This is a genomic window from Alloprevotella sp., from assembly GCF_057240785.1.
Genome location: NZ_DBHHRH010000002.1, coordinates 57,672 through 115,342 on the forward strand (window position 1 = coordinate 57,672; position 57,671 = coordinate 115,342).

Sequence of the window (57,671 nt, forward strand, 5' to 3'; positions counted from 1 at the left end):
AATTCTTTGGAACATTGGGCAGATTGTCCTAACTTCGCATTGGAGACGTCACAAAAGTACGCATTTCCCTACGAAACACATTGAAGATTCTTAAGAAGATACTGCAACTGGCGCTGCCCTTTGCTTTTGGGCTGGGCATTCTGTGGTGGATGTACCGCGGAACAGATTGGCGCGACTTTTTCCGTAGTGTGTTCGGTGAGATGAAATGGGGATGGATGCTTTTCTCCTTTGTGTTCGGCATTCTGGCCCAGCAAATCCGGGCTTGGCGCTGGAAATTGGCGCTCGAACCCTTAGGCGAACATCCGCGCCGCAGCAGTTGCGAAAATGCCATCTTCATTAGCTATGCCGCTTCTTTAGTGATTCCTCGTGTAGGCGAAGTGACGCGCTGCGGCACACTAAAGAAATACGACGGCGTATCATTCACCAAATCGCTCGGAACGGTTGTCACGGAGCGCATGGTCGATTCTCTTGTCATGCTTCTCCTCACAGCGGTTGCTTTTCTCTGTCAAATCCCCGTTTTTCTCAAGTTCCTTCGCACCACAGGTATGGACTTCCGCGGATTTTTCGGGCAATTCACCAGCACAGGCTACCTCGTCACGGTGCTTTGTTTTATCATGGCCGTTGGAGCGTGCATATTTCTCCTCCGTCGCTATTATTCTCGTGGGCGCGACTTGCTAAAGGATCTTTGGGCGGGAGTGCTCTCCCTCAAAGATGTTCGTAATCTGCCACTCTACATCTTGATGAGTTTCGGCATCAACCTTTGCTATTACCTCCATTTCTACGTTGCTTTTTTCTGCTTCAACTTCACAAGCGGCATCAGTCCTATCGAAGCATTCCTTATATATTGTGTAGGAATGTTCGCCGTACTCGTGCCGACACCTAACGGGGCAGGACCGTGGCATTTCGCCGTTAAAACGATGCTTGTCCTTTATGGAGTGGCAGAAAAAGAGGCCATACTCTTCGCCCTCGTAGTCCACACGCTGCAAACGGGCCTTGTCGTGCTCCTCGGAGCTTTCGGATTTGCCCGACTCTCTATGAAAGACAAAAGAGAAAACAACTAATAATAACTCTTAACCATAATAATTATGAGTGAAATCAAGAATTTGCAGCCACAGGCTGTTTGGAAAAACTTCTACTTACTGACTCAGGTACCACGCCCTAGCGGCCATTTGGAAAAGGCTCAGCAATTCCTGTTGGATTGGGCCAAGGAACGCAATATCGAAGCCTTCAAAGACGAGGCTGGAAATATCATCATGCGCAAAGCAGCCTCTAAAGGCTACGAAGACCGCAAGATGGTGGTGATGCAGGGCCACATAGACATGGTTCCGCAAAAGACAAAGGAATCTACCCATAATTTCGAGACCGACCCCATTGAGACCTACGTGGACGGAGACTGGGTGAAAGCAAAAGGCACTACTCTCGGCTCGGACGATGGTATGGCAGTGGCCACTATGATGGGTATCCTCGAGGACGACACTATTGAACACGGCCCGCTGGAGTGCTTAATCACGGCCGACGAGGAGACAACGATGTACGGAGCTGAGCACCTGTCCAGTGACACTTTGCAAGGTGAGATTCTCCTCAATCTCGACAACGAGACAGAGGGCGAAATGGTTATCGGTTCAGCAGGTGGCGTCGACCAGAATGCAGTGCTGGAATATCAGGAAGAAGAAACCGATGGCGGCGATGCAGCTGTCAAAGTGGTTATCAAAGGTTTGCTCGGCGGCCATAGTGGTTTGGAAATCAACCAAGGTCGCGCTAACGCAAACAAGCTGATGGGCCGTCTCGTTCAAGATGCTATGGCCAACTTCGAAGCACGTCTGTGCAGCTGGGTGGGAGGAAATATGCGCAATGCTATTCCGAGTCACGCCGAAGTGGTACTTACGCTTCCGAAAGAGAATGTTGCTGCACTGAAGGAGGATTGTATCGCCGACTGGAAAAAGGTTTTCACTGACGAGTTTGCCTTTGTTGAGAAGCAGCTCGAACTCCTCTGCGAGGATGTGGAACGCCCCGCTAAGCAAGTGCCGGCTGAAATTGGCGACAACTTAGTTAACGCTATTTGCGCCTGCCACAACGGACCGATGCGTATGATTCCAGAAATCCCCGACGTAGTGGAAACCAGCTCCAACCTTGGTATCGTGGAGATTGGAAACGGGATAGCGAAGTTTATAGTACTGGTACGCTCCAGCCGCGATAGCATGCGCGAATGTTGCGCTGAGACAATCGAGAGCGCGTTCTCAATGGCGGGCATGAAGGTTACTTATGCTCATCAGTATCCAGCTTGGCAGCCTAATCCGCAAAGCGAAATCGTAGCACTGATGCAGAAAGTCTACAAGCAGCTCTTTGGCACTGACAACCGCGTGGGCGTTGTTCACGCCGGCCTTGAATGTGGTGTCATCGGTGCCAAATATCCCAAAATGGACATGGTAAGTTTCGGCCCAACGCTCCGTTCTCCGCACACGCCCAACGAACGTTGCAACATTCCGTCGGTAGAACGCTATTGGCAGTTCGTACTTGAGACATTGAAAGAAACGCCGAAGAAATAATTTTATAGTAACGAGTGACAGGTCTGAAGTAGTTGCTGAACAGCACACTTATTATAACTACGCTTTGTAGCCTCAGCCTTGTCGCTCGTTACTTTTTATTTATCACTCAAAACTTTCAAAAAATGAAGAACTTAAAGGTAGAATCCATCGTCTTGGCTGTAGGACTCGCCATCTTAGGTGTGTTCCTCTATTGTGGCTTGAAAAGTTTTTCTCGACAGGACCGCATCGTCAACGTTCGAGGTTTGGCTGAGAGAGAAGTAAAGGCCGACCACGTTATCTGGCCCATCATGTTCAAGACATCCAGCAACGATATGCAAGACCTTTACCGCCAGCTCAATTCAACCAATGCAATCATCAAAACCTGGCTACAAGCAAACGGCATTCCTGCAAATGAAATCAGCGTAGGTGCTCCTCAGATTTCGGACCTTAAAGCTAATCAATACTCCGACCTTTCTGATCATGATCGCTTCTCATTGTCTTGCGTAACAACAGTAAGTACTTCACAGGTTGATAGGGTGCGTTCACTGATTCCTCGCGTCGGTGAATTGCTCGCTAAGGGTGTAGCCATTTCCGGAGATGAATATAGCAATCAAGTGCAGTATGATTTCACCAAACTCAACGCCATCAAACCGCAGATGATTGCTGAAGCAACAAAGAAAGCGCGCGAGGCTGCCGATAAGTTCGCAAAGGATTCCGACAGTAAAATTGGTAAAATCAAGAGCGCGACCCAAGGACTTTTTGAAATAGACGACCGCGACCAATATACTCCGTATATAAAGAAAGTTCGCGTAGTCACATCTCTCAACTTCTATATTGAAAACTAACGTCCTCTTAGAGGCAATGATTAGAAACAAGCGTTGGCTGATAGCTGCTGTTATAGTGGCTATCGGCCTTTTGCTGTTTATTTTCGACCCCGTGCAGACACTGTGGTCGCCAAAGTGCGTGGTGAAAGCTGCCACTGGCTACGACTGCCCCGGCTGTGGCTTCCAGCGAGCAGCTCATGCCGTGCTCCATGGACGATTTATGGAAGCCGCCCACTACAACCTCTTTCTGCTCTTTGCCCTTCCCTATCTTTTTCTGCTCGTTCTCAGTGATTGGCTGCTGCGCGGTAAGGCGCAAGCTCAACTGAAACGTTTTACTCATCATCGCTATTGGCTTTGGACATATATAGTCCTATTTTTCACGTGGTGGATACTGCGAAATTTGCTCGGACTATAAGGATGTCAGCCACTTTTCCAAAGAAAACCTTGGATAGGTCTATGAAATAACATATTTTTGCTTTTTAGATAAACTTACCCCCTTATGGAACAATATTTCTATCTTGATGTAAACAAAGTGCAGCAAGGTCCTGTTGACGGATCTCAGCTGGTTAAGTTTGGAGTAACTCCTACAACGCTCGTTTGGAAACAAGGCATGGCGCAGTGGACACCTGCTGGACAAGTGCCCGAGCTCGCAGCTATCTTCAACGTTCTTGAAGAAGTTCAGCAACCGCAGCAAGGCCCACAATTTGGCCCTCAAGTTGCTCAACCCAACTTCTATAACCAGCAGGCATACAACCAAGCGCCGCAAATGCCACCCCCTCCTGATAATTATTTAGTGTGGGCCATTCTCGCTACAATCTGCTGCTGTCTGCCATTTGGTGTAGTTTCTATTGTTTACGCTGCAAGGGTAAATGGACTTTATCAAATGGGACAATACCAGGAAGCCTTAGCAGCCTCTAACAGTGCAAAGACATGGGCCATTGCCGCTGCTATATGTGGGGTTGTCATTGGTATCATCTACTTCTTCATTGGACTGGCGCAAGGCCTTATGCTCAGATAAACAACTGTAGCTATATATGAATCCAGACTATCTGCAGACTGCTGACGAACAGCCTGCGCCCCCTCCTATGCCCGATAATTATCTGGCTTTGGCCATCATTTCCACTATTTTCTGCTGTCTTCCTTTCGGCGTAGTTTCTATTGTTTACGCTGCGCAAGTGGAGAGTCTCTACTTGCAGGGCCGATATGAAGAAGCAGTTGATAAATCTAATAAAGCATTCAAATGGGCCATTGCTTCAGCAGCTACGATAGCAGCAATTATGATGCTTTATGTTTTGATTCTTCTCATCATTATGATCTTAGGTTTTTAAGTAACCACTTTAACACACGAACTATGTCCACAGGACTACTTATGCTGTTGACATTGGCGTTCTACTTCCTACTGCTGCTTTTCATCTCTCGGAAAAGCAGCAGTAGCCATGATAACAACGCTTTCTTTAGGGCCAACCGCCGTTCACCTTGGTGGATGGTAGCTTTTGGTATGATAGGCGCCAGCATCTCGGGCGTATCGTTCATTTCCGTACCGGGCTGGGTAGGCGCAACTCAGATGACATACCTTCAGATGTGCGCCGGCTTTTTCTTTGGCTATGTAGTCGTAGCTTTCCTTCTCCTACCGCTCTACTATCGGCTCCAACTCACCTCCATCTACACTTATCTGGGCGAACGCTTTGGGGAAAACACCCACCGCACGGGGGCACTCTTCTTCCTCCTTAGCAAACTCACCGGTGCAGCTGCGCGGCTCTACCTCGTGGTACTCGTGCTCCAGCAGTTCATTGCCGAACCGCTCGGCATCCCCTATCCGCTCACCGCTCTCATCACACTGCTGCTCATCTGGCTCTACACGCGCAGCAGCGGCATCAAGACCATTGTGCGCACCGATGCCCTGCAAACGCTCTGTATGCTCCTCGCCCTCGGCGGTATCTTGTGGGCAGTAATTAGCAGACTCGGACTGGACTTTCACGGAGTAGTCGCCACGGTCAGCCAAAGCCCATTGAGCCGTATTTTTGCTTGGGAAGGCACACAATCGTTCTGGCGACAATTTTTCAGCGGTATAGTCATCGTCATCGTGATGACGGGACTGGATCAGGATATGATGCAGAAAAATCTCACGTGCAAGAACCTGCGTGAGGCGCAAAAGAATATGTGCTCCTACGGCCTTAGTTTTCTGCCCGTCAACCTCATTTTCCTTGTTCTTGGCGTATTGCTCTTCACGTTCTGCGCCCAGCAAGGCATCGCCATCCCTGAACAAACTGATAGCCTCCTGCCCATGTTGGTGAGCAACGGTAGTTTGGGCAGCATCGTCATATTCCCCTTCACCATCGGCATTGTGGCCGCCGCCTTTTCCAGTGCCGACTCAGCCATTACAGCCTTAACCACGAGTTGCTGCATCGACCTTATCGGAGTGGAGCGCCACAATTGGGAACAAGCCCGACAAGAGCGCACGCGCAAGATTGTACACATCCTCATGTCGCTCACTTTCTTCGCCGCCATCCTCCTTTTCCGCGCCATCAATTCCACCAATGTCATCAACGCTATCTATGTCATGGCATCCTACACCTATGGTCCATTATTGGGACTCTACGCTTTCGGCCTGTTCACGCGGCGCGGCGTGCGCGATCGCCTTGTGCCCTGGGTTTGCATTGCCAGTCCCATCATTTGCGGTTTGCTTGACCATTACGCGCCCCTCCTATGGGACTACAAGTTTGGTTACGAACTCCTAATGCTCAATGGCTTATTGACATTCGCGGGTCTACTCCTTTGCCAAACCCACAAAGCTGCGCGACTCTCCACCACATAGAAAATTCCCAAGACAATCATAAAAAACTTCGGACTTATCAGGCTTTTCTTTACGCCCCAATAAGTCCGAAGTTTCTTTACAATGACCTTTTGCAAAATAGAATACTACAACTGATAAACACGACCGCTTTCAGCAGAAAATCTGCTTTTTCTATTGTTCGGCAGCAAGCAAAAATTGCTCAACAGCTCTCAGAAACCTAAAAAATCAAGGTTTTCCCACTTTTTCTGCTCTTTTTGAGTAATCAGCAGCCCCTTCTTGCTCGTAGTTTTCCTTATTGCATCAGCCAGCATCCTTATTGCGTCAGCCGACACAATAAGGATGTCAGCTGACAGCCTTATTGGAACGGCCCAAAGAGTCGGACTTGTCAGACTCCCTCTTTACTTTCACTTGGATTTCGAGCCATTCTCAGTCCTATAAAATAAGAACTCTGTTTACAAAAACAGAGATTCCCATAAACGGCCAGCAAACCGAAATTTGCAAGACGATTATGGGAATCTCCGTGTTTGAGATAAGCTCCGAAAGAGAGATTCTGGAGAAGAACGGCTTACTTCACGATGCGGACAGCAATGCCCTGTCGGTCGAGCTCACCAACGGCTCGCTCGATAGCTTCATAGTGTTCGGGGGCAATGCCCAGTTTCGGGAGATCGAGTGTAGGAATGGCCTCAGCGTTGTGCAACTCCTTCTCATCCACAGCCGAGATAATCATACCCACGGCTGAGGTATTGTTCGTTATCGGGTCGATAAGGATGAATGAGCCTGTTTGTTTGTTGAGTTTGTAGGAATCGAAGAAGAGTTCCTTAGAGGCCTGAATCACCACACGGCCAATTTCGTTGAGGCGGAAAGCCTCACACTCGCTCTGCTCAAGGGTATTCACGTCTATGCGATAGAGGATTTGGTCCACATGGCAGCGACTCGTGTTCGTAGTCTGCTTGATATAGAACGCCTTAGAGCGATCCATCGGTTCCTCATCCATCCAAACGAGCATTGCCTCGAAATTGCGCCCTACAAAAGGCAGGTTGTCGGGCTTCACCAGCATTTCGCCGCGCGAAATATCTATTTCATCCTCCAACTGCAAGATGACGGATTCGGGCGGGAAGGCATAATCCACCGTCTGCATAGGAAGTTCGGCGGTATTCAGCGTAGAACCATCAGCTCCCAGTTGCTTCTGATTGGGCGCATAAGGTGGCACGATGGCTTTCACGCGGGAGTGCTTCATAGAAGGCAGAGCCACCACCTCATCGCCTTTGCGAATGATGCCACTGGCCACCTTGCCGCAGAAACCACGGAAGTTCAAATTTGGACGACTGACAAACTGAACGGGGAAGCGAAAGTCCTTCATATTATGATCGGCATGGAGCGGAATGGTCTCGAGGAAATCGAGCAGCGCAGGACCTTCGTACCACGGTGTACGCTCCGACTTGTCCACAACATTATCGCCATCGAGCGCACTCAGCGGGAAGCAAGTGACATCCTCAAGGCCGAGCGGTCGGATAAAGTCCATATATTCCGACACAATTTTATCGAACACCGCCTTATCGAAGCCGCAAAGGTCCATCTTATTGACAGCCAACACCACATGCTTGATGCCGAGCAGTGAAACAAGGAAAGTGTGGCGGCGCGTTTGTGTGATGATGCCGTTGCGGGCATCAACGAGGATGATAGCAAGGTTGGCCGTAGATCCGCCCGTGATCATGTTGCGCGTATACTGCTCATGTCCCGGCGTATCAGCAATGATAAATTTGCGCTTATTGGTGGAGAAATAGCGATAAGCCACATCGATGGTGATACCCTCTTCGCGCTCGGCCTTCAAGCCATCGAGCAAAAGAGCATAGTCAATGTTTTCGCCAGCATTTCCCACACGCTTGGAATCGCGTTCCAGCGCGGTGAGCTGATCTTCGTACAATTTCTTAGAGTCGAAGAGCAAACGACCAATCAGCGTCGACTTTCCATCATCAACACTACCAGCAGTGAGCAGGCGCAGGAGGTCTTTCTTCTCATCATTATCAAGAAATTCTGTAATACTGACTTTATTATCTTTCAGATCATTCATTGTCCTGTATATCTATATATGTATTGCAAAGTTAATATATTTTTCGGGAACGACAGGCGGCACTCTTATGCCGTGGGCCTTATTGTTGTTCTTTCTGTCGGGTAGGTAACAGCGCGCCACCTGCAACAACGGATTCTTGCGCCAATCGCGCCCGCAATTTCTTGGAAAGTTTTTCCGCCCCCTCCAGCGTGAGGTGATCGGCATCATAGAAATCGTTGGCCGTGAAATCCGTATCGGCGCGGAAGTCGAAATAGCTCACATGCGGATGGGACTGCACCGCCCGACGAATGCGAGCTTCCATGGCACGCACCTGTGGGGCATACTGACAGGCACGATAGCGCGCCGTGAGCGGAGTTGAGATCAAAACGAGGTGCGCATGATAGCGCTGCGTGACAGTTTGGATGAGTTGTTGGAAGAAAGCTTCGTTGAGCGCCACATTCTTGGCATCGCGATAAGTGTTATTGCGAGCGCGTGCCTCAGCATTGTTCCAATCTTTGAGCTTTTGGGCAAGCGTATAGTCGGTGCCTTGTCCGAGCTTGCTCCAGCTGAGTCGCGCAGGCTGCCACAGCGTTTTGAGGCGTTCGCGGAAAGTAGGCATCGAGCAAAATTCGAAGCCATAGCGACTCAACCAACTATGATAGTCGCACCCCATATAAAGGCGATAGCGGGAGGCATAATACCAGTCGGCATCATGCTCAAAATCTTCGTGGAAAGAAAAGTCGGAAATGGGAAGAATCACCGTCCGCAACGAGCGGAAGGCATAGTGGTCGAGAATGAAATTATCATAGCGGAGTGTCTGCGAAACCTGTGCGGCATTATAAGCCTTCGACCCAAAAACTTCGGGGGCTAAACCGTAGTAGGAATGCGAACTCCCGAGAATCAGCACCTCCACAGAATCAGCATGAGCCTCCAGCCAAGCGTTCTTCGCCCGCGAAGGATTGGGAAGTGAGCGGAGATACACCTCGGCAGCCGTCAGCAACAACAGCAGCGGTAAGATAAGCAAAAAGGTGCGCAAGATAAATTTCTTCATTTCTGTTGCGAGGAAAGATGAGTGCCGTAAACGCGGTGCAGCAAGCGGAGCGCAACGGCAGAAAAACAGAGGTAGTAAATTATCGTACTAACATAGTCGGCATTGAGATTGACCCAGGCCGGAGCAGCATTATCGTAGAAAGATGCGTAAGAGCGCAGCACCTTGAAAGGGTCGCACACAACATAGAGCACAACGTAGAGAAAGAACGGTGTGAGCAAGAAGAGCGTGCGCAGAATAAACTTTCCAAGGAACGGCTGCTGCATAAGGAATCAGAACTGAAAGTAGATGAAATTCGTACCAGCACCCAGCGCAAAAAAGATGGCTGCAATGATGGCATAGTAGAGCACAAAGCGGAGGGGAGCATTGAGAAAACGCGGCGGAAGCTGAAGCGCGTGTTGGCGATGACGTTGCCACCATTCGACAGCCAGCATCAAGGCCACATAGATAAGCACTTGCTTACCATGAGTAGGCATGGCGGGACGAAGCGTTGTGAACATACGCACCAAATAGTGGACGGCATCGGTGAGCGTGGCACTCCTAAAAAGTATCCAGCCCAACATGACGAGGAAGAAAGTAAGGAACATCTGCCCGCCAGTACGCACCAGTCCTAAGATGCCCTTAAGGGATTTTTCTTCCGCTTTATGGCCGCGCAGAATGCTGGGCACAAAAAGGCAAGCGTGATAAAGCCCCCAACAAACAAATGTCCAATTCGCGCCGTGCCAAAGGCCACTGACGAGGAACACGATGAACGTGTTGCGCAACTGCTTTGCACGCGAGCAACGACTGCCACCGAGTGGGAAATAAATATAATCGCGAAACCACGTCATCAGCGAGATGTGCCAACGCTGCCAAAAGTCGCGGATATTGCGAGAAAAGTAAGGGTAACGGAAGTTCTGCATCAATCGGATGCCGAAAAGGCGACCCGTACCGATTGCTATATCGCTATAACCAGAGAAGTCGCCGTAGATCTGAAAGGTAAAGAGAAGTCCGCCCATCAACAGGTCTACCCCCACTGGCCTGTGCATAGTCGGAGAAGATGGCATTAACGCCAACGGCGCATTGGTCGGCTATAACAATCTTCTTGAAGAAGCCCCACAAAATTTGTCGCATTCCGTCGACCGCATCGGCATAGGAAAACGTGCGATCCTGCTGGAACTGCGGCAGCAAGTTAGTAGCGCGCTCGATAGGGCCAGCCACCAACTGAGGGAAGAAACTGAGATAGGCAAAAAATTCTATGAGGTCGTGCGTGGCAGGAAGTTTCTTACGATAAACATCAATGGAATAGCTGAGTGCCTGAAAGGTGTAGAAACTAATGCCTACGGGAAGAATCACGTGGACAACGGGGGCGTGGAGCGTTCCAAAGCCCAAGGCCGTGGAAAGGTCCTGCAAACTGTCGGCAAAGAAGTTGAAATACTTAAATGCGCCTAAGATACCGAGGTTCAGCAGTATGTTGCTCCACAATATGTGCCGAGCCAATCGCGGATAGCGTTCCTCCCAAATACCGCTGGCATAACTGCAAAGCGAAGTCAGAGCCAGCAGTCCCGTGAAACGCCAATCCCACCAGCCGTAGAAGAAGTAACTGCAAAGAACTATCCAAAGATTGCGCGACCTACGACCGCGACAAGCATACCAATAGATAAGGAAGACGCAGGGTAGGAAAAGCAGAAATTCAAACGAATTGAAGAGCATAAAAAAAGAGCCTTACCCCTCCTTTGGCACGAGCCAGAGGGGTAAAGCTGAAAATGGATTTAGAAATATCCTTCACGCTTCTTTTGTTCCATAGAAGCATCTTGGTCGAAATCAATTACACGCGTGGTTCGCTCGCTCTTTGTGGTAGTCATCATTTCCTCCACGATTTTCTCAATCGTATCGGCTTCGCTCTCAATTGCGCCAGTGAGCGGCCAGCATCCGAGGGTGCGGAAGCGAATTTTCCGCATCTCAATCTTGTCTTTGTACTTTTCAGGCAAGCGTTCATCGTCTGGCATGATGAGTTGGCCGTCCATTTCCACGACTGGACGCTCTTTAGCGAAGTACAGCGGTACGATGGGAATGTTTTCAAGGCGGATATATTGCCAGATGTCCAGCTCTGTCCAGTTGCTCAAAGGGAAAACGCGTATGCTTTCGCCCTTGTGGATACGAGTGTTATAAATGTCCCAGAGTTCCGGACGTTGATTTTTGGGATCCCACTGCTGAAACTGATCGCGGAAACTAAAGATGCGCTCCTTGGCGCGGCTCTTTTCCTCGTCGCGACGAGCTCCGCCGAAAGCTGCATCAAAGCCGTGCTTTTTTAGACCATGAAGAAGCGCCTGCGTCTTCATGAGATCGGTGTGTACCTTTGAGCCATGCGTGAATGGGCCTACTCCAGCCTTAAATGCCTCCATGTTGCTTTCCACTATCAACTTCCAACCGTGCTCTCGCGCGTACCAATCGCGGAATTGGAGCATTTCTTTGAACTTCCACTTTGAGTCGATGTGCATCAGAGGGAAGGGCGGACGACCTGGAGCAAAGGCTTTCTCGGCCAGACGAGCCATAACGCTCGAGTCCTTACCGATGCTGTAGAGCATAACAGGATTTTCAAATTCGGCAGCTACTTCGCGGATGATGTAGATACTTTCCGCTTCGAGTTCCTTGAGGTGGCTCAGATTATACTGTTCCATATAGTTGTGAGTTTTTGCTTTATGTTGTTATATAGATGAATGGTGTCGATCAGTGGGAGGCACTTATTTTATTCGATACCTAAGAAGGCTAAGATTTGCTTTACGCTATCCTCGAGGCTCACCTTGCTGGTGTCGATTGACAAAGCTGGATGCTCGGGGGCTTCAAAGGGTGCGCTGATTCCCGTAAAGTTCTTGATTTCTCCACGGCGCGCCTTGGCGTACAGCCCTTTCACGTCGCGCGCTTCGCACACTTCGAGTGGAGTGGAGATATACACTTCCTTGAAATCTTCTGCTCCGATGATGTCGCTGGCCATACGGCGCAGCTCATTGGATGGGGAGATAAACGCGGCGATAGTAATGATACCTGTATCCACAAAGAGTTTGGCAACTTCGGCAATACGGCGGATGTTCTCTCGGCGGTCTTCGGCCGTAAATCCGAGGCCTTTGTTGATACCACTGCGTATGTTGTCACCATCGAGGATACGGCAAAGTAAGCCTCGCTTTTGTAGTTCGCGCTCCAGAGCTATTGCCACGGTGCTTTTGCCTGAGCCGCTCAGCCCCGTGAACCAGAGCATGACGCCTTTCTGCCCCAGAAGCGCCTCTTTATCAGAGCGACTGAGCATTTGATCAAAGATGGGATATATTTCGTTCATACCTTTAGAATGGCCAAAAGATGGGAATTAAGAATATACTTAAGAGAAATGAAATGATGTTCAGAGGAAGTCCGGCGCGCACGAAGTCGGCAAACCGATAGCCGCCCACACCCTGAACAATAAGATTGGTTTGATAACCAATAGGCGTGGAGAAACTCGATGAGGCAGCCATGCAAATGGTCACGAAGAAAGGCATGGGACTGACTCCGAGCTGCTGAGCGATGGATAAACTAATGGGGAACGTCAGTGCAGCGGCTGCGTTATTGGTCATGAGCTCTGTGAAGCAGTCCGTCACTATGAAGATGAACGCCAGGAGTACGTAAGGGCCGAAATTGTCTGTCAGACGGATGGCTATCGCGGCGATAGCTTCTGCCACTCCTGAGTTCATCATGGCCTTACTAATGGCAAAGGCCGACGCAATAGTGATGAGTATGTCCCAACTAATGAACTTCGTGTATTTGCGTGCAGGAAAAATCTGCAACCAAGCCATCACGATGGTCACAACGGAGGCAAAGAAGAACATATCAAGGTGAACTTTCGGGAAAGCCGAGCGAACAGCGGGCAACTCCCCTACGGTAGCCCCCAGAACCATCAGAGCCACCAGCACAACAGCTATCCAGCGTTTTGCATGGGAGAGTGTGTGCGTCAAACCTCGGCTACTGCTCACCATGAGGAAGAAACTCGAGTCGCCCCAGTTTTCAAGAAATTCTTCATCGGCCAAAAGTACCAGCGTATCTCCTTCACGATAGCTCACCTTGCGCATATCGTGCATCAAGAAGCTCTCACCGTTGCGGCGAATCTCCAGAATGGTGGCGCCATACTTTGTTTTGAAGTCGAAATCAAAGATATGCTTACCTATGGCAGGGAAGCGCGGGCCCAACACTACATCAACGCGGAAATAGCGGGAGTCTTTCCCCGACAGCTCTGCTACCTGCTCCACCGTGCGGCTATCGGGCAAGAGCCAATGGGAGAAGAGGAGCATATAAACAATGCCAGCGATGGCTATAAAGCCTCCCACTTTGCCCAGCTCAAACATGGTGAACCCTGTATAGCCTGCATCCATCACCATCCCATCAACAACGAGGTTAGTGGACGTACCTATCAGCGTACACATACCGCCAAGAATCGTGGCATAGCTCAAGGGGATGAGAAACTTAGTAGCGGGGAGACGCACAGATTCGGCCCAGCGCTTGATAATCGGGGCAAAGATAACAACAACTGGTGTGTTGTTGAGAAAAGCCGAAATGGCGGCAACGATAGGCAAGAGGCGCAACTGAACACGATAGACCGACAAGCGGCCCTTCGGTAGCAAGAAAAGGAGAAGTTGCTCCAACACACCTGCACGCCGAATGCCCTCACTGACAAGAAAGAGCAACGCCACCGTTATCATACCCTTGTTGGAAAATCCCTCCAACATGTCCTTTGGAGTCAGTATGCCCGCACAGAGAAACACCACTGCGGCCGAGAATAGTATCATTCCCGGGCGCATTCGGTCCTTCATCAGCGCCAGCACAACCAGCAAGAGGACGACAACGACAAATACTAACATCTTTTTAATTCATGCTCCCCTATTTCTGTCCACACGTGGAGAACAAGAGTTTTGAGGGGCAACAGATTTTATTTACTTACTATGAAGTGAGGATTGTGTAAATCCTCTTTGTTATAGAGCAACGGTTCACCACTTGCGGCATCATAAACGCGCTTTCCTGCTGCCCGCACAATGGCATCGCCTGCAGCGGTATCCCACTCCATGGTGGGCGCCAATCGGGGGTAGATATCGGCACTCCCCTCCGCCACGCGACAGAGTTTGAGGGACGAACCTGCCGACAAGATTTCCACCTCGTCATGTTCCTTTCGCAAAGCATCGATGAAAGCCTGCGTTTCAGCCGAGAGATGGGAGCGCGAAGCCACCACCACAAAGTTGTGGCGCTGCGTTTCCATGGGGAGATGCACGGCAGAGCGGATAAGTTGCACTTCATCATTCTTAGCCACTGTGATATCCCCCACTTTGAAGGCTCCAAAGCCTTTCATGCCGAAATAGAGAGTGTGAGTGGTGGGTACATAAATCACGCCGCCCACTGGCTTTCCTTCCACGACGTAGGCAATATTGACAGTAAACTCCCCATTGCGTTTGATGAATTCTTTCGTACCATCGAGCGGATCTACAACAAAGAGTTCTGTCCAATCCTTGCGACTATCATAGGGGGCATGTGCACCTTCTTCGCTCAAGATGGGAAGTCCTGTTGGCCGCAAGTGTTCCACGATGACAGCATTAGCCTTGCGGTCGGCCAGCGTCAAAGGTGAATTGTCGTTTTTTCTTTCCACTTCCCAATCCTCTGTAGGACGGGCGTAAATCTCCATAATAGCTTTTCCTGCTTCAACAGCTGCAGGAATTGCAGCACGCAGGAATTCTGTAGGATTGTACATACAACTTCTAAATTATTACGGCAAATATAACCATTCCATATAGAAACCACAAGCAACAGGGCTAAGCGCCATCCTCTCAACCACTGTGGTCGGAACGGAACAGTAAAACAAGTTGGGGGACACAAGGGAGAGAATCTCACTTCTCCCCTACTCTCTGAACGTTTTGCTCTTCCAAAGTCGGAGAAGGAAGATGATGCCGCGGAATGTCAGTTCGATGGCCATAGCTGTCCATACGCCCGTGAGGCCCATATCAAAGACCGATGTCAGCGTGAAAGCGAGCGTGAGGCGTACACCCCACATCGAAGCCAAGTTCATAAAGGCCGGAATGAGCGTATCGCCAGCTCCCACACAGCAGCCATAGGCCACGATGGAAGCCGCAAACATGGGTTCGGCAAAAGCTTCAATGCGCAGAGCGGCAACACCGAGGTCGATGATTTCCTGAACCGGCGTGAAGACGGCCATCATCAACGGAGCAAATACATACATAAGGATGCCCATCAGCGTCATGATGCTAATGCCAAAAGCCACGGCAATAAACGCAAAGCGGCGGGCTAAAGATTTCCGCGCAGCCCCGATGCTCTGCCCCACAAGGGTTGTGGCTGCATCGGAGATACCATAACCCGGCATGTAGCATAGGCTTTCGGCCGTCACGCCAAAGCTATTGGCCGAGATAGCAAAAACGCCCAAAGGGGCTACTATCACAGTGGTCAGAATTTGGGCGGAACACATGGCCACGTGCTGCACTGCCATGGGCAGCCCTATCTTCCATGCGCGGGAGAGTACGCGACTCGTAGGGATGAAACGCCGCAATTCGCCGAAGCCCTTGTTCCAGATACTCAACTGCCGCGATCGGGCCAACATATAGTAGACCATGATGATTGCCGTCAAGATTTCGGCCGCGGCCGTACCGAGGGCCGCCCCCGGAACGCCCAAGCCCATACCTGGCATAGAAAAGTCGAAGCCCAGAAAGGAAATGGTGCGCGTGGGATAGATGAAAATGAAATTGAAGATAACGTCGAACAAGCACATCACGGCGTTGAGGATACTTGGAAACTTCACGTTGCCGCTACAGCGCAACATGGCCGAAGCCAAGATATCGAGCTGGAGGATGGGGATAACGAGGCTGAAGATGGCAAAGTAGGTGGCACTATCGCCCCGTATGGCATCACCTCCGCCGAGCCATACGGGCAAATGCGGACTTACGAGAATGCCCAGCAAGCCTTCGACAACGCTGAACACGAACGTAGCTACCAGAGCTTGGCGCAACACATTGCGCGCGCCCTCTTCATCGTTTGCGCCAATGAGATGGGCCACCTGAACGGAGAAGCCCATACTGACAGCATTACAAAGGCCCGCGAAAAGCCAAACACTGGTGCTAACGAGCCCGATACTGGCACTGGCGTTCGCGCCAAGATGTCCCACCATCGAGGCATCAATATAGTTCATCACGATGGTGGCTATTTGCGCCAACATAGCAGGCAGACTGAGACGCACAAGCAACTCCAGTTGTTGCCAGCGTGTCATCTCTCGCCCTGTGCGGATTCCTTCCAACAGTCGGTCGGTCTTGGTTGTAGCTACATCGGTCATAATCTGTTGCAAAATTACGATTTTTCTAGGAGAGACCTGCTAAGAGAAGAGCTCCCCTAAGAAACTTGTGAAAAGGAAAAAGATCCCTCAAGTTTTTAAGCACACTAATAAAACAGTCTTTTTTATTGACAAACACCTTTCTCAATCTAGAAAAGCGATACAAGAGTTTTTCTAGATAAAACAATGAAGAAAAGCGAAAAGAAGAAGGATATGGAAAAAATTTCACGTAGGTGGAGAGAAAAAGAACGGTTTCCGCCCTCTTTTCTCTCAAATTCAGTTGCAGACAAGTGGCTCAGAGCCACTTTTTTCTTTATTCTATCCCTCGACACAATAAAGTTGCCAGCTGACTTCCTTATTGCGTTTGAAAATTTCCTTATTGTATTTTTAATTTCTCAAGGAGAAAATAAAATTTGTAGTATAGAAAATAATTTTCCTCCTATAGAAATTGAAAATACCCCTATTGTGGTGATGACTGAGAATGCAATATTTTCGACCACAGACCTTCGCACTAGATTTCAAACGATTCTCGAGGCTATAGAGTAAGAAATATTTTTACAATTTGTTTGATGAATAAAATATCATATAAGAAAGATGTTAGATTTCCATTAAGAAGAATTATCTTTCTTTTTTCGTATTTACCGATTACATATAATAGAAAATACCTAACTTTGCAACCCGATTTACATTTCTGCATATAGGAATGCCTATATAAAAGATGTGCCTAAACAGATTTAGGCGTTATATATAAATTAGGAGAGATAATTCAACAAAAATGAAGCAGTATCAAACACCCCAGACATATGTAATCACAACAGATTTACAATATGCGCTGTTACTTTCAAGTCCGAGAGGAACACAGCATGAGGGTTTTACGGAAAGTACCAATCCTCCCCCTCGTGTTGAAGATGGGACGGACGACGATAGTCCTTTCTAACGGAGCTATCAAAGCAAACGAACTAAACTACTAAGAGTAGCAGCAATTGACTGCTACTCTTTTTTTATACTGCATGAAACTAAGGTTCAACCATTTACCAGCAAACTAGGGCTTCTGAAGTTTTTTTGAAACATTTGCTGAAGGGAGAAGATACGAGAAATATTTTAGCAGCTGTGACAACAGAGGAAAGTGTGACAACAATTATTGAGCTGAAAAATTTACTGTTACGTGCATAAGTGTTTGTTTATCTGAATACTACGAAACCCTGTGACAACGTAAAGAAAAAATATTATTTTCTTGCAGAGAGTATAGCAACACGACCATTACGTTTGCAAAGGGAGCGATGTTTCAGTTTTATCAATAATTGCAGTATAGTTCTTCTATTGAAGGGATGAAGAAGCGGAAAAAAGAAGCTGCAAGAGGATTCGCTGATGAAACAAATCCTCTTGCAGATAAAGATTATTGATAATAGCTTACAGCACTATTCGAGTGAAACTGCCATAGAGCGTTACGACTCTCACCACACAGGGAGTTTGAGGTAAGGCGAGCACGAGGCGAGGTTGGTTGGAGGAAGAAGCGCGCAGGAGCAACGCACCATTGAGTGCGTAGACCTCAACGCTTTGAAGCCCTTCTTGCTCCACCTCCAAAAGTCCGTTGAGCACACGCACAACAGAATCTGTGACGACATCGGTAAGCCCCGTTGTTACCTCATCGGGATAGGTTTCGTAAGGGCCATTGATGATGGACACATAATGCGGTTCGACGGATAGAGGCCAGAGATCTTTCTCCTCTCCATTGATTTCGCCCATCAGTGCCAAGCGATAGTTGCGGTTGTTTATGAGTTTCAAATCTTTCACTTTGAGCCATCCGCTTTGGATAGCCGCGGTAGCATCTTGTCCTGAAAGGTGGACAGTCTGCGTACTGGAAAGCAAGGGGAAGTGTCGGTCCGTTTCAGTATCCACGAGGTGGAGCGTGAGTTTCCCTGCATACTCTTTATCTTTGTTCAGCTGAACGATGCACCCCAACTTAAAGAGTCGTGTGAAGGTCACGTCAATGTTTTCACTCGGCATACTTGAACCGTAATCGTCCTGGGCATAGCCATTAGCCATAGCAAAGAGATCAGAAGAAACCTCCTTACCAACAATCTCTACAAAGGAAGGTTGCTGACGGTTGATATTTTGAACGAGGCATTCCTCCTTTGTGTACTCCTTGATGATAGTTAGGCGCAAGCGGTAGCGGCCTGGAGCAATATCGGCAGGTAGGCGCAGCGGGATTTTCACAAAGGTGGTGGCGAACATCTCAAAGTCGACAACAGCTTCCGTTAATGTTTCGGCAACGGATGTACCTGCATCGTCGAGCAGTTCGAGCTTCACCTGTCCGTCGAAAGGCAAGGCATTGAGTTTTCTGATAGCAAGACGCACGGAGTTGGGTTCGCCCGGTCGCAAAGTAGTTTTGAATTCTGGTTCAGCTATGAGTTGGAAAGCAGCTTCTTGGGAAGGCCTTTCGCGAACAGAGATACTATCGTTCTGTATCTCCAAGATGAAACGCGGAGCTTTCTTGAATTTCATCCACGTCCCCCATTCGTTTGAGCCTTTGCGGGCTGCAGCAATGGGCAAGAGTGTATAAACGCCGTTGGGAAGCCCCGACAAATCAGTGGAGAATACCACATCTTCAGCAATAAGACCCGAGGAGGGCATCTTTCCCTCATCTTGTTGGAAGCGAAATGCTGTGTAGCCACCCGTGGAATAATAAGGAGAGGGACAAGCACGCACCAATGTGCCGTCCTCGCCATAGATGCCGATGCCTATATCTCCCACAAACGGGAGGAAACTTTGATTGACAAAAGAACTATAAGCTATCTTCACATCCGATGTGGCTTTCTGGGGTGCAGCACCAAGGAAGTGCATCTCGCCACCTATATTGAAAGCCAAATTGGGAGCATCCTCACGCAAAGTTTCTTCAATCTTTGGCACGCCGGGCTTATTGGGACGAGCCAAAATAACGAGGAGCTGCTTATTAAAACTCAATGGACGCCCGCCAAACTCTGTTCCAGAGGAAGAGAGATTGAGAGCTGCCAACGAATAGTAGCCATCCGCTTGTCCGTCCCAACCGAAATTCATATGAATCAAGCCGTCGCGATCAAAGCCATCAGCTACCCAGGCATGACCGCTTGCCCCACTTCGCTGATTGCCCGAGATGTAGAGCGGAAAACCTTTGCGGAGTTCGTCTTGGATGACCTCTAAAAAATGAGCGTTGCCCTCATTCTCCTTGGTAACAATGGCAGCATCGTAATCGAAATAAGAGCGAAAGGCCTGTGCAGCAGCAAAATTTTGTGCGCTGCTACTATTTGGCGTGTACTGCATATAGACAGAGATTCCGACATCGCTCATCAATTTTGCCACGGCATCTTCCTGCTGTTTTGTATAGGAACCATAAGTGTAAGTGGGCCTCATCTGCTCCCAAGCATACTGCGACTGTGAAAAATCAGCTGAGCGCGTTTGACCTTCATAATTAACGGTATAGCTGTTACTGCCTTGCCCGCCCAAAGGCCATTGATGGTAGTACATAATTTGAGCCATCGCCGTGGCTACACACCCCGTATAGTAGTGGGTGAGCTTATTGTAAGGTTCGCTCTGTCCCCAGCGAGATTTGATAAGCGGGGGAACTGCATCGGCAGGCTTCGGGGTGTGAGGAGCCTGAGTAGTGAGTTGAGGATTATTTTTTAACTGTCTATAGACATCCCTATAACTCTGAAGTAAGAAACGGACTTCTGGATTCAGACGTGCCGTATCTATCGCGCCCGAAGTACTATACGCCAACACCTCTCCCATCGCGTCGTTGCTGGCAACGATAACAAAACCGTTTCCGCCTGCATCATTATATATATAATAAGGAGTAGATTGCAACAGCGCCTTTGTCCGCATTCGCACCTCATGCTGCGTTTGTTCACTGATACGGACATATCGGCGAGCAACAGAAAGCGCTTCTTCAGGAGACACCTCCCGCGCTTGAATGCTCAGGGTTTGTAAGAAAAGGAGAAGGAGAAAAATAACAGTAGAAGAACTCTTACGGAAAACACTATCCACGTGGCGAGTTATTCGAGAGAGGCATGTAAAAATCATTTTAGGAAAGTTTTAATAAAAATATGAGTAGAAAAAACTTTAGCTATCTGCTTGTGAAACAGAACGATTAGAACCGTCGAGAAGTGCTTTGATATCTGCCTGCACGCGCTGATACTCTGGACAATCTGTATAGGTTGTGTGTTTGCGGAGCATTTCTTCCACAAGTCCTATGCTGTGCTGATAGGAAGCAAGTTCGTTCTGTGCTTGAACGTTATGCACTGCAAGGCTACGTATCTCATTTTCTTTCTCGCGCCGAAGCACATCGCACACGCCATTGAGCATGGGAGCCACTAATCCCTTGAAGAGATCGTGGCCTCGCATATAAAGATAGGTGGTTTGTGGGGTCACTCCCAAGCGCAAAAGCTCGGCACAGAGCGGTTTGTAAGTCTGTCGCCCTTCTGGAAAACGTTTTTGCAAACGCGCAATCTTCTGATTGACATGGTGGCGCAGAGCTTCCAACGTACGCTCGGGGTGGTAGTAGTCGAGTTGATAGATTTCTATGATGTGATAAAAGTCGAGCATCGAAAACTCCTTATAACCGCCATAGCGATAGCACCAGATGTTCCAAGCGAAGAGTGGCCAAATGATTTCGGAATAGAGCTGGAGGAATGTTTCGAAATCGAAGAGTCGCCGATCGTTGAGCGTTGCCATGACGCAGACATTATGGAGCGCGGGAGCATAGCACTGAAAATTCTCAATGGCATACACATAAGTGTGAAATACATAAGGATTCTCACAAACCTCCTTCGACACGAGCGTGGTTCCTTGCATGAGATAATCGTAGTCTGCATCCACGCAAGCAATCATATAGGCCCCTAATTGTGGTCCCAACTCATTGGCGAGTGCTTCCTTCTTGCCTTTGCTCAGTTTAGTGCGCGAAGGGAGCATCACTTCAAAATAATAGCGATCAGTTTCCAAAGGGTGCAGCAGTGTACTCCAGAAGAAGACATCATCATAGCTTTCCACATAAACGACTATCTTCTGTCTTGCTCGTTTCGACTGCAAGCGATTCATCGCCTCTATATAAGCCGAATTTAAGTTATGAGATAATCTCCGAGCCATAGTAAGAGAGAGTTAATCAAGCGTAATATCACTGACCTCTGTCACAGCATCTTGCCAACCGTCCATAATAACAGCGGGAGAATGAGTAGTGAGAACGATTTGCGCATTGGGGTTGAGTTCGCGGATAAGCCCAACGAGTCGTTTCTGCCATTCGAAGTGCAAACTGGCTTCTGGCTCATCCATGAAAAGAACGTAAGGCTGCTGATCCTCTGTCAAAGCCGTCAGAAGAATCACAAGAACTTGTTTCTCACCGCTTGAAAGAACATAAGGTTGCAGCACCTCTCCATACTGAGAAAACTGAAGTTCGTTGCTCTTTCGGTCTATCTTCTTCCCCGTTTCAGAGAAGAGATCATCAACGATGTCGAGAAAGCGTGTTTTGATGCTTGCCGCATCCGTAGCTTTCTGCCGCGCTTCGGGGTCGCCACTAGTGAGAAGTTCAATCATGCGGTTTCCCACATTCACTTGATAGTCGAGGTAGCGCCGCTGAAGCAAATAGAGCTGCCAGTCGAGTTCTGTTGCCACATGAACATCCGTGAGTTGTTCCAAACGGTCGCTTTTAACCAACTGACGGTCGAAACTCCTGATAATATCATAACGAATACCCGTTGCGTCAGAAGGTGCAAACTCCATTGTCAATCCCGTTGAGGTATCAGCCGGAGAGAGTTCACCAGAAACAGGAAGTTCGCGCAGATGCTGAATCAAACGATTCAGAATAGTGCTCTTCCCTTCTCCGTTGCGTCCACTTAAGATATTAACATCGGGGTTTAGTTCCCAAAGAATGTGTTTATGCCCAGACCAAAGACTCGGAATATCTATGCGACGAATATAGTTAGCATATTTCATAACTCAACGTATTTATCAGTTGCAGCAAAGATACTGAGTTTCGGGCAGATGGGCAAATAAGCAAACCTCACAAAAACTCTGCTGAACATCTAGTTTCTTCTATTATTGATCACAAAGAGAACAGAAAAAAGTAGTCCTGCTTTGTTATTCAGGAAATTAGCCGTACTTTTGCACCGCTTTTCCGCATAGCCGCTGGCAGAGAGCGAAAGAACTGTATATGCTATGCTGGGACCGACAAACAATATTTAATTCCCAAATCAAAAATGGCAGATTTAATTAAAATTGCTGAAGAAGCTTTTGCTACAGGCATCCAGATGCCAACTTTCAAAGCTGGTGACACGGTAACTGTGGCATACAAAATTGTCGAGGGTAACAAGGAGCGTGTACAGCTGTACCGCGGCGTTGTTATCAAGATCGCAGGTCACGGAAACAAGAAGCGCTTTACAGTTCGCAAGATGAGCGGTACTGTAGGTGTTGAACGTATCTTCCCTATGGATAGCCCCGCTATTGACAGCGTTGAGGTTAATAAAGTAGGTAAGGTTCGCCGTGCTAAACTCTACTACCTGCGCAACCTCACTGGTAAGCGTGCTCGCATCCGTGAAAAGCGTACTGCAGTCGCTACGGACAAGAAATAAGCCGCTTCCGCTTTTTTGCAAAGCAAGTAAAAAGAGACCATTCTTTCGGGAATGGTCTCTTTTTTGTGAATAATACGGAGATATAAGTTTTTCTGCTTATTTCTCTACACCTTTCTCAACTCATGCTATAGGTATGAATGCTACTGCCTTGAGCACTGGGTAAATAGTTGATACCCCACCAGCATACTTGAAGGAAAACGAAGCAGACAAGCAACATAGCTAAAGATGTGCGCAGATGGCGAGGATTTGAACGGCGAAAATGAATATAGACGAGATAGCTAAACCATGTGATAGCCGCCCAAGTCTCTTTCGGGTCCCAACTCCAATAATGCCCCCATGCTTCTTTTGCCCACAAGGCGCCGAAAAGCATACCGATAGTCATAAAGGCTAAACCGATGTAGGAGAGATTATCAGTGAGCTCTATTTCTTTTTCCTCCACAGCCAAACGCTTGAAGAAAAGCAAATAGATACTCATCAATGCTGCTGCTCCAAGAAGGGCATAAGCAAACATATAGATAATCACGTGAGGAGCGAACCACGGACTTTGCAGTGCAGGCATCAATGTCTTGTTGTGAATCTCTGGCTTGAAGAGATTGATACAGATAAAGACAGTGGAGAGCAATGTGCTGAAAGCTAAAATCCACTTATATTTCCAACGGCTATACACTATGATACCTGCCAGCGGAAGGAAGAAACTATACCAAAGGCGCGTTTCGCCCATGGTGCGAAGCGGTGGACGCTCCAACGAAACCCACATAAGGGTGATAAAACTAAAGAAGATAGTAAGCCCAACAGCCGTAAAGCCGTAGACTAACAAAGGGCGTTTTTCTTTCCATGCGAGAAACGCACCTACCGCCCAGAAAAGTATGGCGGGAATAGCGAAGTATATAAATGATGACCAGGACACGGTGAGGAATGTGTTAATTAAGAAATGTGCTAATATGCTAATGTGCTAATGTGCTAATGTGCTAATGTGCTAATGGATACATAAACTTTTATTTGCGCCTACTTCCCATAACAAACATGAGAATTGCACCTAGTAGGAGGAGGGCTATACCCACATAAACATAAGGAAGCCAAGGGTCGCGAACAAGTTCGAAGACGGAATACTGACTCCAACGACCGCGATCGTGGTCATAATCGAGTTGGTACATTTTCCATCCATTGACACTGAGGGGCTTATTAACATCTATCGTATCGCGGAGCTTATGCCCATCTTTCGTATAGACCGTTACGTCCGAAGCAAAGCGGCGCGGTTCAAGTTGCGGCATCGCAACAGCGGTTTTAGCATCGAGCTGGAGCACTTGCATGGGAAAATAGAAACTGCCACAACTCACCCAACCGCTAATGCGACGATGGGTAGTGGGATTGATGACTTCCACCATAGCTGCAGGAATTGCACCGGCTGAGCCCCAAGCCACAGCTTTCAGTTTACCCCCTTCAGGGACAAGGGCTGCAAAAGGCAAATACTGCTTAACATGTATCTCCCAACCATTCAAACGACCGTGAGCAAGACTATCTTCGAGACTCAGCACATCGGACTTTCCACGCGGAAGTGCATCTCCGCTTTTACTATCGATAACGATGAGCTTCGGCGGATATGTGTCCATGATAAAACTATTGAGTTGCACCGCAAAGTCGAGCTCGTGAACTTTATTCTTATCATCGAGCCCGCGCCATTCGGGAACTTCTGCTTCCAGCTCCGCGCCTGATCGCAGGCGTTGCATATCTGCACTGCCAAGTGTTCCACAAGTGAGCACAAGGAAGAGTCCGAGATGTGACACAAGAAAGGGAACGCCGCGCCAAGTGAAATGACTGACTTGCCGAAGAATGACAAGTCCAAGAATGTAAGTCATCCACATATAGACGAGGACAAACGCCCAGTGGCTCAACATCTTAGTAATCCCAATAGGGTCAGACGGGGAGGCATCAGCCCCGACTTGCTTCGTCAGTCCCATAATGAGCGTGAGCAACGCAACCCAAGCGATTGCTCCCACTGCAGCTTGACTACTACTCATCCAACGTAGCAGGTAGAAGCGTTCTCTTAAAAGCCAGCTACCTAAAATGAGTAACACCCAAAATATTAAAAAGATAAGATTAACGGGAAATGCAAACAAATCCCACTTTATCGGACCTATTGTAAACTGTAGCAATAGCCCCGTTAAAACAAGCCCGCCTCCAATAAATAGGGCTTCTTTAATTTTCCAAGGTTTTATCCACACGATATTTTAATGTGCTAATTTAGTAAATGTGCTAATGCGGGGCGACAAGGTCGCTTGAATGTGCTAATGTGGCAATGTGCTAATGTGCTAATGTGGCAATGTGCTAATGTGCTAATTTGGCTTGAATGTGCTAATATGCTAATGACCTAACGGGACACACGGTGTAACCCACATTAGCACATTAGCACATTAACAAATTAGCACATTTTCTCACATTAGCACATTTCCTAATTATCCCATTCTTTTAGTGAATCCTTCCTTTCGCCTTTGCTTCCTGAATCCATTTAGGAACAACGGTAGTAAGGAACTTATGTTTGTCGGAATTCATCTTGGCCATATCCAAGCCGATGTATTTCTGCGCTTTGGCTTTCGTACTGATATCGGGCATTGGAACTTCACCTGTGAAACCGTGCTTCGCTAAAACTTTTGAAATAGAGAAGCGAGCTTTGTGAGCAAAGTCGAGAGCCGAAGCAAGAATGCGCATCACTTCGTCCGTTGCGTGGAATGAAGCTCCATGGGAAGCTACTGCGTAGTCCCAACGCCACTGACCGGAACGGAGATCTTGCAGCGTTTCTTTCATTTCATTATCCGTTGCACCCTTATCCCAAGCAAACTTCGCTTCAATGTGTGCTTTAGCCAACTCAGCCTCTACGCGATCGCGAATCTCGTTGACTTTACGCTGACGTTTGTAAACATAACCTCTCAGCTTATCAGCGCTCTCACGATGACACACCTGACAAGTGCGTTCGATATGTGCCAACGGACTCGTAATCTGATGATCGGAGAACTTAACGCCACCTTCTGCCTTATACGGCATATGACAGTCGGCACAGGACAAACCGCGCATACCATGAGTACCGTGCATAAAGAGCGTATAGCCTGGATGCTGCGCCTTCAGCATTGGAGCACGACTCAGAGCGTGCGTATAATCTGTAAACTTTATCTTATCATAGTAGCGCTCTATATCCTCCACGGTGTTTCCTTCGTCCATCGGGAAAGCGAGGTAGTTTGTACCTTTCTGGAAGTAGTATTCTTCATGACATTGTGCACAAACAAGTGAACGCATTTCTTGATGTGGACGTGTGTTGACATCTTCGCCGTTGTGGGTGCGTGCCCATGCCTCTTTCAAAGCGGGACGACTCACACGAAGATTCATAGTGACAGGATCGTGACAATCCGAACAACCAACTGTGTTCATCACTTGACTACCAAGTGACGACCAAGGTGCTTTATAAAAGTTTGCCACTCCCATTTCACTCATCAAGCGAGGAACATCTGGTCCCTTACAGGTCCAACACGTTCCGGGTTGTTTCTCACCCTTATCACCAGGAGTCATCGGAGCACCAGTGCGCAAAATCTCGCGCATATCCTCAACGGCGTGTGAATGACCACGTGGAGTATTGTATTCCCAAGAGAAAGTGTATCCCGCCCAAAGAACCACCATATTGGGGCGTTGAGCCAAGACATCTTTACGTTGACTCCCATTAAACTCACTTTCAAACGTAGTATCTGCTGTCATCTTCCATGTTTCATACTCACGCGGAAAATCAGCAGCAAAGGAGTCGTTAAGGGAAACAATGCTGTCCTTCATCGGGAATCGGCGGTTGTTGAAGATACTTGCCACTTCGGCGCGGCGCTCCATCAGCGACGCTGCCAGGAGCCCCAGACAGAAGACAATGAGCATGGCACCACCAAAGAGGGCCCAGCCTTGCCATGTTTTGAGTTTTCGCTGTTGTTCTGACATAATGATATGATTTTTTTAGTTTTTACAATTGAAAGAAATTGTTATCGTCCGCCAACGGTTTTATGAAGCCATTGCGGTGCTGTTGCAGGCGGATAAGGAACAATGGCATTGGGAGTACTCGAGAGCCCCACTCGTCCGTGAGGTGTTTCGCGATGACAATCCCAGCAAGCTTTCCCCTCGTTACGCTGCGCCATCATGTAGTCGATACGCCCCGTATTCACCAGTTCGGTGTTCAACTGGGTATGACAACGTATACAGTTATCCATTATCACTTCCGCACTCGCCTCTTTGAGCATGATAACATCTTTCTCGCTTTTGGTCACAAAGGCCGCCACGTGTCCAATACCATCTTTCGCTTTGAAATAGTACTTTGCAAACACACTGCTCTCTCTCCTTTCTATTGAAGCAAAGCTTCCTAAGATTTCATATTCCTAACAGAAAGATCTTTCGTCGTAGCACCAAACCCATGAAGACGAAAATTTATAAACCGAATTGGGGCTACTGAAGAGTGTTACTCTCTTCAGGACTTTCATCTTTTTTTCCTTATTGTATTCTCCAACGCAATAAGGCTCTCAGCTCACTCCCTTATTGCGTCAGCCAGCACAATAAGGAAATTTTTCAGCGAGACACACCCATTACATCCTCCAACTGTCCCCAGCGGGGATACACCATGCTCAACCGCGGATGATGCCCGAAGGGAGAACCCGTGAATGTAGTGATCGCTCTATCCTCTGACACCAGCGGTGTTGCACAATTGCCACTTCCGCTAATACGGAAGATACTCCCTCCACGCTTTCAGTGCGACGCTTCCTGCGTCGGAGTTTGGTGCTGGCGTCTCTCCACGGGTTCCCCCTCGCTCAGGCTCGGGTATCACCCGCGGTTAAGCATGGTGCGCCTCCGCCGGAGGCGATGAGTTGCCTTGTTCTGCTTCGCCGCTGAAATGGTGACATAGAAGGTGTATGCCCACTGATAGTGTGCAGACTTTCCACGCTGTGTGAGAAGGTGTATGGCGAACTTCGTGTGCGCTCACCCACTGTCCCCGGTGGGGACACACCATGCGTAACCGCGGGTGATGCCCGAGCGGAGCGAGGGTGAACCCGTGGAGAGAACTCCACTCCTCTCTCCGACACCGGAGGTGTCGCACAGCACCCACAAAGACTTTCTCAACTACTTCTTTAGCTCCTAAAGCAGAAAAGATACGATTAAAAATAAAAGGCAAGATACATATAAATAAGAAACAAGAGGAGTGTTTGGAATATTCGGACGTTTACAGTAACTTCGCGGGGATAACTTATAGATTATGTCAACAATTATTTATCCTGCACCAATATATGGTCCTGTCCACAGCCGAAGGATGGGAATTTCTTTAGGCATCAATTTGATGCCACGCGATGGAAAGGTTTGCACATTCGATTGTGTCTACTGCGAATGTGGCTTCAATAAGGATCGCGTTGCTCACTCCAAACGCCCTACACGGCAGGAGGTGCAACGTGCGCTCGAACTTCGTTTGGAGCAGATGCACATGGAAGGACAAGTGCCCGATGTACTTACCTTTGCTGGTAACGGAGAACCTACCACCCACCCCGACTTTTTGGGTATCATAGAGGATACCATCGCGCTGCGCAATCGTTTTTGTCCGAAAGCTAAGGTGAGTGTGCTGAGTAATGCTTCTTTTGCGGCGCGTCCCAATATCCGAAAAGCTCTCATGCTTGTGGATAACAATATCCTCAAGCTCGATACTATCAATCTGGAGTATATACAGCTCGTCGATCGCCCTTTGTATCCTTATGATGTTGAAAAGGTGGTCGAAGCGCTCAAGGCTTTCAATGGGCATGTCATTGTGCAGACAATGTTCATGAAAGGAACCGTGGATGGGAAGAATGTGGACAATACGGGCGATGAATATGTGCTGCCATGGCTTGAAGCTGTCAAAGAAATCAAGCCACAGCAGGTGATGATCTACACCATCGACCGCGAAACGCCCAACCACGACTTACAGAAAGCTACTCACGAGGAACTGGATCGCATCGTGGCAATGATTGAGAAAGAGGGAATTCCTGCCACAGCTTCCTACTAAAAATCTTTCTCTTCACAACTGATACGACAAGACATTGAAGTTTACAGACAATATCCGCCAACTCATCGTTCGCCATCATCTGCTCCATGATGGCGAGCGTGTTTTGGTTGCTCTCAGTGGTGGAGCTGATTCTGTTGCTCTTCTGCTGGTGTTGCGCGACTTGGGTTATCCCGTGGAGGCGGCACATGGTCATTTTCATTTGCGCGATGAAGAAGCCAACCGCGATGCCTCTTTTGTGGAGCAACTCTGCAAGCGATTGGATGTGCCGCTTCATCGTGTCGACTTCAACACAAAGGCGGTGGCGAAAGTGCAAAAAGTGAGTCTCGAAATGGCGGCGCGAGATTTGCGGTACACATGGTTCCGAAAATTGCTCCGTGAGCGCAATATCCGCTTTGTGGCTGTAGCGCATCATCAGGAAGACAACACCGAAACGTTCTTCCTCAACCTCCTGCGCGGTGCTGGTTTGCAAGGACTGACAGGTATGTCCGTTCGCACTACGGATGTTATCCGACCGCTCCTCGGCGTGACTCGACAAGAGATTGAAATTTACTTGAAAGAAAAAGGCGAAGCATTTGTTGTGGATAGTACAAATGCGGACACCTATTATAGGCGCAACAAACTGCGACAAGAAATACTCCCCTTGTTGCGCCAGATGAACCCATCGCTCGACCGCACCCTTGCAGAAACCATGCAGCGTATGGCCGAAGCCGACAACATCGTCGGAGAACAATTTGAGAAGTTCCGAAAAGAAAGCGTGCGGGAAGAGACGTTCGGCATTTCCGTTGAAGTGGACACTTTGCTAAACTCCTCCGCGCCGCAAACATATCTTTTCCTCCTCATGAAGGAGTACGGGTTCAGTTCTTCCCATATTTCTGACATCTTCCCTAAGCTGCAAGGCGAATCGGGCATTTTCTTCACGAGTACCACAGGGTGGGCCACTCTCCATCAAGGACGGCTCATACTTTCGCCTATCATTGAAGAAGTTCCCCCTACTCCTCTCGGCGAAAGCAATACAACATTGTCCGCTGGGCGCACATTGCTCATAGAAAAATGCGAGAAGGTAGAGATTAGCAGAGTTCCAGAAGTTGCCACCCTTGATGCCGACAAGATTCAAGGAGAGTTGTTCGTCCGCAGTCTCCAACCTGGCGACCGTTTCCACCCATACGGCATGAAGGGAAGTAAACTTGTGAGCGATTATCTCACCAATTGTCACCGCTCGCGCATTCACAAACGCGCCGCCCTCATCGTTTGCGATGCTGCTGGCCCGCTCTGGCTTGTAGGCGAACGCATCGACTGCCGCGCTGCCATATCGGAAACCACCACCCGCTGCTTAAAACTATCATTACATCTATAATTTCTCAGAGAGAACTTTGTCCTTTTAGCCTTTCAATAGAACCTCTATAACTTTTAGTTCTTTAATCACTCAGTAGAGATATATTTTTCTATTTAGAAAGCTTGCTGATTTTAAGAATAATTACCATATTTGCGAAAATAACTGCAGAAAAGCGTATCATCACTACATTTTTCCGCACTTAAAAATGTATTATGGAGATTAGAAGAGATATAATAGACTCTTTCAAGCAGTGGAAAGAAGATCCAAAAAGGAAGCCTATTTTGCTGAAAGGAGCAAGACAGATTGGCAAAACATGGGCGATGGAAGCCTTCGGTAGAGAGGCTTTTGAGTATTATGCTAAGTTTGACTTTGACCGCCAACCGGAATTGAAGTCAGTATTCCAAACATCTAAAAGCCCCGAAAGAATCCTCAAAGAGCTTTCGCTCTATACTGACATTCCTATTGTTGCAGGAAAAACGCTTATCATTTTTGATGAGATTCAAGAATGCGAAGAAGCACTGAATAGCTTGAAGTATTTTTATGAAGATGCTCCAGAGTATCATGTTATAGCCGCTGGTAGTTTGCTCGGTGTAGCAGTCAAAAAGCGCAACATGACAGTGCCAGTAGGTAAGGTAAGCATCATGCGTATGTACCCTATCACATTCCGCGAATTTTTGCGTGCTGCAGACGAAAGAACATATCGCTATGTGGAGGATTTAGACGAAGCGAACCATCTTCCCGAAATAATTTTCAATAAGTTGAAAATGGAATATCGGCGGTATCTCGTATGTGGTGGTATGCCCGAAGCAGTTATCAGCTTACTCGAAAATAGGGGAATGGAAGTTGTGGAGCAGGTACAGCAAGAGATTCTTGATCTTTATGAGCTTGACTTTGCCAAATATGCCACAGCAAGAGACATTCCACGTATTCATGCTATTTGGCATTCACTACCATCACAATTGGCCAAAAAAAATCGAAAATTCATCTATAAGATTGTTAAACCTGGGGCACGGTCTAAAGATTATGAAGACGCATTACTCTGGCTGGAGGATGCAGGTATGATTTACAGAGTTTTCAACATCAGCAAACCAGGACTACCTATTTCTGCCTACGAAGATCCTACTGCTTTCAAGGTCTACGCTTGTGATTGTGGACTACTTCGCCGCCTTGCCCGACTTCCAGCAACTGTGGTTCTAAATGCTAATGCTAATTACACCGAGTTCAAGGGGAGTATGGCAGAAAATGCTGTTGTACAATCCTTAATGCCATTGATGAAAGATGAAGTCCCTCATTATTGGTCTTCTGATAATCGAGCAGAGATTGAGTTTATCATTCAATGGGGAGAGAATATTATCCCAATAGAGGTAAAGGCTGAAAACTGCATTAGTGGGCGAAGCTTATCTGTGTATGCAGCGAAATATCAACCCAAAGAGCGTATCCGTTTTTCTTTTCTCAATTTGCAATACAATGAAGGATTGCTTAGTTGTCCCTCACCATTAGCTGATTGGTTTCATTATTTCTTACCAAAATCGTAATCTTTATTCTGCACGTAAACAAAAACCCATCTATGAAAGAAAAATCCGCAATGGTGTAGAAGTAATGGTCGTTTTGAAATACATATGAATACTATGGGTTGAAATATTTCTCCAAAACATTATGCTCAGTGGAAAAATAATATTGGTAAAGCATTCAAAGCACCTATGATTCGTGCTGCACGGGATTCTTTTTATAACTCAGAAACAAAGAAGTCAATTCCTAACCCTAATGCGGGAAAAATGCGATTACAATCCACTGCTGTATATGGTAGAACAATATTTTGGAAAACAAATTAATAAAAACTTCTCATTATACAAGATATTAATTATGAAAGTGTTTTTACTTCTTTTATTATTATATTTTCCTCTTAACAGTAAGGTAGCGGAAAGTCATCAGGTGGACGTTACCCTATCGTATGAATCTGGGTATACTTCCAAGAGTCTATATATAAATGGAAAGAAAGAAGCTGTCTATAAAAGCAGGAAAAAGAAGCCTATAAGGCTCACAAAGGTCGAGAAAGATATGCAAAATGTCTTTTTCGAACAATTAAAATACTTGGAATCGTGGGGGGTGATTATAAAATATCCGGAGGTTATCTTCGAAGACCTTTGTATTATTTCTGATATATTATCCAATTATGATAAGTCGGAAATTCAATCTTTTATTCAAACAAAAGGCGATTGTAAAACAATTAATATATTAAAAATCAACAAATATTACACATATATCAATGCAAGAGTTGATTATGTCTTAACGCTCACAATAGTTATAGAAAAAGGCTTACTTAAAGAATTCCGATATAAATATATGCCAGATTTTTCTAATGAGACCATTAGTTACAGATGTCAGTACAAATATGATAATTATGGTAGAATTATATATATAACGATTTTAGGGAAAGAAAAAAATGAGATTAGAATAACATATTCGAGTTTAAGATAATAAGAAAGACTGTCTCATGAGCAATAAATTCGGGTAAAAGAATGGACTATTATCGAGAAGTTAGGCTATGAACATACCGTTTCTACCAAGTTCGGCAATGGGACGGAAAGCAATCCTTTCCGTCGCTGTCGGTAAAGTCAGTGATAACGGGAATAGGCTTGTATGCCTTTTCTTCCCGCCTGACCGCAATGGTTTCTGAATAAAGAATTCATTGCGGATTTTCCTCTTGTATTGCCTATATCTCCACACTCCCTAATAGGGATAGAAAAAGGAAAGGATGAAAAACGTGAGGAGCGTGAGGAGGAGGACGTAAGGAGGAACAGAGAGCCCATGCAACGACTTCTGTTTTTGAGTTCCTGAAACATAACGTAGTGCACAATAGGATATACTCGCACTAACAAAGCCCACTATCGCACCCACCAAGAGGTCGCCAGGATAGTGTCGGCCCAAATATATGCGCGTGTAGCACATCATCAGTACCCACGCAAAGAGGAGCAGCGAGAGCCAACTCCGACGAAACAAATAGTGGATGAAAAACGCAAAGCCGAAAGCATTGGCGGCATGGGCAGAAGGGAAGCCGTAAGGGCCACCTCGATCATTTGCCACTACATGAATGAACTGCGACAAGGGGTTATCCAGATTGCATGGGCGCAAGCGATGAAAAATGGGGCGCAGCAGCGTAGCCGTAATTTGGTCGGCGAAAAATATCGTTAGAAACACAGCCACAAAGATTAGAGCCGAAACGCGCCACTTGAAGTTGCGTAAAATCACAAAGACAAAAGCAGCGTAGAAAGGTAGCCATACCCATTTAGATGAATAGAGCCACATAAAATTGTCCCAATACGGAGTGTGCCATCCGTTGAGAAAGAGCATCAACTGTGTGTCCAGATCTGTAAAGAAATCAAGCATCTTTGTTAGCGTTTAGCAATATCATCGTAGAGTTTTTGCAGATAAGCTTTTGCCGGCCGCAAGTTCTGCCCTTTGCTCCGCCCAGTGTCGAGCATCACGCGGTGAGCTTGGTTGTCGTAGATAAGTTGGTTATCGGTGGTGACGAGGCCGAAAGCATCGGGCACAGCAAAGAACGCAAAATGCGGAGCATGGGGATTGAAGAGGTTCTTACTGAAAGCGAACTCTTTGTGCGACAAACCCAACTGCGCCAGCAGCGTGGCGGCGATGTCCTGCTGACCTCCAATAATATCTATGCGTTTCGGTTCTCGAACAGCTCCTCCTGTCAGAATGAGCGGAATACGATAGCGGTTGATGTCAAAATTGCTAATATGAGGGGGATAGCACCCGAGATGGTCGGGAACAAGGATAACGAGCGTATTCTTCCATGCGGGCAACGTTCGGAAGTTGCGAAGAAAATCTCCGATAACACTATCAGTGTAGGCAAAAGCATTGAGACGCTCGTCGCTTAGACGGTGGTACGGCACATCGAAAGGTTCGTGACTACTGCTCGTTTGCACCACGCGGAAGAAAGGCTCTTTCTGTGGTTTTTCGCTGCGGAGTTCTTCCCACACTTTGCGGAAAAGCAAATGGTCATGGACACCCCATTTAGAGAGACGGTCGCCAACGGGGAAATTTTGGTCGGAGACAATATCCGTAAAACCTTGCGCCACGAGATAAGAGCGCATTTTGGTGAAATCTGCATCGCCACCATAGTAGTATTTAGGACGATAGCCCACTTTCAAAAGAGCGCCACAGATGGATGGGAGATGCGCCGTCTTACTGGGATACTTCATGATGCTCATCGTGGGCTGAGCTGGATAACCACTCAAGATGCTAACCAGTCCGCGGTCGGTGCGGAAACTATTGGCGTAGAAATTCGTGAAGAGAACTCCTGTTCGGGCTATCGAATCAAGGTTGATCGCCACATTAGGTAATCCGCCCATTTCCTTCATTAGGAAGTTGGAGAAACTCTCCATCACAATAATCATCACATTGGGGCGTTGTGTGGTCAGCAGGGAGTCGGAAAGCACCACGTTCGCTTCGGGCTGTTCTTGCATAGAGCGGAAGAGATGCGTTGCCTCACGATCGTCCATGAAGCGATATTGTTTCGCGAAATCCTCTTGTCCTACCAATGATTCCATCAAACTGAAAAGCGGATTCACGGCGGCATGATTGAGAACAGGGTCGCCACTGTAGAAAACTTTTCCTACGTTCATCGTCGACGTTGTTATCCCGCCGCGAATGGGGAGGAACAGAGCGGCTGTGAGAAGAAACAGAGCCAAGCTCTTCCAGGCTCTATTGTGAATTCTCTCAAACTGCGGCCAACGCTTCGGGCGAAGCAAGAAGAAATAGAACACGGCATAAATGGCGACACTGCAAAGAGCCGTTAGCAACAAGCCGAGAAGCAAAAATCCAAAACTCACACTGGCCACTGCCTCCTGCGGCGACGAGAAGAAATAGAACAATGGCGTTGAATCAAGTGGGAATCCCCAATAGCCATAGAGCACAAGATTCAAGATAAAAGCCATCCCTACGATAGTAGATACACAGCCAAAATAAGCCATCAACGTTCGCCGCGGCCACTGCTCTTTTCGCCAAAGCGTGGGGAGTAGTAGCAAAGCGGGAATGACGGAGAGATACCCTGCCATACTGAAATCAAGTGGGAGTCCGTGATACATAATGCTCAACCAATCTGTTGCGCGGAGGTGCTGCACGTTTTGTCCATACACAAGGAGAAAGAAAGGTTTTTGCAGAACAAAACAAACGACCCATAGAAAGTAGACACCGAAAAATCGGCCTATCCTCGTTTTCATTACGTCTTTATTTTTCAGCAAAGTTAGTAACAGAATCAATTTCCTGCAAAGAGTAGACTATAAAATTCGGTAAAACACAATAAGGACGCGCTTTGCGGCAAACAGTCTTCTCCATGTAGGGAGGAAGAAAGCAGAGCTCGCAAAGCGCGTCCTTATCTTATTGAAATGTCTGATTGTTTTAGTGTGGCTTAGAAGCGACTGCTGGGGGACAGGACAGCCGGGCCAGGACCGCCACCGGGACGTCCACCGGGACCAGGACGACCGCCGCGACCTTCTTTCCACTCACCGTCGCGCTTAGCATCAGCATCTTTTGAAGAACTGCCACCTGGGAAGATGTTCAACTTATATATAAGGTGTACCATGAAATAAGAATTGATGGCATTGTTCCAAGAGTCGCTGCGCATCTGCGCATTGAGCACGCGGCTGATATTGCTTTGCTGCTGGAGAATGTCATAGAACTGCACGCTGAGTGTCAGGTTCTTTTTCTTGAGAAAACTCTGACTGAGCTGAGCATTCCAAAGCAATTCATTTGTATTCATGGAGCTTACCGAATATCCACGGCGACTGCTCATACGGATGTCCGTGGAGAGACTCATTCCCCAAGGTGCGTTGAAATTGGCTTCAGCTCCATAGCTGAATTGCCAAGTGTTGAGATTGCTTGATGTTTGGATGCTGTTGCGCGAGTGCTGATAGTTCAGCATACCAATAAAACCTGCATCAAAAAAGGAGGCGCGATAGTTGAGGCGCAAGTGCTCACCCATGCTCAAGGTCTTATTGACATTTTTCTCCGCATTGGCAGAACTGAACACATTATTATAATACGCGGTGTTGTGCTGACTGCGTATAGCAGTAGATTGCAGATAGGCTGCCACAAGACTGCGCGTATGACCGACACCACTCACACGGCTCACATAACCTACATCGTGATTGAAGCTGAAATTAGTGAACGAGGAGAGTGTCCAAACCTTGTTTTTACCAAAGCCGAAATTGTACATACCATGTGCTCCCATGCTCCAGATACCATCGATATTTTCTGGACGAGAATAGCGCACACCTGTAGCGTCATCGTAGACAATGCGCGTGGAGATGGCGTTAGACGTTTGCGTGAAGTCGAAGCCGAAGAACATTCCTGCTTGCTGCTCTGGATTGTAGCCACGATACTGAACCTGCAACGTATTTACCCACGAGGGTTTCAAACCGGGATTACCCATAGTAATGAGCAGCGGGTTGCTATCATCCACCACGTCGAGCAGGTTCGTCATCGAAGGTTGCGATGCAGAGCCTCGGTAGTTGAACTCAAACTGATTGGTCTTGGAGAACTGGTAGCGGAAGCGCATTTGCGGGGAGACGTTGAACACTTTGCGTACCACGGTGGTATCTATGTTCTGTCCGGGGCGTTCGTACGCCAATTTTGTGCGGTGTGGATTGAAACTTACGCCAGCATCGAAACGGACTATTTTATTGTTGTAGCGCACGCCCAGATTCACACTATTATTGAAATAACGATAGGTGGCATACTGTGAATTGTAGTCATCACGCACTGCTTGCAGAACTTGAGCTTCGGTAGGAAGCGTTCCCAGTGGCGGATAAGCCAGTGGGTTGCCCCAGGTGAGCGAGTCGATCTCGTTCAGATTATAACGGCTGCGGTCACTATCTTGATAACGGAAGGAGTATTCATAACGCACCTGCGCGTTCCAATTTTTAGCAAAGGGTTCGGAATAGCCAAAGCGCAAACCATAATTATAGTTTTTATTGGGCGTCCAACTATACTGATTGAGGAAGCTTGCGGCCTTGCCGTTATAGTATTGTATATCCGAGATGGAATAGGTGCTACTGTGTCCCTGGCTATAGTTATAGTTTGCACGGAAACTTACATTGCGGCCCTTGCTTCCCAAGCGACGAATGATGTCCATGCTTCCACCCACTGAATTATTAACGCTACTGCCTTTCGAGAGCCGTTCGCTACGATTGACAGCAATACTGGTGAGGGCGGCGGCAGGATTGGCCGCAAAGATGCTATCCAGCGGCGAACCACTCAAACCATAAGGGTCGCTCTTAAAAGTAGCACTCCGGCTCTTGCTGCTGTTATGGCTATCGCTATGCGAGAACGTGGGGCGGATGTCTATATAAGTCATTGAGTCGGGACTCCACTCTAACTTCAATTCTCCACCAGCGTAAGTTGAGGACGAGAAGCTTCTGGAGAGGCTGTTCGCAAAGCTACTGGAAGAGCCACTGGTAAGGAATATCTCCGAATTGGTCTTAGCGAGAAGATCAACGCCTGTGTGGCTGTAGCGAACGTTTCCGCCCAACTCCAAACGGCCTGCTTCGCGCTTTTTCTTACCATTTTCCCATTCGAAGTCCAGACCAAACATTTTGCTCGAGGTAAGTCCGTTACTTCTGCCAAAGCCACGCGGTCCGCCGAAGCCTTCGTCGCCCGTATTATTGAGCGAACCGAAGAGGGAGACGCGGCTATTATCGGAGAAGCGAGTGGCAAAGAATTTCTCAGCATAACGGTCCTTATTACCCCACCCCAAATCGGCATTAACGATCCACGACTCATTCAGCTCGCGCTTCGTCATGATGTCTAGCACGGTAGTTTCTTCACCATCGTCGATACCTGTTTGCTCTGTGTAGTCGCTTTTCTTGTCATACGCCTTCAGCTTACTGACCATCTCAGTAGGCAGATTCTTCATCGCCACCTTTGTGTCGCCCTTGAAGAAGTCTTTACCGTTGACAAGAAAGCTTTTGACGGTTTTTCCGTTCCACTTAATCGTTCCGTCGTCGCTCACTTCCACGCCGGGCAACTGCTTAACGAGCGATTCGAGGGTGGAACCCGTTGGCGTGCGATAGGCCGAGGCGTTGAACATGGTTGTGTCGTCCACCTGCTGCACACGCGCAGCAGTACCAGTGACTACAGCCGACTGCAAGGTGTATTTGTCGCCCGCCAAACCTATGATGCCTAAATCAATAGAATCGTTGTTCTCCGTAAGCGTCACCATGCGGTCGGCTTTCGAATAGCCCACAAAGCTAACGCGCAAAATATACGCGCCAGGCTGTGCCACACGAAGTTTGAACGCGCCAATGCTGTCGGTCATTGTCCCAATGATTTTCGTGCTATCGAGCTTCATCAGTGTGGCGGAAGCAAACTCAAGTTTGTTCATATTGCGCTCGTCCTCTACGCTGCCCGTAACCACATATTTTTGGGCCAAAAGAGTTTGAGAGACGATGAGAGCAAGCAATGAAAAAAGAAGTCGTTTCATGCAATTACTTTCTTATAAATAATTCTGTTCCAATCATACTGACATAGCCCTCCCTAGGGCGATGTCGCTTTCTTAGGACGAATGGTGAAGGAAAAGGTTTAATTGCGATTCCCATTTTTAATAAAAACAATAAAGCAAACTCTAACTAATCTATCCAATAAAAAAGAGATGTTTTAGTTGTTGAAAATTTACAAGAAACATTTGGCGTTAAACAATTTTCTATGAATCTTTGTACCGCTAATTATAATAAAGCATACTAATAATTGTTATCATGCTATGTCATCTATACCTACAGTAGATAAGACACTTCATCGGACAATTAGTAAAACATGTCTTAGTAGAAGTTCCAACTGTGAAAACTCCGGGAATTTGCTTCGGAATACAAAAGAATCTTTACGATACAATGTATCATTGCCATCCTTATCAAGACAGACATGCTTATGGTCCGTCTCATACTGATACGAGTTGCTTTGACGAACTACGGATTTATGGTTTTTCTCATGCTGTAGTATATGAATCTACAACAGGGGAGTTCGTTTCCTATGAAGGTGTGCCTGAAGACGGTGAGGTTACAGAAAAAAATATGGATCGAAGTTTCCATTCAAATAGCGAAAGAAAAAAAGATATTAACAAATGCATAAAATCTTATTCATTTTAGCTGTTTTATTGAGTGTCCCATCATATGCTCAACAATGTATAAGAGGAGATAAAGACTTATTATTGTCCCTTCCCTCACTGCAATATGTGTCACTGGATGAAATGCGTGCGTCCTTTTTCCATGCAGCTCCGCATTGGGAATCCATACGACCTCTTGATAAAGAGTTGAATTCTAAAAATAAATCGTGCGAGAAACTTATTGGTTGGCCTCTGGGGACAGTCATGTTTGTCAGTACTCCATCAACGAGTCTTCCTTCGGGAAACAAGCATATCAATGCAGATTGGTTCTTTCATCTACGAACGGAAGAAGAGCCTTATGATTTTTGTGTGTCCAAATCAGATGCTTCGTTAATGAAGGAAGATACAAAGAGACTTGTCTCTGAACAAACAAAGTCAGATACAGCCAAAATTCCAGCTGTTTGGCTCAATGGTAAATTCTGCTTCATAACAAATCCTCTTCCATACTTTGGCTTTGTAGTCTCTAACGAATTCGGTTGTTTTGAGGTATTAAAAGGACAACGACAGCATCAAGCTTTTGAAACATATAAAAGTGCGTACTTTACTAAGGCCAACGAATATGCACTTTTCAAAAATAATGTCTCCTTTGTTTTCGATGGTGGAATACATTGGGACATTAAGCGATTGTTTGCTCAATCGTGCGTGATGAGTGAAGAGTTAAATGCTAAAGGTCAGCATTACAAATTATCTTCAGACACCGCTGATTACAATCTGATTGCCTATGTTTCATCTACAGGAAATATCAGCATAGATATTCTGACACCTGAAACTCTTTCAGACAGTAATAAGAAAGATGTAGATCTGCTTACTGACTACTTCACCCACTTACCAAAATGGACACTAACTCCCCTCTATGTCTCTGACGGCAGGATTCTTTCCGGACGTTACTATCACATTCAAAAAAAAGGAACAACATGGCGAATTATGGACTATCTCGAGGCAGCCGTGCGCAAAAGAATCCGGATAGAATTATAGAGAACATATTAGATTCTTTCGAAATATGAAGTGATAAATAGATAAAACAATAAAAGGTACATGTTTTTGATATAAACAAGCGGAATTTATCAGCATCTCAAATTAGCAAATTGAAAGATGCATTGAAACAAGAAGGCTGCAAAGTCCTAGATGAAAATGGATGTATTCATGTTGAAATAACTTTATAATACCAAATGTATGAAATATAGTAAGATCTTATTATTCCTCTTTTTTTTGCTATCAGTGGCAGGAAAAGGGCAGCAGGTAGACTATGCTGCGTCTTTCTCGTTGCGCAACTTGGATACCACCCCCTGGATGCAGCTCATTCCAGAAGATTTTGAGATGTCCTTCCAAATAAAAAATGGCAAAAAACAATGTGTGCTGAATATGACTACAGACGAGTTTGTTACAGCCAGAGAAGGATATATCGCTTATTTCTATCATGGAGAAACGGACAAGATTTCTTCTACAGACAGTGTTTTTCAATTGACCCTACAACCTGATTCGCGGAAAATACTTGATGTGCCTGCCAATGTTTCAAGCAAACAAAGTCATGCAAGTGATTGGAACAATTGGATAAGCAAAGGAGAATTAGAGCCTGTAACTTACAACGTCCGTTTGTTAAATGATGGTTATGGCATTCTCACTTCCTCTGTCTACACATCTGAGCGAGTCCTTGTGCCAACGACAACAAAAACAATCTTGAACAAGTATCCTATAAAGGTCTGGAAGCGTTTTTTCAATATTTTACGAGGATATTATAATGATTCTCCTGTTGATGAAATGTCTTTAATTAAAGCGAAAAGCACAAAATACGCTCGTCTTTTGTGCTCACTACTCCGTTCTCATCCTAATTTTCTCCCGGGATATTATGAGCTGCAAGCTATAGCAATGGACACGGTTGAAATGATAACTTATTTGAATAAGGGACTATCTATCTACCCTACCGATATACGCCTTTTAACTTTTAGGGCTTTGGCAGCAAAAGAAACTGGCGACAAGGAAAATGCAGAGCTTTTTTTCCGAAAGGCAGAGCGCTTGTGTAAAGAACATCTTAGCGTCCAGCCAAGAGATTGGAACACTCACATCCGACTTCTCTTCATCAACTATCAGTTGACGGCTGATAAAGAACAACTACGCTCACGTGTAAATCTATTAAAAACACAAATCCCCCATCTCACGAAGGATGAAGGAGAACGCATTGATGCCTTTTTACAGATAATCAGCGAGTAAGAATTCTTTTTAATACCTCTTCAAACCCTTTTCTTGTTAATGGGATTTGAAGAGGTAACAGATGTTGGAATAAAGCCCCATGGTGTGAGTTTTATCAACATAATTCTTGTAGGGAATATAATAGTAGAAATAGGTAATCATGAAAGTCTCATTAAAAAGGAAGGATTCTATTATCAATTAGTTGCATCTCAAACCGGAAAGTTGAAGGAAGATTAATCTCTATCCTTTTACGCCTCTTTCCTCTTCATAGCTCGCCGCGTTTGGAGAAGCACGCTAAGCACCACAAGGCCTATGCCCAAATAGAACGAAAAGTTCAGTTCGCGCCCTTCACCAAAGAAGACGAACGCCATGCAAATGGTATAGATGGGTTCGAGGTTGTAGCTCAGTTCCACCGTAAAAGCGGGAAGCGTTTTGAGGGCGGCAATCTGCAAGAGATAAAGGGCTACGGTGCAGAACAAAGACAGGCCGAAAATCCACATAAGATCCACCGTTTGCGGAAGCACGAAGAGCGTGGGCACATCCGTAAATGCTGCAAGATAGAGCGGAACAAGCAACGTAAGCACTGCGAAGCCGCCCATCATCTGATAAGCCAACGCATCACGCGAACGCACTTCTTGAGAGTATTTCTTGAGAAAAATGGCGGCCACCGCTGCCGTGAAAGCGGCCACACTACCTATAGCGATGCCCAAGCGGTAGCGGCTGTCGAGTGAGAAGATGCAAAGGAGACCGGCAACGGTGATGAGAGAATAGACAAGCTCACGAGGAGAGAATTTCTTATGGAAAACGAGCGGCTCGACAATGGCAGTAAAGAAGCCCACAAGGGCGTAGCACACCACACCAATGGAAACATTGGCATACTGAATACTGGCGTAGAACAACACCCAGTGGATGCCCAACAAACCGCCGCAAGCAGCCAACTGCAAAGCACGCTTGAGAGAGATGCGCGGAAAACCGATGAACACGACCAAGATGAGTGTGGTTAGCAGCATTCGCCACCACGACAACTGGGCGGCATCGAGCGACACCAACCTACCGAACAATCCAGTGAAACCTGCCAGCAGGACAGAGATATGCAATTGCAAGAAAGCTTTTCCTTTCTCCGATAGCATCATAAGGGCCTATTTGTTAAGCGTTATATAATTTTTTCAGAGCAAAAGTAATAAAAAAATCTAAAGACTACACACTATCAATAGCGTGGGCAGTTCGCTTTTCGCATTGTCCTATTTTATCTCTATCTTTGTCCGTATGAAACGATTATTAGTGCTGCTCTTTCTGCTCGGCAGCATCATCCCGATGACGGGCCAAACCATTGTGGAACTCCGAAAAGGAGCTACAACCGTGCGTTCCAAAAACCTCCACGACTACGACGTGCAGACAAAGGACGCACGACAAGAACGTGAAGATTCGCTCAAGTATGCCGACAATCTGAAGTGGGCATATAATTATCTGCATTCCGATTCGCTCGCTGCCGCCGAACGTCTCTTCCGCGAATGTTTGCAGCTTCGTCCGAAAGCGCCAGGCAACAATATCGTGCGGCGCAGTTTGGGACAGATTGCACTTGCGCAAGGACGCTATCGCGAAGCCATAGAGACTTTCACCGAGGTGCTTCGCCTTAATCCGTCGGATCATGGGGCACGCATGGACAGGGCTACAGTTTATCTGCAAGATAACAACCCGCAAGCGTGCATCACCGACTGCGATTTGCTGATGCCGGCAGCACAAACCGACTCGCTGCGGGAGCGGCTCTACTTCTTGCGCGGAGCGGCTCATCTGCAAAACCGACAGTACAGCAATGCGCGCAACGATTTGGAAAAGGTGCTTTCGTTTAATCCTTCCAATACGAATGCGCCCATCCTGCTGGCTATGACGCTCGAAAAGGAAGGACGGCCGAAAGAGGCACTCCAACGCATCAGCATCTATATCAATGCACATCCCCAGGACCTCAATGCGCTGCTCTATCGCATCCACTTAGAAGAGGAACAACAAAACTTCCCCTCTCTCCGCAACGACTATGACCAAGCGCTGCGCCTTGCGCCCGACAATCGCGAGCTCTATGTGGGACGAGCTGGCGTACTGATTCAGCAAAAGGACTTTGGTGCGGCACGACGCGACCTTGATAAGGCGGTGAGTCTCGGTATGCCGCGTGCTGCGCTCCGTGAGCTCTACAAGCAACTGCAATAACATCCATCGGTTTGTTTCATCTTTTTCTGATTGAATGAAGAAACTTTTTCTCATACTCCTACTCTTCTCTACCGTTTTCTCGCTTCTTTCGGCTCAGCCCGCAAAGGTGGAGAAGAAAGATTACCGCGCCGTGTGGCTCACAACGCTCATGGGGCTTGACTGGCCCAAGACGCGCGCCAACAGCGCTGAGGGCATCACTCGCCAAAAGCAGGAACTCATCGACATCCTCGATCGGTTGCAGCAGGCGGGTATCAACACAGTGCTTTTCCAAACTCGATTGCGTGGAACAACAGCTTATCCCTCGGACATAGAGCCGTGGGACGGAGCTTTCACTGGTACGCCAGGAAAGAGCCCCAACTACGATCCGCTGCGCTTTGCTCTTGACGAGGCACACAAACGCGGAATGGAACTCCATGCTTGGGTGGTGGCGTTCCCTGTTAATAAAGTGGCGGATATGAAAAGACTGGGCAACCGCTCGCTACCGCGCCGCCATCCGGAGCTTTGTCAGCTCAGTAACGACCAGTATCTCATGGATCCTGGCGTACCTGCAACGGGCGACTATATTGCGTCTATCTGCCAAGAGATTGCACAAAACTATGACGTTGATGGGATTCATCTCGACTACATCCGTTATCCCGAAAACGGCATCCGCTTTAATGACGCGCAAACTTATAAGCGCTATGGACAGGGGCTACCGTTCAACCGTTGGCGTACGGAAAATGTGACGCGCGTGGTACGTAAGATTCGCTGCGCTTTAGATAACGTCCGACCGGGTATTGTGCTGAGTTGCTCGCCCGTAGGAAAGTACGCAGACATGGCTCGGCAGAGTTCGCGGGGCTGGAATGCGCGCGATGCGGTGCATCAGGATGCGGTGGCATGGCTCAACGAGGGAACGATGGATGTACTCTTCCCGATGATGTACTTTGATGGGGATAATTTCTACCCCTTTGTGCTCGACTGGAAAGAGCGTGCTCAGCGCGGCGCAATAGTTCCGGGATTGGGGCTCTACTGCTTATCGGCGAGCGAGAAGGACTGGCCGCTCGTTGCGCTGCAACGCCAAATCAATTTCTTGCGCACGCAACATCTCAACGGCTTCTGTCTCTTCCGCAGCAAGTTTCTGACGGACAACGTAAAGGGAGTGTTCGACTGGCTCGCCCACGGCTACGACAACGACCCTCTGCAAGCCATGGGTGGCATCTTCGAAACACTTCGCCAACAAAAGAAACCGACAGCAGTGTCTCCTTCTGCGGATTCGCAGAAAGTGCCTCGCCTCAACGTGGATGCAGAAACGTTTGTCGTGGTGGACAATACGGGACGAGAAATACGTCGTTTCCGCCCTGACTCGGTATTCAGCACAGTCGATCTCCCTCACGGCTTCTACCAACTCCGGGCTCTCGGACGAAAGAAAGCCAATCACAAAATCATGGACTTTAGAAAATAACGAAAAGATGAAACACGCGCTTTTACTGCTGGTTATATTCGGTAGCCTTTCTTATTCAGCTACGGCTTCCAACGGACTTCTCCACCGCGACAAACTGACGCAGCGCGACAGTGCGGCTTTAGAACTCGTTCAACTTTGGAGTTACGCTCAAGGGGCACATGATGTGCTTCTGCAAAGCCCCTCACCAATGTTGGTCAATAATATGGCTGTGGCCGACTCCATTTGCTTTGACCGCGCCATCCAATTTATCCGTCACTACGGCTACCCTACTCCCGTTCTTTTGGGCAAATATGCGCATCTGAAGCAAACAGAAGTGCTCATTCCCATACTGCTGCGCAACCGTACCCGCCTTGCAGCTCCCGACATCCGCGAACTGTTGCAAAACGAAGTCAAGGCGCATCGCCTCAGCCGCAAAGTGCTCAACACGTTATTAGAGGAATAAGTCACTGACTTTATACAACAAACAACGGAAGACTTTACCCACTGGGGATAAAAGTCTTCCGTTGTTTTATCACTCAACCCGACTAACGGGTAGAAAGGACTTAGGCAATGGTCAAGAGAACTGCACCTTCGAGCACACTATCGCCCGCCTTAACAGCAATACCGCTGACAGTACCATCTGCCTCGGCCGTAATATTATTCTCCATCTTCATGGCTTCAAGAACGAGAACATTCTCGCCCTTCTTCACCTGCTGACCAACTGAAACGTTGATTTTCGTAACAACACCTGGTAGCGGAGCTTTCACAGGCGTACCTTCACCTGCACCAGAAGGAGCGGCTTCAGTAGCAGCCGGAGCGGCAGCAACAGGAGCTGCTGGGACTGCGGACGGAGCAGCAGTTGTTGTTACATCGGGCAGGTTATCCTCAGAGAGCTGCGAGTTCTGCATCTCTACATCAAAGGGGATGCCGTTAACAACCACCTTGGCCAACTGACCTTGAATCTCGTTAATGGTCACGTCATACTGCGCACCATTGACTTTATACTTATATTGCTTCATATTTTATGATTCGTTATGAATGTATGGTTAGAAAACTTCGCTCGTAGGCACTGCGACATCGTCAGAACAGGATGAGCCACCCACAACTGGGCGCAACAAACTAACGGGATTACCCCATAAGGAGCGATGATGCTGCAACGTGATGACATCTGATTCGTCGTCGTGGACAACTTCGATGTCGTTCTCCAGCAAAGCCAGCGAGATGACAGCAGCATAAGCGGGCATTTCGCTTTCTGCCACCTGCGGATATTCTCCATCAACAAGGATATCCGAAATCGTACTGTCTTCGCCACTTACACGGATGCAAAGTTCACGACCATTGATGTTATATTTGAACGTCTTCATTTTGAAAATGTGCTAATAGGTATATACGAAAATATGGGAATGGAAGAATCGCACAGAGGTACAACTTCGCCCACTCACACATTTACACATTTTATAAAGGAATATTACCGTGCTTCTTCACAGGACGCGTTTCCCGCTTATTCTGCAGTTGCGCCAAAGCGCGAATCACGCGGAAGCGAGTGTTACGTGGCTCGATGATATCGTCAACATAACCATATTCGGCAGCCTTATAAGGATTGGTGAAAAGCGTATTGTATTCTTTCTCCTTTTCTGCCAAGAAAGCCTTGGGATCTTCCTGTGTTTTGGCTTCTTTGCCATTGAGGATGGCAACCGCACCAGAGGCACCCATCACGGCAATCTCTGCGCTGGGCCAAGCATAGTTGAGATCGGCCTTGAGCTGCTTACAACCCATCACGATGTGGGAACCGCCATAGCTCTTACGCAGTGTAACTGTCACCTTGGGTACAGTGGCTTCGCCGTAAGCATAGAGCAATTTTGCACCATGGTCAATAACGGCATTGTACTCCTGGCCTGTTCCGGGCAAGAAGCCTGGCACGTCAACGAGACTAACGATAGGAATATTGAAACAGTCGCAGAAGCGCACGAAACGAGCTGCCTTGCGGCTGGCATTGCTATCGAGAACACCGGCATAAACACTGGGTTGATTAGCCACAACACCCACACTCTGACCGTTGAAGCGAGCAAAACCTACAATGATATTACGAGCAAATTGGCTATGAACCTCCAAGAACTCACCATTGTCAACAATCGCAGAGATAACCTTATACATGTCGTAGGCCATGTTGGGATTGTCGGGGATAAGTTCGTTGAGGGAATCCTCTTTGCGGTCAATCGGGTCTGTACATTCCTTCACTGGAGCTTTCTCCATATTGTTCTGAGGAACATACTCGAGCAATTTGCGAATCAGAGCCGCAAATTCTTCTTCTGTCTTAGCTGTGAAATGAGCCACACCGCTCACACTACTGTGCACACGAGCACCACCCAAATCTTCCTGACTTACGTCCTCGCCCGTCACTGTCTTTACCACTTTCGGACCAGTAAGGAACATATAACTAACGCCTTCCAACATCACAACAAAGTCGGTCAAAGCGGGGCTATATACAGCACCACCAGCACAAGGACCGCAGATACCAGAAATTTGAGGAATCACACCGCTCGCTTCAATATTGCGTTGGAAAATCTCACCAAAGCCCGCCAGCGCGTTGATACCTTCCTGGATGCGCGCACCGCCTGAATCGTTCAAACCGATGCAGGGACAACCTTGCTTCATGGCCAAATCCATCACTTTGCAAATCTTCTCCGCCATTGTGATTGACAGTGAACCGCCATTCACGGTGAAATCTTGAGCAAAGACATAAACAAGGCGACCATTGATAGTACCTGAACCAGCCACTACACCATCGCCCAAGAATTTCTTCTTCTCCATTCCGAAATCGGAACAGCGATGGAGTTTGAACATATCCAATTCCTCAAAAGAACCCTTATCGAGGAGCATGTCGATACGTTCACGAGCCGTAGCCTTACCTTTGGCGTGCTGCTTGTCGATAGCGATCTCACCACCGCCCATGCGGGCTTTCTGACGAAGTTCGACGAGCTGCTTGATTTTTTTCATTTGTTCACTCATAGAGCTTTATTTTATGTTTTAGCTTACACCTTTATGATATATCTGTGCAAAAATACGATAAAGCATGCGAAGCACAAAGAAACGTACAAGTTTTTAGACTTTGGCGATTCTGAACTTTGAACTACCCATGTTTTTCAGACATCTGTCACCCAGTCTTTTTATCATTTACCAACAATGAAGGTTAAGGGAGAAAACCATAAAAGAGAAAAGGGGAAAAATTATCTAAAAAAACTCAGAAAACGCCTATCTTTGTAAATATAATTCGTATTCTAACAAGTTGAGAATGGCTTAAAACTCATCTCAAAGTAAAGTGGTCCTAAAACTCTTACTTCTCATCTGGCCGTCCCAATAAGGATGCCGAAAAATACAATAAGGATATTTTCAAATGCAATAAGGCTGTTGGCTGACATCCTTATTGCATTTCTAAACAGAATAAGGAAGCAAGCAGTCCTCCTTCAGCAAAAAACACGCTTTTTAGGATTACCAACCCACTACCAGGGGTAATTTTCCACTACATCTATGAAAATTCACGCGTGCTCAAAGATATTTTTTAGCTAAAACGATAAATTCTCGCGCTATATTGAGAAATGCATTTGTCAAATAATAAGGCAGTAAAATAAACCTCAACATCTTTTGCTTAAAAAGTCGTAACTTTGCAGTCGAAAAGACCAAGTATATGACCAGAGAGAAGCAAGTAGAATTCAACGCCTTGGGCGAACAGCCTGTAGGGAGACTCTTGATGCAATATGCCATTCCAGCCATCGTTGCCATGGCTGCATCTTCCGTGTACAACATCATCGATGGTGTTTTCATAGGACAAGGCGTCGGCCCTGAGGCCATTATGGGGTTGGCACTTACCGGACCGGTCATGCTGCTTACGGCTGCTTTTGGAGCCATGGTAGGCGTGGGCGGTTCGACGCTGATGTCCATTCGGCTCGGACAGAAAGACTACAAAACGGCACAGGACATTCTGGGGAATGTACTCTTCATGAATCTCACCATGGGACTTTCGTTAGGATTTATCTTGCAAGTGTTTCTCACTCCCATCTTGCGCTTTTTCGGGGCGAGCAATGTAACGATCGAGCCCGCTCACGATTTTATGACTGTTATACTTGCAGGCAATGTTGTGACCCACATGTATTTGGGTCTGAACGCTCTGCTTCGATCCACCAATCGTCCGCAGAAAGCTATGATGGCAACTATCGGAACGGTGGTGTGCAACTGCCTCTTGGCGCCACTCTTCATTTTTGTGCTGCATTGGGGCATTCGAGGAGCAGCACTCGCCACAGTGTGCTCTCAGCTCATCATGCTGATGTGGCAGTTTCATCTCTTCGCCGATAAATCGAACCTCGTGCATCTTGAACCTAAACTCCCCAACATTCGCTGGGACATTATCAAGAAATCACTTATCACGGGGCTACCGCAATTTCTGATAAATCTCTGTGCCTGCCTCGTGGCAATCCTCATCACCCGCAGTCTGACGCAATACGGTAATGAAACCAACCTTGGAGGCGATGTAGCAGTAGGCGGGTATGGCATCTCCTATCGTCTGGTACTTTTCATCGTTATGATTGTCATCGGTCTGAACCAAGGGATGCAACCCATTGCCGGCTACAATTATGGCGCACAAAAATATGATCGTTTATTGGAAGTCCTCAAAAAGGCTATTATATTTGCAACATGTATCACCACTACGGGATGTTTGGCGTGCTTCATCTTTGCAACGCCATTGGCCACTCTCTTCGCAAAGGATTCGCCCGCACTGATTCAGCAAGCAGCCCACACGCTGCGCATCATGGTGGCCACATTCCCGCTCGTCGGCATTCAGATTATGTCGGTGGCATTCTTCCAGAGCATCGGCTTCTCGGGAAAGAGCATATTTCTCGCGCTCACGCGTCAGCTCATTTTCCTCATCCCGCTGATTCTGATTCTGCCACATATCTTCAGCAACCCCGTTAATGGTGTTCTCTTCTCTCTCCCTGCTGCCGACACTTTGGCGTTCTTAATCGCCATCACGCTGCAGGCGCAACAAGTGAGAAAACTCAAAAAAATGATAAAATAAAAGAGCAAGAGATGAAAGCAATGTTTCTGAAACTTCACAACTCAGCTCGCTCAACTTATAACTAACAACTTATGGAACCATTTGTCATCACTATCGGGCGACAACTCGGAGCTGGCGGCCGCGCCATCGGACATTTTCTGGCTAAGGAGTTCGACATGGACTACTATGATAAAGAAATCCTTGCTATAGCGGCGAAAGAAAGTGGCTACAGCGAAGACATTTTCGAGAAAAACGATGAAAAGAAAGGTTTCTTCGGACATGCCTTCCGTTCTGTCATTCCTATGATTGGAACGGGCGAATACTACAACAATTCTATCTCTGAAGAGGCTCTCTTCCGCCTTCAGAGCGATGCCATTCTCAAGGCTGCCAATGCGCATAGTAGTGTTTTCATCGGCCGCGTTGCCGACTATGTTCTGCGCAACAATCCGCGTTGCATCAATATTTTTCTCACAGCCAACTACGAAGATCGCATCTCGCGCGTGATGGAACGCCGCAACGTGGATCGCAAGGTGGCTCGTCGTTTGCTCGAAAAGGGAGAAAGCCAACGTGCCGAATTCTACAATTTCTATAGTTCGCGTACATGGGGCGAAGCCGACACATACCACCTTTGTCTCAACACTAGCGTTGTAGGTATTGAAAAAAGCGGTGAAATCATCAAGGAGTTCGTGAAAACAAAGTTTGGGCTATGAAACGCATCGGTCTGCTTTCCGACACTCATTCTTATTGGGACGAACGCTACGAGAAATACTTTGCCGATGTTGATGAAATCTGGCACGCAGGTGATATTGGTTCTACGGAACTTGCCGAACGCTTTCAAGCCTTCAAGCCCTTCCGCGCCGTTTGCGGCAACTGCGACGGTGGCGACCTCAGGCGTATGTTCCCCGAACTCTTGCGGTTCAAATGCGAAGACGCCGACATCATGATAAAACACATTGGCGGCTACCCCGGCAACTACGATCGCTCCATCGTTGGGAGAATGTACACCAGTCCGCCCGACCTCTTCATCTCTGGGCATAGCCATATTCTCAAAATCCTCTACGACAAAACACTCCGCTGTCTACATATCAATCCTGGTGCGGCAGGCTTGCAAGGGTGGCAAAAGGTGCGCACACTCGTCCGCTTCACTGTTGACGGAAAAGAATTTAAGGACTTAGAGGTGATTGAGTTGGGCGAAAAGAAAAAAGATAAACAAAATCAATAAAACATTTATTTATTGAAAACTCTCTCTAATAGGAGAGTTCCCCTATATAAAAAGAACCTGACACAACAAATACTGCGTGAGAAATAGAACATCACCAGCCCAATATGTAGAAAATATTATATACTTTTGCAACATTCAATAACTTAAGATATCTTTATGAAAAAGTACTTATTCTTACTCTTGGCAATGCTGCCTATCCTGTTTGTAGCTTGCTCCTCCGATGATGACGAAACTGCATCTCTGAAAGGAACCACATGGGTATGTTCCGACAAGGACGAAGGTGTTAGAACCTTAGTTTTTAATAAAACAGAATTCTTATACACGCTAAATAGCGACCAAGAAACCGTTTCTATCAAGGGAACTTACACATACAACCCGCCGCTTATCACTCTTACAGGAAAAGATCCGAAGACCAACAAGGAAGAGACGATGACGGGATCAATAAACAAAGACAAATTGTCAATTGGAGAAATTGTTTATACTAAACAAAAGTAGAAGAAAATAGTTTGTGATAACAACGCCGCAAACACAAATATCCTTATTGCATTTCCGAATACAATAAGGAGGTCAGCTGATAGGACAAGGGAATCAGCTGGTGTACCTTATTATGGCAAAGGTGGCAAAAGATTTGTTAGCAAAAAGAGGATAGAAACGAGTCCGCACGCCTGAGTTTTTTCAGACGACAAAGGGAAGAAAAAACAAAGATGGTATTGTGCAGAGAGAGACAACTCACACAATACAGAAAACAAGAGAAAGGACTGCAAGGCAAGCAAAGAAAAGCATATTGCGAGAAGTCTTGCCAAGGATTTTATTCAATTCTCGCCCACGGTTGATACGCACCATTTCGCGCCAAGTAAGAAAATGTGGGAGCAGATAAAGCAGGACGAGCGGAGCAGACAAAAGGCCATAGAAAGCGAGGGCGGAAAAACATAATGCACCGAAAACGCCTTGCAACAGATAGAACCAACTGCCAAAACGCCCACCAAGCACGGCTATTAAAGTGCGCTTGCCACAGGCGCGGTCAGTATCGCGATCGCGATAATTATTGAGCACGAGAAGCGTGTCGGTAATCAGTCCTACCGCGGCACTGAGCCACCACACTTCCGGGATGAGCCAGCCGGTCAGCAAGAAATAAGTACCCGCCACGGGGACAAAGCCAAAAAACACGTAGACGAGGACATCGCCCAATCCGCAGTAGCTCAGCAACGTGGTATAAAGGAAAGCAAACACCAAACAAGCCAAACCCACGAGCAGAAAATAAGCCGTGATCAACAGGAGGTTGTCAGCCACAAAGGGGCTTGTGATAATCGAGCCGTAGAAAGTGGCCAAACCCACGATAGCCGCGAGCACCAACATCAGAGCAATGCCGCGCTTCATCGAAGACGGACTGATCCAGCCCTGCGCACAAGCGCGCTCAGGACCGAGGCGTTCTTCGCCATCTGTCCCCTTCAAAAAATCAAAAAGGTCATTGATAAAATTAGCTGCTATTTGCATCAATGCGGCAAAGAGCATACAGCCCAATACGGGCAGAAGACGGAACAGCCCAGAGGCAAAAGCCAAAGCGGAGGAGGTGACAACGGGGATGAGCGCCGCCGAGAGCGTCTTTGGGCGCGCGGCCAATAGCCAAGCGCGAGCACTGTTCTTTCTAACTTGTTCCATAAGGGCAAAAATACTGAATAATTCTGGGAGAGACAAAAACCGATACAAAAACAAAGAAGCCGGACTTGCTGATAAATCTCAATAAGCCCGACTTCTCTTTTCTTTTTATCTCCACTCCTATTGCAGATACATCAGCAGTTGTTTGAGACTTTTCTCATCACTCCAACTCCAAAAGCGGTCAGCCATCAAAGTTCGGAAAGCTTCTTTCATTTCGGGGCGCACATATTTCTTCACTTGCGTTTCGTTGGCAGGTACCTCCTTACCCGATAGCCAAAAGTAGTATTTGTCTTGCAAAGGGTAGCCCACATCGGAATCCCGCTTGTCGCGGTCGAGCTCAAAGAAAGTGTTGACATTCACGCCCGAAGCACTGGGAATATCTAAATCAAAGAAGCCTGCACTATTAGAACTATACGTCTCTTCTTTGAGAAGATTCATATTCACTGTGGTGACGCAAAGTAAATAGTTATACCCCTGACAAGCCACTACACGCCCCATCTGATTATTCACTTTCTTATATTCCACAGAATCGAGCCGAAGCCCTAACACATTATTGAGATAGGCCTTATAAATTGTGTCCTTGCGAACAAAACAGAGAGAGGCATCTTTCAGAAAGATATTGACGCTATCATCTACATGACGATTGAACGTTTGGAGTATTCTACCTTTCTGGAAAGCTTCATTGAGAAAAACTGTCTTTGAGCGGCGCAACTCTGTCTGCTGCTGGGCAAAGGCTACAACAGCGACAAAAAAAAGGCAGAGGGAGAGAAACGTGTGGCGCATAACTAAAAGGATTATGTGAAACAAGAATTGAGTAGAAGGCAAAGGGAGAGAGGCGTATTTGCAAACTATGAAGTAGCAATCCTTATCTTTCTGAACTTCACCAAAACTAACTGCTGCAAATATATAAAAATTGCCTCATTTCAGCAAAAAGGGTAAGAAAGCGGGAGGGTTTTCGCTAAAAATGCTTAACTTCGCCGCACTTAAAACTATATAACTTTTTACGTTTTTCTTTCTAACTTATGGAATGGTTAATTAAAATCATCAACAACCCTGTGCTGCCTGCGCACTTGGCACTCCTCTTTGCGCTGGTTATTTGGTTGGGTGTAAAGTTGGGTAAACTTAAACTGGGCGGTATTTCCCTCGGCGTAACCTTCGTTTTGTTCGTCGGAATCCTCGCCGGACACCTTTACCACACGTTTGTAGTGGCTCCTTCTAACGGGGAAATGGCAACAGCCATGGCCAACCAAACGCTCATCATCAATTTCATCAAGGAATTTGGCCTGGTGCTTTTTGTCTACTGCATTGGTCTGCAAGTAGGCCCGGGCTTCTTTGCCACTTTCAAAAAAGGTGGGGTTGAGATGAATCTTCTCTCCACTGCACTGATTGTTCTCAACATTGCTGTCATGCTGGCGCTCTATTTCATTTGGTTCTACTCTCCTGGAGATCCACTGAACAAAAAGAATCTCGCCATGATGACGGGTACTCTCTATGGCGCTGTTACTAACACGCCTGGTTTGGGTGCAGCCAATAATATCCTTCCGCGCTTGCTGGGCGGAAGTGCCGACTACGATCCAGGTTTCAACATAGGTAGTAGCTACGCTTGTGCCTATCCGCTGGCGGTTGTGGGTATCATCGGTGCCACCATCGCTATTCGCTATATTTGCAAAGTTAGTCTCGACAAAGAGGCCAAAGAATATGAACACGCCAACGAGGCAGATCCTTCTTCAGTTCCCGAACATTTCATTCTGCGCGTTACGAACAAAGCCGTAGTGGGCCATACGCTTCAAGAACTTCACAACTTTGTGAAGGGCGACTTCGTTTGCTCTCGTGCAAAGAAAGATGGCGAAATGTTCATTCCGAAAGAAAGCACTGTGATGGAAGAAGGAATGAAACTCTACATCGTTACTGCTACTTCAGACAAGGAAGCTATCATCGCCTTGATGGGTGAACTGATTGACGAGGACTGGAAGAAAGAAACTGAAGAAGAGAAGCGTTATATCTCACAAAGACTCATTATTTCTAAGCCTGAGGTGAATGGTATGACGTTCAACGACTTACATTTCTCTTCCCTTTACAACGTTAATGTCACACGTGTTTCACGTGCTGGTATGACACTCTTTGCGCGCAGAAACTTCCGTCTGCAAATGGGCGACCATATCCGCGTGACGGGTACGGAGGAAAATATCAATCGCGTTCGTGCTATCGTGGGCGACACGCAAAAGCGTCTCGAAGCTCCCAACGTTGGAATGATGTTCCTTGGTATTCTGCTCGGTATTTTCTTGGGACAAATTCCTATTCCTATCCCCGGAATCAGCGAACCCGTAAAGCTTGGTTTGGCTGGTGGCCCGTTGGTGCTCGGTATCCTCATCGGAGCTTTTGGCTACAAGTTTAAGATCACGGCTTATACTACCAACAGTGCCAACTTGATGCTTCGCGAGGTGGGGCTCGTACTCTTCTTGGCTGGCGTGGGTGTTCAAGCAGGTGCTACATTCTGGAACACGGTCACTAATGGCGGTTACCACTACGTTTGGATGGGTTTCCTCATCACGGTCATCCCCATTATGATTTGCGGTCTTTATGGACGCCTCAAGATGAAGTTGAACTACTTCACACTGATGGGTCTTATCGCTGGTACGAATACGGATCCCCCTGCACTTGCTTTTGCCAATCAAACAGCCAATAATGATGCGCCAGCAGTGGGTTACTCCACAGTTTATCCGCTCTCTATGTTCCTGCGAATTCTTACGGCTCAGCTCATTCTCTTGATACTCATACCGCTCGTTTGATGCACTATAATAAAAGAGCAGTCCTCTGCGGACTGCTCTTTTTCTTTTCTATCCTATCAAGCACTGTTCCATATCCAACAGTGCCTTTTTTCTGTCTGTTCCTCCAGCGTAGCCTGTGAGCGAACCATCGGAAGCAATGACGCGGTGACAGGGCACAATCAGCGATATGGGATTTCGCCCTACTGCTCCGCCAATGGCGCGCGCCGAAGTGTGGCAAGTAAGGGCCAATTGGGCGTAAGTAGTGGTGGCACCATACGGTATTGCCAACAGTTGTTGCCACACTTTTTGCTGAAAGGGAGTGCCCAAGAGTCGCAGTGGTGGTACAAAATCTGGCCGACAACCCGAAAAATACAAATCAAGCCAACGATGCGCCTCGCTAAGTACAGCATTCTTTTTCTCCACACTCACCTCACAGAGCGTTGTGCCAAAGAATTTCTGTCCCTCAAACCAGAGTCCTATCAATGCGTCCTCATGGCTTGCCAACACGATACGCCCCAATGGAGAATTGTAGGAGTGAGTGTAGATCATATCAGATGATTTTCAATCGAAATACACACAAATGTAGGAAGAAATCCTTAAGAAGTATCGTGAAGTCCCTAAAATATGTCAATATATCTGCACTACTGATTGTTTTCCGTATCTTTGGCATACTTTTGTATAGTAAGCCTCAACAAACAATAAGTACTAACTAAAAAAAATCCGACACTCATGATTTGGATTATATTTGGCGTCTTCGCCGTGATCAGCTATTTGGTTCAGTCGAACCTCAAGTCGAAATTCAAGCAATACTCTCGTGTTCCCATTGCCAGCGGAATGACGGGCGCACAAGTAGCGGAGAAAATGCTCCGCGATAATGGAATCTATGACGTGCGTGTTACGTCGGTTCCGGGGCAACTCACAGACCACTATAACCCTACCGACAAGACCGTCAACCTTAGCGAAGGCGTTTATGGGAGTTGCTCTGTTGCTGCCGCAGCCGTTGCAGCTCATGAATGTGGCCATGCTGTTCAGCACGAAAGGGCTTATGCACCGCTGCAACTCCGTTCGGCCCTCGTTCCTGTAGTAAACTTTGCTTCGCAGTGGGTGCAATGGGTACTTTTGGCAGGTATGATACTTGTCAACGCAATGCCTGGAATCCTCTTGGGAGGTATTGTACTCTTCGCACTGACCACTCTGTTTAGCTTCATCACTCTTCCCGTTGAGATTGACGCCAGCCGACGTGCTACGCAATGGCTTGCAGGAGCAGGTATCACCAGTAGAGAAAACTATCCGATGGCAGTTAGCGCACTTCGCTCTGCTGCTTACACCTACGTTGTTGCAGCACTCGGTTCGCTTGCCACACTCATCTATTATGCTCTCATATATTCGAATAACCGCGACTAAGAGAGTCAGCAGAAAACCCCTATAAAGAACGAGACACAACTGCAAAG

The 57,671-nt window shown here is 47.2% G+C and carries 49 protein-coding genes and 2 pseudogenes; 25 read left to right on the top strand and 26 right to left on the bottom strand.

The genetic code is table 11. The features are described from left to right. Nucleotides 1-80 precede the first annotated feature (80 nt). From ACO4R2_RS00540 to ACO4R2_RS00570, 7 genes are all read left to right on the top strand, one after another. Nucleotides 81-1,061, top strand: coding sequence for a lysylphosphatidylglycerol synthase transmembrane domain-containing protein (locus ACO4R2_RS00540; protein ID WP_484768771.1), 981 nt, complete (start codon nt 81-83; stop codon nt 1,059-1,061). Nucleotides 1,062-1,085: 24 nt separating this feature from the next. After that, complete coding sequence (locus ACO4R2_RS00545; protein ID WP_484768772.1) at nt 1,086-2,546, top strand: aminoacyl-histidine dipeptidase; 1,461 nt, start codon at nt 1,086-1,088, stop codon at nt 2,544-2,546. A 122-nt stretch (nt 2,547-2,668) separates the two neighbouring features. Next, the gene (locus ACO4R2_RS00550; protein WP_484768773.1) at nt 2,669-3,370 is read left to right on the top strand and encodes an SIMPL domain-containing protein; all 702 of its coding nucleotides are present in this window, start codon (nt 2,669-2,671) and stop codon (nt 3,368-3,370) included. Between the two features lie 16 nt (nt 3,371-3,386). Further along, a complete protein-coding gene (locus tag ACO4R2_RS00555) occupies nt 3,387-3,764 on the top strand; it encodes a DUF2752 domain-containing protein (protein WP_484768774.1) in 378 nt (125 codons plus the stop codon). Between the two features lie 84 nt (nt 3,765-3,848). Next, complete coding sequence (locus ACO4R2_RS00560) at nt 3,849-4,367, top strand: CD225/dispanin family protein (protein WP_484768775.1); 519 nt, start codon at nt 3,849-3,851, stop codon at nt 4,365-4,367. Between the two features lie 16 nt (nt 4,368-4,383). Beyond that, a complete protein-coding gene (locus ACO4R2_RS00565; RefSeq protein ID WP_484768776.1) occupies nt 4,384-4,677 on the top strand; it encodes a CD225/dispanin family protein in 294 nt (97 codons plus the stop codon). Nucleotides 4,678-4,700: 23 nt separating this feature from the next. Further along, nucleotides 4,701-6,164 (top strand): sodium:solute symporter, encoded by a 1,464-nt coding sequence (locus ACO4R2_RS00570; protein WP_484768777.1) that lies wholly within the window; start codon nt 4,701-4,703, stop codon nt 6,162-6,164. A 544-nt stretch (nt 6,165-6,708) separates the two neighbouring features. On the opposite strand, the gene cysN is transcribed toward ACO4R2_RS00570, so the two are convergent. The 9 genes and pseudogenes from cysN to ACO4R2_RS00615 form a co-directional block, all read right to left on the bottom strand. Continuing rightward, nucleotides 6,709-8,214, bottom strand: a complete 1,506-nt coding sequence (gene cysN / locus ACO4R2_RS00575) for a sulfate adenylyltransferase subunit CysN (protein WP_484768778.1) — start codon at nt 8,212-8,214, stop codon at nt 6,709-6,711. A gap of 79 nt (nt 8,215-8,293) precedes the next feature. Further along, the gene (locus tag ACO4R2_RS00580) at nt 8,294-9,244 is read right to left on the bottom strand and encodes an SGNH/GDSL hydrolase family protein (RefSeq protein ID WP_484768779.1); all 951 of its coding nucleotides are present in this window, start codon (nt 9,242-9,244) and stop codon (nt 8,294-8,296) included. Continuing rightward, nucleotides 9,241-9,507 (bottom strand): hypothetical protein, encoded by a 267-nt coding sequence (locus ACO4R2_RS00585; RefSeq protein ID WP_484768780.1) that lies wholly within the window; start codon nt 9,505-9,507, stop codon nt 9,241-9,243. The genes ACO4R2_RS00580 and ACO4R2_RS00585 overlap by 4 nt, the downstream gene beginning before the upstream one ends. 6 nt (nt 9,508-9,513) lie before the next feature. Further along, a pseudogene (locus ACO4R2_RS00590) lies at nt 9,514-10,933 on the bottom strand (MBOAT family O-acyltransferase). A 59-nt stretch (nt 10,934-10,992) separates the two neighbouring features. Further along, nucleotides 10,993-11,901 (bottom strand): sulfate adenylyltransferase subunit CysD, encoded by a 909-nt coding sequence (cysD, locus tag ACO4R2_RS00595; RefSeq protein ID WP_484768781.1) that lies wholly within the window; start codon nt 11,899-11,901, stop codon nt 10,993-10,995. Between the two features lie 68 nt (nt 11,902-11,969). After that, nucleotides 11,970-12,554: an adenylyl-sulfate kinase gene (gene cysC, locus ACO4R2_RS00600; protein WP_484768782.1), complete on the bottom strand. Its 585-nt coding sequence runs from the start codon at nt 12,552-12,554 to the stop codon at nt 11,970-11,972. 4 nt (nt 12,555-12,558) lie between these two features. Next, a complete protein-coding gene (locus ACO4R2_RS00605) occupies nt 12,559-14,103 on the bottom strand; it encodes an SLC13 family permease (RefSeq protein ID WP_484768783.1) in 1,545 nt (514 codons plus the stop codon). A gap of 68 nt (nt 14,104-14,171) precedes the next feature. Then, nucleotides 14,172-14,981 carry a 3'(2'),5'-bisphosphate nucleotidase CysQ gene (cysQ, locus tag ACO4R2_RS00610; protein WP_484768784.1) on the bottom strand — a complete coding sequence of 270 codons (810 nt, stop codon included), beginning with the start codon at nt 14,979-14,981 and terminating at the stop codon, nt 14,172-14,174. 147 nt (nt 14,982-15,128) lie between these two features. Further along, on the bottom strand, nt 15,129-16,568 hold the full coding sequence (locus ACO4R2_RS00615) for an MATE family efflux transporter (RefSeq protein ID WP_484768850.1): 1,440 nt from the start codon (nt 16,566-16,568) through the stop codon (nt 15,129-15,131). Nucleotides 16,569-16,751: 183 nt separating this feature from the next. Here ACO4R2_RS00615 and ACO4R2_RS00620 point away from each other — a divergent pair, with 183 nt between their 5' ends. Further along, a complete protein-coding gene (locus ACO4R2_RS00620; RefSeq protein WP_484768785.1) occupies nt 16,752-17,111 on the top strand; it encodes a hypothetical protein in 360 nt (119 codons plus the stop codon). An 864-nt stretch (nt 17,112-17,975) separates the two neighbouring features. Here ACO4R2_RS00620 and ACO4R2_RS00625 read toward each other — a convergent pair. Genes ACO4R2_RS00625 through ACO4R2_RS00635 form a run of 3 tightly spaced genes read right to left on the bottom strand, consistent with a single transcriptional unit; the run spans nt 17,976 to nt 22,529 of the window. Further along, complete coding sequence (locus ACO4R2_RS00625; protein ID WP_484768786.1) at nt 17,976-20,624, bottom strand: C10 family peptidase; 2,649 nt, start codon at nt 20,622-20,624, stop codon at nt 17,976-17,978. Between the two features lie 39 nt (nt 20,625-20,663). Then, entirely contained in the window at nt 20,664-21,686 is a 1,023-nt protein-coding gene (locus ACO4R2_RS00630) for a DUF4435 domain-containing protein (RefSeq protein WP_484768787.1), read from the bottom strand. Nucleotides 21,687-21,698: 12 nt separating this feature from the next. Next, entirely contained in the window at nt 21,699-22,529 is an 831-nt protein-coding gene (locus tag ACO4R2_RS00635; RefSeq protein WP_484768788.1) for an AAA family ATPase, read from the bottom strand. Nucleotides 22,530-22,792: 263 nt separating this feature from the next. Between ACO4R2_RS00635 and rplS the strand changes: the two genes are divergently transcribed. After that, the gene (rplS, locus tag ACO4R2_RS00640; protein WP_311491039.1) at nt 22,793-23,164 is read left to right on the top strand and encodes a 50S ribosomal protein L19; all 372 of its coding nucleotides are present in this window, start codon (nt 22,793-22,795) and stop codon (nt 23,162-23,164) included. Between the two features lie 115 nt (nt 23,165-23,279). Here rplS and ccsA read toward each other — a convergent pair whose 3' ends face one another. The 4 genes and pseudogenes from ccsA to ACO4R2_RS00660 all read right to left on the bottom strand — a co-directional run. Further along, a complete protein-coding gene (ccsA, locus tag ACO4R2_RS00645; RefSeq protein WP_484768789.1) occupies nt 23,280-24,071 on the bottom strand; it encodes a cytochrome c biogenesis protein CcsA in 792 nt (263 codons plus the stop codon). A gap of 88 nt (nt 24,072-24,159) precedes the next feature. Then, nucleotides 24,160-25,239 carry a cytochrome c biogenesis ResB family protein gene (locus ACO4R2_RS00650; protein ID WP_484768790.1) on the bottom strand — a complete coding sequence of 360 codons (1,080 nt, stop codon included), beginning with the start codon at nt 25,237-25,239 and terminating at the stop codon, nt 24,160-24,162. A gap of 391 nt (nt 25,240-25,630) precedes the next feature. Further along, nucleotides 25,631-27,130 (bottom strand): ammonia-forming cytochrome c nitrite reductase, encoded by a 1,500-nt coding sequence (nrfA, locus tag ACO4R2_RS00655; protein WP_484768791.1) that lies wholly within the window; start codon nt 27,128-27,130, stop codon nt 25,631-25,633. Nucleotides 27,131-27,171: 41 nt separating this feature from the next. Next, nucleotides 27,172-27,501: pseudogene (locus ACO4R2_RS00660) on the bottom strand (cytochrome c3 family protein); the annotation flags it as partial. Nucleotides 27,502-28,430: 929 nt separating this feature from the next. Here ACO4R2_RS00660 and ACO4R2_RS00665 point away from each other — a divergent pair. The 4 genes from ACO4R2_RS00665 (at nt 28,431) to ACO4R2_RS00680 (ending at nt 33,018) form a co-directional block, all read left to right on the top strand. Continuing rightward, nucleotides 28,431-29,207, top strand: coding sequence for a radical SAM protein (locus ACO4R2_RS00665; protein WP_484768792.1), 777 nt, complete (start codon nt 28,431-28,433; stop codon nt 29,205-29,207). Between the two features lie 34 nt (nt 29,208-29,241). Then, complete coding sequence (gene tilS / locus ACO4R2_RS00670; RefSeq protein ID WP_484768793.1) at nt 29,242-30,561, top strand: tRNA lysidine(34) synthetase TilS; 1,320 nt, start codon at nt 29,242-29,244, stop codon at nt 30,559-30,561. A gap of 191 nt (nt 30,562-30,752) precedes the next feature. Further along, the gene (locus ACO4R2_RS00675) at nt 30,753-32,075 is read left to right on the top strand and encodes an ATP-binding protein (RefSeq protein WP_347718912.1); all 1,323 of its coding nucleotides are present in this window, start codon (nt 30,753-30,755) and stop codon (nt 32,073-32,075) included. A 265-nt stretch (nt 32,076-32,340) separates the two neighbouring features. Further along, nucleotides 32,341-33,018, top strand: a complete 678-nt coding sequence (locus ACO4R2_RS00680) for a hypothetical protein (RefSeq protein WP_311491031.1) — start codon at nt 32,341-32,343, stop codon at nt 33,016-33,018. Nucleotides 33,019-33,270: 252 nt separating this feature from the next. Here the strand turns inward: ACO4R2_RS00680 and ACO4R2_RS00685 are convergent, their stop codons facing one another. The 3 genes from ACO4R2_RS00685 to ACO4R2_RS00695 form a co-directional block, all read right to left on the bottom strand. Beyond that, the gene (locus ACO4R2_RS00685; protein WP_484768794.1) at nt 33,271-33,927 is read right to left on the bottom strand and encodes a phosphatase PAP2 family protein; all 657 of its coding nucleotides are present in this window, start codon (nt 33,925-33,927) and stop codon (nt 33,271-33,273) included. Between the two features lie 5 nt (nt 33,928-33,932). After that, on the bottom strand, nt 33,933-35,780 hold the full coding sequence (locus ACO4R2_RS00690; RefSeq protein WP_484768795.1) for an LTA synthase family protein: 1,848 nt from the start codon (nt 35,778-35,780) through the stop codon (nt 33,933-33,935). Between the two features lie 188 nt (nt 35,781-35,968). Next, entirely contained in the window at nt 35,969-39,040 is a 3,072-nt protein-coding gene (locus ACO4R2_RS00695; RefSeq protein WP_484768796.1) for an outer membrane beta-barrel protein, read from the bottom strand. A gap of 633 nt (nt 39,041-39,673) precedes the next feature. On the opposite strand from ACO4R2_RS00695, the gene ACO4R2_RS00700 reads away from it, so the two are divergent. The 3 genes from ACO4R2_RS00700 (at nt 39,674) to ACO4R2_RS00710 (ending at nt 42,139) form a co-directional block, all read left to right on the top strand. Beyond that, on the top strand, nt 39,674-40,690 hold the full coding sequence (locus ACO4R2_RS00700) for a DUF5030 domain-containing protein (protein WP_484768797.1): 1,017 nt from the start codon (nt 39,674-39,676) through the stop codon (nt 40,688-40,690). A 198-nt stretch (nt 40,691-40,888) separates the two neighbouring features. Further along, nucleotides 40,889-41,923, top strand: a complete 1,035-nt coding sequence (locus ACO4R2_RS00705) for a tetratricopeptide repeat protein (protein WP_484768798.1) — start codon at nt 40,889-40,891, stop codon at nt 41,921-41,923. A 39-nt stretch (nt 41,924-41,962) separates the two neighbouring features. Continuing rightward, nucleotides 41,963-42,139 (top strand): hypothetical protein, encoded by a 177-nt coding sequence (locus ACO4R2_RS00710; RefSeq protein WP_484768799.1) that lies wholly within the window; start codon nt 41,963-41,965, stop codon nt 42,137-42,139. 11 nt (nt 42,140-42,150) lie between these two features. Here ACO4R2_RS00710 and ACO4R2_RS00715 read toward each other — a convergent pair whose 3' ends face one another. After that, nucleotides 42,151-43,035, bottom strand: a complete 885-nt coding sequence (locus tag ACO4R2_RS00715) for a DMT family transporter (RefSeq protein ID WP_484768800.1) — start codon at nt 43,033-43,035, stop codon at nt 42,151-42,153. A gap of 133 nt (nt 43,036-43,168) precedes the next feature. On the opposite strand from ACO4R2_RS00715, the gene ACO4R2_RS00720 reads away from it, so the two are divergent. The 3 genes from ACO4R2_RS00720 to ACO4R2_RS00730 are packed head-to-tail and all read left to right on the top strand — an operon-like array spanning nt 43,169 to nt 45,987. After that, nucleotides 43,169-44,104 (top strand): tetratricopeptide repeat protein, encoded by a 936-nt coding sequence (locus ACO4R2_RS00720; protein ID WP_484768801.1) that lies wholly within the window; start codon nt 43,169-43,171, stop codon nt 44,102-44,104. Between the two features lie 34 nt (nt 44,105-44,138). Continuing rightward, nucleotides 44,139-45,545: a glycoside hydrolase family 10-like protein gene (locus ACO4R2_RS00725; protein WP_484768802.1), complete on the top strand. Its 1,407-nt coding sequence runs from the start codon at nt 44,139-44,141 to the stop codon at nt 45,543-45,545. Between the two features lie 7 nt (nt 45,546-45,552). Next, entirely contained in the window at nt 45,553-45,987 is a 435-nt protein-coding gene (locus ACO4R2_RS00730) for a hypothetical protein (protein ID WP_484768803.1), read from the top strand. Nucleotides 45,988-46,087: 100 nt separating this feature from the next. Here the strand turns inward: ACO4R2_RS00730 and ACO4R2_RS00735 are convergent, their stop codons facing one another. The 3 genes from ACO4R2_RS00735 to ACO4R2_RS00745 all read right to left on the bottom strand — a co-directional run bounded on the left by ACO4R2_RS00735 (nt 46,088) and on the right by ACO4R2_RS00745 (nt 48,533). Continuing rightward, entirely contained in the window at nt 46,088-46,543 is a 456-nt protein-coding gene (locus tag ACO4R2_RS00735; protein WP_484768804.1) for a biotin/lipoyl-containing protein, read from the bottom strand. Between the two features lie 27 nt (nt 46,544-46,570). Beyond that, the gene (locus ACO4R2_RS00740) at nt 46,571-46,888 is read right to left on the bottom strand and encodes a hypothetical protein (RefSeq protein ID WP_311490685.1); all 318 of its coding nucleotides are present in this window, start codon (nt 46,886-46,888) and stop codon (nt 46,571-46,573) included. A gap of 91 nt (nt 46,889-46,979) precedes the next feature. Beyond that, a complete protein-coding gene (locus ACO4R2_RS00745; RefSeq protein ID WP_484768805.1) occupies nt 46,980-48,533 on the bottom strand; it encodes an acyl-CoA carboxylase subunit beta in 1,554 nt (517 codons plus the stop codon). A 676-nt stretch (nt 48,534-49,209) separates the two neighbouring features. Here ACO4R2_RS00745 and ACO4R2_RS00750 point away from each other — a divergent pair. The 4 genes from ACO4R2_RS00750 to ACO4R2_RS00765 all read left to right on the top strand — a co-directional run bounded on the left by ACO4R2_RS00750 (nt 49,210) and on the right by ACO4R2_RS00765 (nt 52,291). Further along, a complete protein-coding gene (locus ACO4R2_RS00750; protein WP_484768806.1) occupies nt 49,210-50,595 on the top strand; it encodes an MATE family efflux transporter in 1,386 nt (461 codons plus the stop codon). A gap of 71 nt (nt 50,596-50,666) precedes the next feature. Beyond that, a complete protein-coding gene (locus ACO4R2_RS00755; protein WP_484768807.1) occupies nt 50,667-51,284 on the top strand; it encodes a cytidylate kinase-like family protein in 618 nt (205 codons plus the stop codon). Continuing rightward, nucleotides 51,281-51,796 carry a metallophosphoesterase family protein gene (locus tag ACO4R2_RS00760; RefSeq protein ID WP_315090714.1) on the top strand — a complete coding sequence of 172 codons (516 nt, stop codon included), beginning with the start codon at nt 51,281-51,283 and terminating at the stop codon, nt 51,794-51,796. The genes ACO4R2_RS00755 and ACO4R2_RS00760 overlap by 4 nt, the downstream gene beginning before the upstream one ends. A 156-nt stretch (nt 51,797-51,952) precedes the next feature. Further along, entirely contained in the window at nt 51,953-52,291 is a 339-nt protein-coding gene (locus tag ACO4R2_RS00765; RefSeq protein ID WP_484768808.1) for a hypothetical protein, read from the top strand. A gap of 234 nt (nt 52,292-52,525) precedes the next feature. Here the strand turns inward: ACO4R2_RS00765 and menA are convergent, their stop codons facing one another. Both menA and ACO4R2_RS00775 read right to left on the bottom strand, forming a co-directional pair. Beyond that, on the bottom strand, nt 52,526-53,455 hold the full coding sequence (gene menA / locus ACO4R2_RS00770) for a 1,4-dihydroxy-2-naphthoate octaprenyltransferase (RefSeq protein WP_484768809.1): 930 nt from the start codon (nt 53,453-53,455) through the stop codon (nt 52,526-52,528). A 117-nt stretch (nt 53,456-53,572) separates the two neighbouring features. Then, a complete protein-coding gene (locus tag ACO4R2_RS00775; protein ID WP_484768810.1) occupies nt 53,573-54,235 on the bottom strand; it encodes a hypothetical protein in 663 nt (220 codons plus the stop codon). A gap of 239 nt (nt 54,236-54,474) precedes the next feature. Between ACO4R2_RS00775 and ACO4R2_RS00780 the strand changes: the two genes are divergently transcribed. Further along, nucleotides 54,475-56,241: a putative transporter gene (locus ACO4R2_RS00780; RefSeq protein ID WP_484768811.1), complete on the top strand. Its 1,767-nt coding sequence runs from the start codon at nt 54,475-54,477 to the stop codon at nt 56,239-56,241. A 48-nt stretch (nt 56,242-56,289) separates the two neighbouring features. On the opposite strand, the gene ACO4R2_RS00785 is transcribed toward ACO4R2_RS00780, so the two are convergent. Beyond that, complete coding sequence (locus ACO4R2_RS00785; RefSeq protein WP_484768812.1) at nt 56,290-56,769, bottom strand: methylated-DNA--[protein]-cysteine S-methyltransferase; 480 nt, start codon at nt 56,767-56,769, stop codon at nt 56,290-56,292. Nucleotides 56,770-56,949: 180 nt separating this feature from the next. On the opposite strand from ACO4R2_RS00785, the gene ACO4R2_RS00790 reads away from it, so the two are divergent. Further along, nucleotides 56,950-57,624 (top strand): zinc metallopeptidase, encoded by a 675-nt coding sequence (locus ACO4R2_RS00790; protein ID WP_484768813.1) that lies wholly within the window; start codon nt 56,950-56,952, stop codon nt 57,622-57,624. Nucleotides 57,625-57,671 lie beyond the last annotated feature (47 nt).

Bases quoted from the DNA above. Each gene is read 5' to 3' on its own strand.
- ACO4R2_RS00545 (WP_484768772.1), top strand. From the start codon at position 1,086: ATGAGTGAAATCAAGAATTTGCAGCCACAGGCTGTTTGGAAAAACTTC.
- ACO4R2_RS00550 (WP_484768773.1), top strand. From the start codon at position 2,669: ATGAAGAACTTAAAGGTAGAATCCATCGTCTTGGCTGTAGGACTCGCC.
- ACO4R2_RS00555 (WP_484768774.1), top strand. From the start codon at position 3,387: ATGATTAGAAACAAGCGTTGGCTGATAGCTGCTGTTATAGTGGCTATC.
- ACO4R2_RS00560 (WP_484768775.1), top strand. From the start codon at position 3,849: ATGGAACAATATTTCTATCTTGATGTAAACAAAGTGCAGCAAGGTCCT.
- ACO4R2_RS00565 (WP_484768776.1), top strand. From the start codon at position 4,384: ATGAATCCAGACTATCTGCAGACTGCTGACGAACAGCCTGCGCCCCCT.
- ACO4R2_RS00570 (WP_484768777.1), top strand. From the start codon at position 4,701: ATGTCCACAGGACTACTTATGCTGTTGACATTGGCGTTCTACTTCCTA.
- cysN (WP_484768778.1), bottom strand. From the start codon at position 8,214: ATGAATGATCTGAAAGATAATAAAGTCAGTATTACAGAATTTCTTGAT.
- ACO4R2_RS00580 (WP_484768779.1), bottom strand. From the start codon at position 9,244: ATGAAGAAATTTATCTTGCGCACCTTTTTGCTTATCTTACCGCTGCTG.
- ACO4R2_RS00585 (WP_484768780.1), bottom strand. From the start codon at position 9,507: ATGCAGCAGCCGTTCCTTGGAAAGTTTATTCTGCGCACGCTCTTCTTG.
- cysD (WP_484768781.1), bottom strand. From the start codon at position 11,901: ATGGAACAGTATAATCTGAGCCACCTCAAGGAACTCGAAGCGGAAAGT.
- cysC (WP_484768782.1), bottom strand. From the start codon at position 12,554: ATGAACGAAATATATCCCATCTTTGATCAAATGCTCAGTCGCTCTGAT.
- ACO4R2_RS00605 (WP_484768783.1), bottom strand. From the start codon at position 14,103: ATGTTAGTATTTGTCGTTGTCGTCCTCTTGCTGGTTGTGCTGGCGCTG.
- cysQ (WP_484768784.1), bottom strand. From the start codon at position 14,981: ATGTACAATCCTACAGAATTCCTGCGTGCTGCAATTCCTGCAGCTGTT.
- ACO4R2_RS00615 (WP_484768850.1), bottom strand. From the start codon at position 16,568: ATGACCGATGTAGCTACAACCAAGACCGACCGACTGTTGGAAGGAATC.
- ACO4R2_RS00620 (WP_484768785.1), top strand. From the start codon at position 16,752: ATGAAGAAAAGCGAAAAGAAGAAGGATATGGAAAAAATTTCACGTAGG.
- ACO4R2_RS00625 (WP_484768786.1), bottom strand. From the start codon at position 20,624: ATGATTTTTACATGCCTCTCTCGAATAACTCGCCACGTGGATAGTGTT.
- ACO4R2_RS00630 (WP_484768787.1), bottom strand. From the start codon at position 21,686: ATGGCTCGGAGATTATCTCATAACTTAAATTCGGCTTATATAGAGGCG.
- ACO4R2_RS00635 (WP_484768788.1), bottom strand. From the start codon at position 22,529: ATGAAATATGCTAACTATATTCGTCGCATAGATATTCCGAGTCTTTGG.
- rplS (WP_311491039.1), top strand. From the start codon at position 22,793: ATGGCAGATTTAATTAAAATTGCTGAAGAAGCTTTTGCTACAGGCATC.
- nrfA (WP_484768791.1), bottom strand. From the start codon at position 27,130: ATGTCAGAACAACAGCGAAAACTCAAAACATGGCAAGGCTGGGCCCTC.
- ACO4R2_RS00665 (WP_484768792.1), top strand. From the start codon at position 28,431: ATGTCAACAATTATTTATCCTGCACCAATATATGGTCCTGTCCACAGC.
- ACO4R2_RS00675 (WP_347718912.1), top strand. From the start codon at position 30,753: ATGGAGATTAGAAGAGATATAATAGACTCTTTCAAGCAGTGGAAAGAA.
- ACO4R2_RS00680 (WP_311491031.1), top strand. From the start codon at position 32,341: ATGGTAGAACAATATTTTGGAAAACAAATTAATAAAAACTTCTCATTA.
- ACO4R2_RS00685 (WP_484768794.1), bottom strand. From the start codon at position 33,927: ATGCTTGATTTCTTTACAGATCTGGACACACAGTTGATGCTCTTTCTC.
- ACO4R2_RS00690 (WP_484768795.1), bottom strand. From the start codon at position 35,780: ATGAAAACGAGGATAGGCCGATTTTTCGGTGTCTACTTTCTATGGGTC.
- ACO4R2_RS00695 (WP_484768796.1), bottom strand. From the start codon at position 39,040: ATGAAACGACTTCTTTTTTCATTGCTTGCTCTCATCGTCTCTCAAACT.
- ACO4R2_RS00700 (WP_484768797.1), top strand. From the start codon at position 39,674: ATGCATAAAATCTTATTCATTTTAGCTGTTTTATTGAGTGTCCCATCA.
- ACO4R2_RS00705 (WP_484768798.1), top strand. From the start codon at position 40,889: ATGAAATATAGTAAGATCTTATTATTCCTCTTTTTTTTGCTATCAGTG.
- ACO4R2_RS00710 (WP_484768799.1), top strand. From the start codon at position 41,963: ATGGGATTTGAAGAGGTAACAGATGTTGGAATAAAGCCCCATGGTGTG.
- ACO4R2_RS00715 (WP_484768800.1), bottom strand. From the start codon at position 43,035: ATGATGCTATCGGAGAAAGGAAAAGCTTTCTTGCAATTGCATATCTCT.
- ACO4R2_RS00720 (WP_484768801.1), top strand. From the start codon at position 43,169: ATGAAACGATTATTAGTGCTGCTCTTTCTGCTCGGCAGCATCATCCCG.
- ACO4R2_RS00725 (WP_484768802.1), top strand. From the start codon at position 44,139: ATGAAGAAACTTTTTCTCATACTCCTACTCTTCTCTACCGTTTTCTCG.
- ACO4R2_RS00730 (WP_484768803.1), top strand. From the start codon at position 45,553: ATGAAACACGCGCTTTTACTGCTGGTTATATTCGGTAGCCTTTCTTAT.
- ACO4R2_RS00735 (WP_484768804.1), bottom strand. From the start codon at position 46,543: ATGAAGCAATATAAGTATAAAGTCAATGGTGCGCAGTATGACGTGACC.
- ACO4R2_RS00740 (WP_311490685.1), bottom strand. From the start codon at position 46,888: ATGAAGACGTTCAAATATAACATCAATGGTCGTGAACTTTGCATCCGT.
- ACO4R2_RS00745 (WP_484768805.1), bottom strand. From the start codon at position 48,533: ATGAGTGAACAAATGAAAAAAATCAAGCAGCTCGTCGAACTTCGTCAG.
- ACO4R2_RS00750 (WP_484768806.1), top strand. From the start codon at position 49,210: ATGACCAGAGAGAAGCAAGTAGAATTCAACGCCTTGGGCGAACAGCCT.
- ACO4R2_RS00755 (WP_484768807.1), top strand. From the start codon at position 50,667: ATGGAACCATTTGTCATCACTATCGGGCGACAACTCGGAGCTGGCGGC.
- ACO4R2_RS00760 (WP_315090714.1), top strand. From the start codon at position 51,281: ATGAAACGCATCGGTCTGCTTTCCGACACTCATTCTTATTGGGACGAA.
- ACO4R2_RS00765 (WP_484768808.1), top strand. From the start codon at position 51,953: ATGAAAAAGTACTTATTCTTACTCTTGGCAATGCTGCCTATCCTGTTT.
- menA (WP_484768809.1), bottom strand. From the start codon at position 53,455: ATGGAACAAGTTAGAAAGAACAGTGCTCGCGCTTGGCTATTGGCCGCG.
- ACO4R2_RS00775 (WP_484768810.1), bottom strand. From the start codon at position 54,235: ATGCGCCACACGTTTCTCTCCCTCTGCCTTTTTTTTGTCGCTGTTGTA.
- ACO4R2_RS00780 (WP_484768811.1), top strand. From the start codon at position 54,475: ATGGAATGGTTAATTAAAATCATCAACAACCCTGTGCTGCCTGCGCAC.
- ACO4R2_RS00785 (WP_484768812.1), bottom strand. From the start codon at position 56,769: ATGATCTACACTCACTCCTACAATTCTCCATTGGGGCGTATCGTGTTG.
- ACO4R2_RS00790 (WP_484768813.1), top strand. From the start codon at position 56,950: ATGATTTGGATTATATTTGGCGTCTTCGCCGTGATCAGCTATTTGGTT.